The sequence below is a fragment of the Roseobacter sp. N2S genome, assembly GCF_031454055.1.
Lineage (GTDB): Bacteria > Pseudomonadota > Alphaproteobacteria > Rhodobacterales > Rhodobacteraceae > Amylibacter.
The window spans coordinates 1-52,788 of sequence record NZ_JAVDQB010000002.1; the positions used below are offsets into that span (position 1 = coordinate 1).

Genomic DNA, 52,788 nt, shown 5'->3' on the forward strand with positions numbered 1-52,788 from the left:
GCGGGCGCGGCCGCAGGCGCGGTTTTCTTCAATGCGCACAACACGGCTTTGATTTGCCTCGGCTTCAACGCCGAGACGATGCAGAAAGTTCGGCAAAGGCGGGCGGCGGTATTTGCTCAGATATTTGCGCAGTTCAGCCGCGTAACCGCCCCGCAAAGCTTCTTCGCCAGCCCGACTGCGCAGAAACGACAGCACCAGTTCAGGTTCGGTTGCAGGCTCCGGTTCGATGGAACGGACCCAAGCATAAACCGTCGCAGGATCCATCCAGCGGTTTTTGTTTTTCCCCAGCAGATTGCCCTCGATCGACAGGCGCAAACTCAGCAATCCCTCTTCGCTCATGTAGCCCAGATTATTGGCAAACCCGCTTTGGGCTTTTTCGAACAACGCCGCCGACATGCCCGCAGGTCGTGCCAAACCCAATTCCGCCAAAGGCTCCAGCACCACCCGCTTCACCCGCGCTGTACCCGTCTCTGTCTGCTCTGCCGTTTCCATTGCCACTGTCCCTTTTCTCAGCTCAAACCGATTTGTTTAGCCACTACCGCGTCGATCATTTTTTCCGCCATCAGGCACTCAGCGACCCGCCTTGGAATGCGCTGCCCGTTGACCGCCCCACCGCCTCGAATATATTCAGAAATCTGCTTTGCCTCGAACCGCTCATCTGCGGTAAAAAACGGCTTCCCGCGCGCCCCGCGCTGGTTAATTACAGGTTCTTTACAGGTTACCTCTCCAGTGGGCTGGAGACGGCTACCCCTCCAAATTGGAGACGGGTCACCCCCTAAATTGGAGACGGCTCCGTCTCCAGATTTTGGAGACGGCTTTTTGGGTTTTCCGTCTCCAGTTTTTGGAGACGGGTCGCCTGATTTGTCGAACTCAAAACCCAGAATATAGCGCGTCGGTTTTTGCCGTTTCGAGCGCTTGTCCCAAGCCCGGTGACGCCGGATCAGGCCCTTGCCTTCGAGCGCATTCAACGCATTGTTCAGCGTCCCGTTTGACACCCCCGTGGCCTCCAGAAGGTAGGCTTGCGTCGGGAAACATCCCTGCGATGGATTGTGGCAATCACACAAATGGAACAGCACCCTGAACTAACTGGCGCCGATCTGGCGCGCCTCAAGCCCCGCCAACCAATTTGTCGCTTTATGGCTCATGGGAGCGCCTCCTTGCTTCGGACTGCCAATGAAGACCGCGTCTTGCGGGCGCCCTACGGATAATCACCGCCATCACCCCTGCCCCTTCACCCGTCGGAAAAACTTTTCCGATCGCTCTTTAAACAATCCATGCAGCCGCAGACTGCGCTGCGACCGCTTGTGATAGAACCTTCCAGCTATCCGCCAGAACACCTTGCCCCCAAAGATCATGCTGCCTCCGCGTCGATCAAATTGAACACCGCTTCAGCCCCCGCCATCACCAAAATGGAGCGGATATAGCGAAAATGCGGTGTATTATCCCCGCGCACCCAGTTTTTCACTGTGCGCGGTGTGACGGTGTGATCGGCCGTGCTCAGCACCTGGGCAGCCAACTCGCACAATTCGTTTTCTGACTGCGCTTCAGGCAAGGCCCGCCACAATGCTTTGCCAACCCATGCAAGGTCTGCATCCACTGTGTGCCGATCCAAATTACTGTTTTTATGTGATTTTTTTCTGAAAGACTTTTCCAACTGTTTACTCCTATGCTGTCCTTGTGAGTTGGACGTTGCATTGGAATGGACAGTCGAAAGGGCAGAAGGGGCCGCAGTCATATGGCGGCTCCTTTTGTTTTGAATAATGGAGAATAATACAGTTCTGGAACTCGACCAGTCATACTCCATCCCCACTGTGGATATTTCGGATTTTTTTCTTGGAGACAATTATTTGAGTAGCCATGTCAGCTTCCTGTCTCGTCACTATTTGACTAGAAATCTCAACGAGCGGCTTGAAGTCAAAGATATCAGGAGCCGGAGGCATAATCTTCTTTTCACGTGCCAACTCACAAAGGGCTGTATACCATTTAGGGGGCAGTTTTTTGGCCTGCGAATATGCGTGCATTGTCTTTTCGCTAATACCCATTCGCTCGGCTACTTTTCGGTAACCGCCCAACTCATCCACTAATTCTCTAGGTGTGCTCAACATAACAGGAGTAATTGTCTGAAAATATCAGACTGTCAAGAAAGGAAATCTAGATTATTCAGACTTCCACAGTTTTGCGCTAATAGTAGGATATGAATATAAACGCCCGCGAAACACTATTTAGACTTAACGATGACTCCGATGAAGCTGTTTCAGTTCGGATAAAAGCGGCACGAATTGCTGCGGGATATCCTCATCAAAAAGATTTCGCAGCTGCAATTGGGATCAATTCAAAGACTTATCACGCTCAAGAAATTGCTGGCCGACCAGCAATTTCAACTGTCCGTTTTCTACATAGAAATCATAGAATTGACTTCAATTTTGTTTACAACGGCGACTTTTTACAGCTTCCTGGCGATGTTCAAAATGCCTTAGAAAAGGTTCTTTCCGTCCAAAACTCGTGATCGGAGAGAAAACCCAATTCTGATTAACTCCCAAAGCACGTAACAACCTTCGAATCATTTTGCAAAACACATACATTTCCCACTCACAGCTTCCACTTTTGGTTCAGATAACCCCTCACCATCAACCCTGAGTGTGCAATTGGCAAACTCATCATGTCTGAATATTTCAGAATAATTTTCTTTACAATCTGATTTTTTCAGATTTATGTTGCCTCAATATTTGGAGGCACCGAAATGATAGCAACCACATTAGAACAACCGCGCGCAGATGAAGACCGTGTGCGCACCTGCAACAGGCAGGTGAAATCATGACTTTCCTGATCTTTATCGCCTGCGCCCTGCCCTTTCTGGCTGCCATTGCCGAGATCATCGCCACCACCTGGGGCTTTGACGAACCCCTTATAGTCAGTGGATGCGACACCGATCCGGAAGGCGGTGAAGCATGAAGAACCTTATGCTTGATTTGGCAAAGGCCGAGGGACACAAGCCCCGCCACAAAATATCGGTAGTACGTTCAAAGAAATCCACCAAAAAAGGCAGCAGTGAGAAGAACGCCAAGCGGTTCATATCCAAATGGACTGGCGGCCCCTTCACCGCAAATGACATTCGCGCAATGGTGGGCAAATCGGCGACTTCAAGCAAAGACACCGGGCGCAGCGCTGCCAGTTACTTGGTTGTGAACGGCTTGGCGCGCCCGATCGGAAAAAAGCCATCAAGCAACGCAACCATCTATGAGTTGATTGGAGTTTCGTCATGACGGAGCTCCTCCTCTTCACCGCAATCCGCGACATTCTTAATCGGCTTAATCAGAAAGACACGGCAACTGAGCAATGGGACTTTCTGGCCAATACCGCCATTGAAACGGGCGGTCAGATCATTGACCCGATCCAGCAAGGTCGATGGACCGCCGATGCAGCGCTAGCAATCACCGTCTACAAGGTGTTCGCCCAAGGCAAAGACAAGGCCGCTGTCGTGCGCAACTGGCGTAAGACAGCGCACTGCATGCTGAACATGGCCGGACGCGACCTACCCACTATTAACGACACCACATCATCGCAGCCTGAATTTGGGGTGATGCAATGACTACGCAAACACACACGCCAGCCCGCTTTCCTATTGAACCTGTACATTCTCGCAGGCCCCAACAGGGAGGTCCTATGGCAGAACCCCAGATACCCGACCGAGCCTCGTCAATGGGCCGCCTGCCCTTGAATAGGTCGGGCCAACTCGGCGGCGGTGACACAAGCACCGCCGCCCCTTTTGGCCACTGGAAACAACAATGGATGATAACATTTGAAGAATGCGCAGGTGGCGTTCGCACGCTACCTGTGATCCTGTGCGGCACAACCCGACTGGATGATCTGCACATCGCCGCACAGGTCGCTTTGGACCGCCAGCACGGCATTGGCGACTGCACCCTGATCAGCCTCGCCCTGCACTGCGGCGGTGACCCTGAAGCCCCGGCCGCAACGGCGAGGGCTGCATGACGGCACCAACCGAAACACGCCACCGCTTTGACGATCTGCCCTGCGCGCAACAAGCAGGGATGTTGTGCAATGATGATCAATTCCAGCGCTTCGCAGCCATCCGCTGCGGCATGCCCGGTCAACAATTCTGCTCCAGCGCCGCAGCCCAATACCTGCGCGACTGCTGCGGCATCACCAGCCGCCGCCTGTTGAACAGCGAAAAGCCGGCAAAAAACAAATTCCACGCTCTGCGCACCGATTTCGACATGTGGCGCGGACGTATTGCGAGGCCACGGTGACCATGCCTGAAACGAATATGGCTGTGGCTGAGCTCGAACACCTAACACGCGAAACAAAGGCAAGAAAATGAGTATTGAAGCCGCAATCAAATTAGCTGTTGAAGCCGCAATCGCCCCTATGAACCAAGAACTAAAAGCACTGCGCAAGTTACTTGAAGGCCCCAAGAAGCCGCTGACGACCGCAGAAAAAGCGGAGCAGTTGGGCGTTTCCGAAGAGACTATTCGACGCCGGGTCCGAGATGGAAAATTGAAATGTGCGTCACGGAACGGAAACCGGATGCTTTTTGATGCCTAATCCAGCTTATCCGCAATTTCATCAGCCGTGGCATTGTAATAAATCTGCAGCTTTTTCAGATCTTTGTGCCCCGTCATTCGTGCCAAATCAAGCACATGCAGCTTTTGAGCAAGGCGTGTTGTGGCCTCATGGCGGCTGTCATGAAAATTCAATCCGACGACAGCAGCCTTCTCACACATAATCCGCCAGCCTCCGTCGATCTGATTCAACGACAGTTTGAAATCACCGCCAACAAGCTCAAACAACTCCAGCGCCCGCTTTGACAACGGCACGTTTCGCGCAGTTCCATTCTTAGTCTTTGGAAGATGTGCCACCCGCCCAGAAACGCTATTCGCTTTCAGGCTTAAAATCTCACTTTTACGCATAGCCGTTTCAATCGCGAACAAAAACGCGGCCATTATTCGCTGACGCTGTGACGTGACCTCGCTTCCATCAAACCCGGCAATAAACGATAGACGCTCGATCTCTTCCTCTGTGGGCCGCCTGTCGCGTGACGGGTTATCTTTCGGGCGGCGAACGCCTTTGCAAGGGTTCACCGTGCAATATTCCCATTCGATAGCCATCGTGAAGATGTTGCTAAGTAGGTTCATTTCTCGATTAACGGTTGATCCAGATACCATCGCCAGTCGGTTATCTTTCCATAAGGACACATCTGCTTTGGTTATGTCTGAAACGAGCTTGCCAGCCAGATCAATGTTCCGAAATTTTCTAAACTGCTTCAACTCCCACTTGTGACTTAGCTTGTTCACACTGACTCGCTTGTCATAGAGATCCAACAAATCTGGGAAAGGAATGCTGAGAATAGCACCCTCGCGCATCTCCTGTTCCTTAAAAACGGCCCAATCCTTTGCTTCCAACTTGCTTGGAAGCACTTTGGATGCTCGTTTGCCCGCGACGTAGACCTGCGCCCGCCAGCCATTTTTGTGTTTGTTAAAAGAAGCCATGCGTAATTGTGTGCGTAAAATTTGCGTAATTGCAAGGCGTAACGTGCTGTATAAGGGTACACACGTCACTACGCACAGCACCCCGAAAGGTGCTGTAGTGTGATGTAATGTAAGGATTTATACGCTTTTCCACTACAGTATAGTGGTACCCGAGGCCGGACTCGAACCGGCAAACCTTGCGGCGGGGGATTTTGAATCCCCTGCGTCTACCAATTCCGCCACTCGGGCAACGCTTGGGTGATTTAGCGGTCCCGCTGATCCGCGTCAACGGGAAAAGACAGGTTTTTCACCCTGTTACCCATTCTTTTTTCCGCGTCACAATCTGTTGGCCGAGAAGGTGTCGCAATCTTGCAATCTGGCGGTTTCAAAGCCCCGTTGGAACCAGCTTTCGCGCTGGGCCGAAGTGCCGTGGGTAAAGCTGTGCGGATTGGGGCGTTGGCCTGCATTGCGCTGTAAAGTGTCGTCGCCGATCTGGCGGGCGGCGTTTAGGGCCTCGGCCAGATCGCCCCGTTCAATTGTGCCCAGTTGTTCCTGTGCGTAGCGGGACCAAATGCCGGAAAAGCAATCGGCTTGCAGTTCGATCATGACCGATACGCGGTTGCTTTCGGACTGGCTCATACTTTGGCGGGCTTTATTGGCTTGGCTAAGGATTCCCAGTTCATTCTGGACGTGATGGGCGATTTCATGGGCGACCACATAGGCGGCGGCAAAATCGCCAGATGCGCCAAGGCGGCGGGATAAAGTGGTAAAGAAATCCGTGTCGAGATAGGCTTTTTTATCCACCGGACAGTAAAACGGGCCGGATGCGCCACTGGCACCGCCGCAAGGCGATTGGGTGGCGCCTTTGAACAGCACCAAGGTTGCAGGTCGATAGGATTGGCCAAGCTGCTCTTCAAACACCTCGGACCAGATGGTTTCAGTATCAGCCAGTGTTACCGAAACAAATTCAGCAGCCTGTTCATCGGCTTGGGTCAATTGGGTTGAGGTCTCGCCGCTGATTTGCCCACCACCGGAATTTAACAGGGGCGTGACGTCCACGCCCAGAAAATACCCGATTACCAGAACTGCAATCAGGCCGACACCGCCGATGCCCCCGGCTGCGCGCCCTGCCCCGCCAGATCTACGACGGTCCTCAATATTGCGGCTGCCCTGTCTGCCTTTCCATTTCATTTTGCAATTCCCTGATCCATTTACAGTTGAATTTACGCGGCGGTGCGAAAGGGCGCAAGGCTTCACACTTGAGGAACGTGCACACAGCCCAACACCTTGACGCAGCACGCGCAACGGGGCAAGACAGGCAAAAATGAGAGGCATCGCAGTGCTACGCAGATTGTATGACTGGACCCTATCACTGGCGCAATCGCGCTGGGCTTTGGCGGCCTTGGCTATCGTGGCTTTTGTGGAAAGCTCGATCTTTCCGATCCCCCCGGATATTCTGCTGATCCCGTTGATTTTGGCCGCCCCGACTCGGGCGTTTATGCTGGCGGCAGTCTGTACTGTGTCTTCGGTTCTGGGGGGTGCTTTTGGCTACTACATCGGGGCCGAGCTGTTTAACAGTTTGGGCCAGCCGATCCTTGACTTCTATCATAAAGCCGAGGCGTTTGAATCCTTTAAAACCCGCTTCAACGAGCAAGGCCACTGGGCAGTGCTATTCGCTGGAATCACTCCGTTTCCCTATAAAGTAATCACCATTACGTCAGGGGCGACAGGCCTGCCGTTCTGGACCTTTATGTTCTGGTCGGTGATTGCACGGGGATTGCGGTTTTTTGTGGTGGCCACCCTTTTGTGGCACTTCGGCGCACCCATCAGGGATTTCATTGAACGTCGCCTGTCGCTGGTGTTCACTGTCTTTGTAGTGGTCCTTGTGATCGGTTTCTGGGCGGTGAAATACTTCTGATGCAACAACGTTTGATCCTGATCGCGGCCCTTGGTTCTGCCTTGATGCTGGCGGCAGCCTTTGGCTTTCAGCATATCGGGGATATGGCCCCTTGCAAATTATGCCTGTATCAACGCTGGCCCCATGCGGTAGCGGTGCTGATTGGTCTTATTGGCGCATTATTCCCCCATCGGTTACTGGCATTTTGTGGCGCGGCAGCGGCGCTCAGCACCTCGGCAATCGGGGCTTATCACGCGGGTGTAGAGCAAAAGTGGTGGGAAGGTCCGACGACCTGCACATCCGGGCCGATCAGCGACATTGGGGTCAAAGACCTGTTGGATCAGATCATGACCGCCCCGATGGTGCGCTGTGATGAGATCCCTTGGGACATGTTCGGTCTGTCCATGGCGGGCTGGAATGCAGTGATTTCCCTAGGTCTAGCGCTGATCTGGCTGGCCGCCGCGCAACGCAAGTAAGGTTTGTATTCGCTTTTAACCGCGCCTAAGCCTCTAGTTCGGCATCCCAATACAGAAAATCCATCCAACTGTCGTGCAAGTGGTTTGGCGGAAACTTGCGCCCTGCATTCAACAGTTGATTGGCCGAGGGTTGGTTTGGCGTTTTACGCAGGCTCATTCTGGCCTGACGCAGGGATCGCGCGCCTTTTTGCAAATTACACGGGCCACAGGACGCCACCACATTTTGCCAGGTCGTTTTGCCCCCCCGCGAGCGCGGCACTACATGATCAAAGGTCATGTCCCCGCGCGATCCGCAATATTGGCAGGTGAATTCATCCCGCAAAAACAGGTTGAACCGGGTAAAGGCCGTTGTGCGGGCGGGTTTGACGTAATCCTTTAGCACAATCACGGACGGAATACGGATTATTGTGCTTGGGGAATGAATGACACGGTCGTATTCGGCCACAACCGTGACACGGTCCAGATAGGCCGCTTTCACCGCCTCTTGCCAGCGCCAGACGGACAAGGGAAAATAACTCAGCGGTCGGAAATCGGCGTTTAAGACCAGCGCGGGACTGTCTCGCATACCGGCCGGATTTCGGATAAAATCTTGCGTGAATTCGGAAGTCATTGGCGTAACGCATCCCTGCTCTGTTGCGACTGAATGGCATCAGAGCGGGGCAACCCGCCCAACACCTTACAGAAAACTATATATAGTTGGTTCTCTAGAACAACCCTCTATATTCAGCAGGTAACAAGCATATGACCTTGGAGAAACGTTAGGGTTTTTCTTCTTCGGTACTGTAACGGGAAAACAGCGGGCCTTGTGCGATGAAGAAAACGAACACCAGCGCGGTCAGACCAAAGGTTTTGAAATTGACCCAAGCATCTGTAGACATCAAGCGCCAGATCAGTTCGTTGGTGACCGCAAGCCCCAGGAAAAACGCGCAGACCCGCTTGGTCAGGATCATCCAGCCGTCCTGTGTCATCGGCACCATTTCATCCATAACCGAGCGTAAATAGGATTTGCCCTGCAACAATCCGACCCCCAAAGCGCCACCAAACAAAAGGTAAATGATCGTCGGTTTCATCTTGAAAAACCGGTCATCATTGAACCAGATGGACATGCCCCCGAAGACCACAACCAGAACCGCCGTCATCAACTGCATCTTTGACAGTTTACCCGTCAGCCACCATAAAAGTCCGGTAGAAATCAGCAAAAGCGGGATAAACGCGGCGGTGGCGACGATAAAGCCTTCATAGCTTTGGCCGAAAAACTCGAACTGACTGTCTTTGATCCGTGTATAGGCCACGAAAAACAGCACAACGGGGCCCAGCTCCAGCCCCAGTTTCAGCATCGGATTGATTGTCTTCTCGGTCATGTAACCTGCCTTGTTTTTGCTCAGCCGCTAAATTCTACTAAAACTGCGCCCGCTGCAATGGCAACCATCAGGCCCGCGCGCAAAAGCCCCACTTTTTCATGCAGGAATAGCCAGCCAATCAAGGCGGCAAACACCACGGATGTTTCACGCAGCACGGCGACCTCTCCGACTTTATCAAGGCGGGTTGCGAACATGATCGACCCGAAGCTGGCAAAAGCCACCAATCCGCCAATGATGCCACGGCTGGCCATGGATGAAAGTGACGGCTGCACCGCCATTTTACGATAGCGGCTAAGCGCGATCCACGGAAACACCAGCCCGTCCAGAAAAAACAGCCAGAAGATAAAGGTAAACGGATTCACCGTGGCACGCACACTATAGGCATCCCATGTGGTATAGGCGGCTACACCAAACCCTGTCAGCACCGCGAAGAACAGCCCCATGCCCATAGTTCGGCGATCAATGCCGCCTTGCATCAGGTTGACGCCACCCAAGGTGAAAATCGCGCAAGACAGCAGTAAAACGCCAAACCACTGTACCAGATTATAGCTCTCCTCAAAGCGGTCATGGAACAGGATGCCCACAAACAGCATGGTCACCAAAGGCCCCATGCCCCGCACCACAGGATAGACCACCGTGTAACTGCCCCGCGAATAAGCCATCGCCTGAAAGAATTTATAGACCAGATGGATGCCCATAGCGCCGAACAGCAGCGGCCACAGGTGGGGTTCAGGCCAAGGCACCACAAACAGGATGATCGGCAATGACATCACACTATAGCTGACATCAATCGCGCCGCGCGCCAGCCACGGGTCCAGCTTCCCCTTTTGCAACGCACCGAAAACTGCGTGTAATACCGCCGCCAAGATCGCCAAAGCCAGCGCGAGATTGCGTCCCTCAGCGGTTCCGTCTAGGGAAAGAAGCCAGTCGCTCATGTTTTTGCACAGTTTCTAGGAGCCGCCATGCTGTCTGCCCTCGCCAATGAATTGCATATTTCAGGATCAGCCGTGCCCCCTGGCATTGTGCTGTTCCGCCTGATGGCTGCCACGATCCTTGGCGGGTTGATCGGCTGGGAGCGGGAAAACAACGCCCGCGCCGCAGGGTTGCGCACCCATATGATGGTGTCGCTCGCCTCTTGTCTGTTCGCCATCATCGCGCTGGACTTGATCGCGCTGGAAACCGAAGACGCCAGCCGCATCAGTGCCGATCCGATCAAATTGATCGGGGCCATCACATCGGGCGTAGCCTTTCTAGCGGCGGGGTCCATTATTATTTCCGGGGGTAAAGTACACGGGCTGACCACAGGGGCCAGCATGTGGCTGGTGGGCGCTGTGGGGTTAAGCTGTGGCACCGGACGGATCATTCTTGGCTTGGAAGCAACGGTTATGGCGTTGATTATCCTTTGGGTTGTCAATCGGCTGGCCAAAGCACCAGAACCGGATGATGCCCTGCAAGAAGACGACAACACCGCGCCAGAATAGGCCCAAAGCAAAGCCCTACTCCAGCCCCGTCAAGGCGCGGGCGAATTCTTCGGGGTCAAACGGGGCCAGATCGTCGATCTGCTCGCCCAAACCGATGGCATGGATCGGCAGGCCGAATTTATCCGCCAGCGCCACCAGAACCCCGCCTCTGGCAGTGCCATCCAGTTTGGTCATGACCAGACCGGACACATCGGCGATCTTCTGAAAGATTTCGACTTGCGACAGTGCATTCTGACCCGTGGTGGCATCCAGAACCAGCAAAGTGTTATGGGGCGCGTCGGGGTCTTTCTTGCGGATCACCCGCACGATTTTAGCCAGTTCCTCCATCAAGTCCTGACGGTTTTGCAAACGCCCTGCCGTGTCGATCATCAACAGATCCGCGCCGTCAGCCTCTGCCTTGGTCATGGCTTCAAACGCCAATGACGCTGGATCGGACCCTTCGGGTGCTGTCAACACCGGAACCCCTGCCCGCTCGCCCCAAACCTGCAACTGTTCCACAGCTGCGGCCCGAAATGTGTCACCCGCAGCGATCACCACAGATTTGCCCGCCGCCTTGAACTGGCTGGCCAGCTTGCCGATGGTCGTCGTCTTACCTGAACCGTTCACCCCAACCACCAAAACCACCTGCGGACGTTTGGCGTAGATTGGCATCGGGCGCGCCACAGGTTCCATGATCCGTGTAACCTCGGCCGCTAACAAAGTCTTCAATTCAATCGTGGACAGGCGCTTCCCCATCCGCCCCTCGGCCAGATTTGCCGAGACCCGCATGGCGGTATCCACGCCCATATCCGACGTGATCAACAAATCCTCGATGCTTTCCAACATGGCATCGTCAAGAGCGCGGCGGACCACCGATTTATCAACAGATCTATCGGCATTTCCCTCTGTAGGCTTCTCTGCTGAACGCCCCCCAAACAAACGCCCCAACAAGCTGGGCTTTTCAGCCTCTGTCGTTACACGTTCTTGTTTGGTTTCCTTATGTTCACTCTTAGTTTCAGTATGTTCTTCTTTTGTGCGCAGATCTTGCGCCAAACGCGCAGCCTCCGCAGCCTGCTGTTTTAGCGCATTTTCTTCCGCTAGAGCCGCTTCTGCCTCTAATACCGCTTGTCTCTCACGCGCAGCTTTTGCTGCTGCCTCTGCCAGTTGCGCCGCTTCCTGGTCCGCAGCTTTTGCTGCTGCCTCGGCCAACTGGGCTGCTTCACGGGCCTGTGCTTGCTCTAACGCTGCACGCTGTTTGGCCGCTTCGAGTTCAGCAGCCTCCGCTTTTGCGGTAATCAATGCCTCGCGCGCAGCAGCTTGCTCGGCAGCTTGTTTGGCGGCCTGTTCGTCCGCCACACGGGCAGCTTCAACAGCCGCGCTGTTTTCTTGCGCTGCCTCTGCCTCGATCACACCGCCGTCTTCGACAATGGCATCAAGCCCCTCTTCGATCTTCGAAGAAGAATTGAACATGCGGTCTTTGAGTTTTTTGAAAAAGGACATTTGACGGGCTGCTCTTGATAGAATTGTATTCACAAACGGGATGCTTTATTGCACCTAACCCCCGTCAAAGGAATTTTAAAGCCCGATTTTACCGCGACCCGCCCCGTTAGAGCCGATAAAGCCTGCTTATGCGCCTGTTCTTTGCCCTACTTCTGATGGCCAGTCCCGTGCTGGCAGAACCTCCGGACCGACAGTGCAATACAGGCACTTGGGGGGCGACTTGGTGCATTCGCGATGCCTTTGTAGGGTTTGATATATGTCAGGCGATCCGTGACGCCGCTGCATTACACAAACTGAATGTGGATTTTTTGGCCCGCCTGATCTGGCAGGAAAGCCGGTTTGATCCCAACGCCCTGTCGCCTGCCGGCGCGCAGGGTGTTGCGCAGTTCATGCCAGAAACGGCCAGATTACGCGGCCTGTCCGCTACTTATAATCCCGCTTTGGCTATAGACCACTCCGCCCGATACCTGTCAGAACTTGCCACAACCTTCGGCTCCATAGGCCTTGCCGCTGTCGCCTATAACGGCGGCGAACGGCGGGCTGCGGAATTTGTCGCCAAGACCGCAGGACTGCCCCGTGAAACCCGCGACTACGTCAACATTATTACAGGGCAAAGCGCAGAGGACTGGCGCGATGCACCGCCCGAAAACCTGAATCTGCGCTTGGATAAAACCAAACCCTTCATGGCCGCCTGCCTAGATTTGGCAAAAATCAGCCGGATTAGCGCCCCGAAGTCCCTGCGCCCGCCTGTCAAACTGCCCGCTTGGGGTGTTCAAATGGCCTCAGGCTCCACACGCGCGAAAGCGGCGAGCAGCTTTGATCGCAATTCCCGAAGCTGCTCTGCTGAAATCGGTACACAAATCCCCGATTACATCCGTAAAAAGCCACAAGTCACAGGCCGTCAGGCCTACTTCGTAGCCAGATTGGGCGCCCCGTCCCGCGGAAGCGCCCAACAATTATGCAACCGCCTGCGCAAATTCAATTGCGCCTGCGCGGTTTACAAAAACTGACGACGGACATCCATTTTCTGAAAATATCCGCGCCGCAGGCCCCCGTGTCAAACGGAGGCCCCCTATCAGATCATCGCCATGCCGCCGTTCACATGCAGTGTTTGACCGGTGATATAGCTAGATTCTTCCGACGCCAGATAGGCCACTGCCGCCGCGATTTCATCTGCATGCCCCATGCGCCCCATGGGGATCGCGTCCAACATGCTGTCTTTCACAGTATCGGGCAGTTCCGCCGTCATCGCGGTTTCAATGAACCCCGGTGCCACACAGTTCGCCGTGATCCCGCGGGTAGCAATTTCCTGCGCATAAGATTTGGTCATCCCGATCATACCCGCTTTACTGGCCGCATAATTCACCTGACCCGCATTGCCCGTCACGCCCACAATAGAGGTGATGTTAATCACCCGCCCCCATTTCTGTTTCATCATCGGCCGCATCACGGATTTCATCAATCGCATGGTGGATGTCAGATTCACGTCGATCACGTCCTGCCATTCTGCGTCTTTCATCCGCATGAACAGATTGTCCCGCGTGATGCCCGCGTTATTCACCAGAATTTGCAACCCGCCCATAGCGTCTGCGGCCTGCCCTGCCAGTGCAGTAACAGCCTCGGCGTCACCCAGATTACACGGGGTCACAAAAGCACGGTCCCCCAGTTTCGCGGCCAGTTCTTCCAGCGGGCCAACCCGCGTTCCAGACAAGGCCACCGTGGCACCTTGGGCGTGCAATGCTGTTGCAATCGCCCCGCCAATGCCACCAGAAGCACCGGTTACCAGCGCACATTTACCTGTTAAGTCAAACATATTTCTTATCCAATCTTCGTGCTGATTTTTTCTGCGGCCACTTTTACGCCGTCGGGATCATTCACCGCAACGCATTCAATTTCTTTGGCAATCCGACGGATCATTCCTGACAACGCCTTGCCTGCACCGATTTCGTATGCCTCGGTCACGCCTTGGCTTGCGGCCCAGCTGATGCTTTCGCGCCAGCGCACGGAACCTGTGACCTGTTCCACCAGCAAACCACGGATTTGATCGGCGTCAGAGACAGCTTCCGCCCGCACATTGGCGATCAGGGGCACTGAAGGCGCGTTGATTGTGACTTCGGCCAAAGCCTGCGCCATGCGATCGGCTGCAGGTTGCATCAAGGCACAATGGAACGGTGCGGATACAGGCAGCAACATGGCCCGTTTCGCACCTTTTTCCTTGGCGATTACCAAAGCCCGTTCAACGGCGGTTTTGTGACCCGATACAACCACTTGGGCCGGATCATTGTCATTTGCAGCCTGACAGACCTCTCCCTGCGCGGCTTCATTGGCCACTTCGGTTGCTGTGGCAAAATCAAGCCCCAGCAAGGCAGCCATCGCGCCAACACCCACAGGCACCGCCGCTTGCATGGCTTCGCCGCGAATACGCAGCAGACGGGCTGTATCTGCCAAGGAAATCGAGCCAACAGCACACAGCGCGGAATATTCGCCCAGACTGTGCCCTGCCACATAATCCGCCGCCGACACATCTATGCCCTCGGCCTTCAACGCCGCCATCGCCGCCATGGACGTGGCCATCAGCGCAGGCTGTGCGTTTTGGGTCAGGGTCAGGGTTTCAATGTCGCCCTCCCAGATCAGGGCTGACAGACTTTCCCCTAAGGCCGCGTCAACTTCGTCAAAAACCGCTTTCGCGGCGGGATAAGCGTCTGCGAACGCCTTTCCCATCCCGATGGTCTGGGCCCCTTGGCCTGGAAATACAAATGCGCGTGTCATGGATGCCTCTTTGTTATCTTGGTGCCGCGACTTAGGCGGCTGTCGGTCAGGATGCAAGTTTCTTGGGGCCTTCGCAACGGTACCGGCCCGAAAAAAGTGGATTTCGAACCTTACCTATGGTAGAGTTTTATCACTTAATCCAATTTTTTATGCTTAATTCATTCCAAGAGGTGCCAAATGCGTCACGTGCTCATTGCCCTCTGCTGCCTGCCAAGATTTGTTTCAGCAGAAGGTGCGCAACCCCATATCTATCAACTTCCCAGCGGAGAACAGATCCGCGCGGCCCCACCCACTGGCGGATTCTTGAACCTGCCTGGCCGTGTAACAGGCCAGACGGATGCGAAAAATCCCTATGTGGTCTTGCGCGATCACACCGTCCAGCAAGGGTTTCGCAACACCCAATGGGCCGAAGTTGCACCAATTTCCGAGGACGGGTCCATCAACGAACAGCAGTCCGGATGGATTATCCTGCCCAAAGATCAGGCCGTGGATCAGCAATTGAAACCGTATGAGGGGCAAATCCCCGAAACCACCCTGCGCCAGATCCAGACCAACATTCAAAACTACAAAAAGTAGCGCCAAACACTACAGAAAGGATCACTTATGGACCCGGTTATTTTACTGTCACTTTGGAATTCCTTCGCCGCCTTCATCCTGCCCTTCATGGCTTTTGCCGCGGGCGTCTATATTTCTGACGTGATCGGGCTGAATTCGGAAGAAAGCCGCAAGAACATCTATTTAATGGCCATGCCTGTGGGAATGCTAACGGTGGGGATTTTGTTGTCCGGCACCACTGTTAAAGTCATGTCCGAAGGCGGCCTGCCACAAGTTCACTATGGCCATATGCAATCATTCGGCATCTATCTGGTGTTTTGCGGCACCATCATGTTTTACGGCACACTGGTGCCCCAATTGTTTAAATCTTATCGGGACAGGTTCAAGGAACGGGTTGCCAAGGATGACCTCGGCCTACCTAACCACGGCCCTGCGGGTGGCCCGATTGCGGATGGAGATGTGTTACCACATAACGGGCCTGCAAACGGCTAGTCCGCTGCGGTGTTTTAACCGGTGTTACTTGTGTTGTACGGGGGTGCTTGCAATTTATTCGGGCGCGCGTATAAGCACCAAATCTTGTGCAATCTTCTTTCACGCGGATGCCTCTCGTACCGGGGCGCACAAGACGAAAAGCCCGGTTTTGAAGCACGCTAACATATGGTGATAAAATGGCGCTCTACGAGCACACATTTATTGCGCGTCAGGATCTGTCCAACGCGCAAGCCGAAAGCCTCATCGAGCATTTCGGCGCCATTCTCACAGACAACGGTGGTACTGTTGTAGAGAATGAATACTGGGGCCTTAAAACTATGGCCTATAAGATCAACAAAAACCGCAAAGGCCACTATGCCTTCTTGAAAACAGACGCGCCTGCGCCAGCTGTTGCCGAGATGGAACGCCTGATGCGTCTGCACGAAGACGTAATGCGCGTTTTGACGATCAAAGTGGATGAGCATGAAGAAGGCCCATCTGTTGTAATTCAAGCCAAAAATTCCCGCGACGAACGTCGCCGCGAACGTTAAGAAAGGACGCTAAATCATGGCCAACAAACCATTTTTCCGCCGTCGTAAGTCTTGTCCGTTCTCTGGCGACAACGCGCCGAAGATCGACTATAAAGACACAAAATTGCTGCAGCGCTACATCTCTGAGCGTGGCAAGATTGTTCCATCCCGTATCACCGCAGTTTCTGCCAAAAAGCAACGTGAGCTGGCCAAAGCCATCAAACGCGCCCGCTTTCTGGCACTGCTGCCCTACGCTGTGAAGTAAGGAGAAATATCATGGATGTTATCCTTCTCGAACGTGTGGCCAAATTGGGCCAAATGGGTGATGTTGTTTCTGTAAAGCAAGGTTACGCCCGTAACTTCCTGCTGCCCCAAGGCAAAGCGCTGCGCGCAACCAAAGGCAACATGGAAAGCTTTGAAAACCGCAAAGCCCAGCTGGAAACACAGAACCTCGAAACCAAAAAAGAAGCCGAAGCTGTGGCTGTGAAACTGGATGGACAACAGTTCATCGTGATTCGCTCTGCCTCTGACTCTGGCGCGCTTTACGGCTCTGTCACCAACCGCGATGCAGCCACTGTTGCAACCGAAGCTGGTTTCACTGTCGACAAAAAGCAAATGGTTCTCGAAGCTCCGATCAAGGAACTTGGCGTACACACTATGCGTGTTCTGCTGCACCCTGAAGTTGAAGTTGCGATCCAGATCAACGTGGCCCGCTCTGTTGAAGAAGCGGAACTGCAAGCCTCTGGTAAATCCATTCAGGAACTGGAAGCCGAAGCCGAAGCCGAAGCTGAATTCGAGATCGCCGAACTGTTCGACGATATCGGTGGCGCGGCATTGGACGATCTGGAAGACAATGTTCCAGCCGCTGACGAAACAACAGGCGAAGAAGAAGAGCCAAAAGCTTAATCTTCGTATCTGTTACAATTTGAAAGGCCCGTCATTTTGGCGGGCCTTTTGTTTTAGGTATTTAACCAACAAAGAAACCGCTGCTTGGGCCTAGCCTGCCAGCCGTGCGATACTTTCTGTCAGGCGGCGGGCGTCGGCAATGGCTTTGCTGAGGCTTTCGACGCGATCCGGATTTGAACGGAGCGCTGCGGCCACTTGGTTTTCTTGGGACGGGGTTAAGCTGGCCCCTGCGGCCCTTGCCTTGGCGCGGGCTTGGATCAGGGCGTTTTTGGCGCTGCTGTGTTCGCTGCGCAGCCCGGCCAGTTGGGCGGTCAGGCGCGCGTTTTCAGCCTGAGCAGATTGCACCTTGGTTTCCCGTTCGGCCACGCGCGCATCATAGGTGCCGTTGCTGGCCCCCGCCACACCATTGAAAAAGCCGCCATCGCCTGGGTCTTCGGATGTTACGCATGCGGATAATACCATAAACATTGCAGCGGAACCAATTGTTTTAAAATGATAATACTTCATGACTTTGTGACGCCTTTCATTTGGTTGGCCACTTGTTTCATCGCTGCAATCCGTGCGGATAGTAAGGCGATATCTGAATCAATTCCTGTGGCCTGCCCTTTGACCAGACGCAGCGAGCGGGTGGATTTGAACTCTTTCTCCCATTTCTGCGCGCCTTTTATGGCTTTGCTCATATTGTCGAGATTGGCTTGCGCCTCTTTCAATTCCTTGCGGATTTCCCGTTTTTTGGCACCAGACGTGCGTAGAGTATTCAGTTCGGATTGCTGAAACGCGACCACCGCCTGCATGGTTGCGATTGACGCAGCCAGATCGGCGTTGGCCTTGGTGATATCACTGTGCATCTTGTCCAGGCGCTGTTCTTTCTGACGGTATTTCTGCTGAAGCCGCGCCACATAGCTGCCGGAAATTGCACCAGCGCCAATGCCGATTTGCACGCCTGAATTGTTGTTATTGCTGCTTAGCGTATCAGCCAGCAAGCCTATTGCTGCCCCGGTTGCAATACCTTCGGCCATGGTGCGTTGAAAGGCCTTGGCTTGACGGGCCAGTTCAGCCTCGCTGCTACTTGCCTTGCTGCTGCGGGAGTTCTGGGTACGTGGTGCATCCTCGCCCATAGCGCGGGAACGGGCCCCTTGGGCCTGAACATCCATTGCCCCCAGAACCATCAAAAAGGCTGTTACCCCAATCAAAAACTTATGTGTCATAGCCTAAACCCCATCATGTTTCAGTGAGGCTAACAGACAAAACGCCACAAAAGAATGACAATGATCACAGTTTTCAATCCCGAATGGGGTTATCTATGGCCTTGGAACCGCGGTTTTTCGCGCAGGCTGGCAGCAGACAGGCAAAAGAAATGGCACCCGATCACAAAGGTGTTAGGCTGCTATTACAAGGCGAAAATTCGGGTAGAGTGATCGTCAAGGCAGCCACAAGTCGCCGATATTTTTTCAATCTAAAAGGAAGCCGTTATGAAATTCATTCCAACTCTCTCTGCCGGTCTGATCGGCTTGTCTCTTGCAAGTGGTGCCTTTGCGGCAGGGGATGGCACGTCCACATCCACCCCGACGGAGGCTGCCTGCATCAAAAAAGGCATGGTTCTGGACACCAAGACCAAAAAATGTGTCGAGGCTGAGCGTGGCATGTTCAGCGATGAGGTTCTGTACCTGAACGCGCGCACCATGGCCTATGACGGGCAGTTTGCAGACGCGGTCAAACTTTTGGCGTTGATTGAAAATCAGGAAGACCCCAAGGTGTTGAACTATTTGGGTTTTTCAAACCGCAAACTGGGCCATACAGCGGCTGCGATGGGGTATTACCAGCGGGCTTTGGTGCTTGATCCCGATTACATTCTAGCCCGCAGCTATATGGGCCAAGGCATGGTGGCCGAGGGCAATATGGACGGCGCCAAGCTGCAACTGACAGAAATCCGCAATCGCGGTGGCGCGGGGTCTTGGGCCTATGTGATGCTGGAAAATGCAATACAGACAACTGTTACCTATTAATTGCGACTGTTTGATTTTACGTGACAATTCCTAACTGCGCAGCCTATCAATAGGCCTGCGCAGTTAGAATTGGGACCGGTATGAAACTTGAAATGGACGACAGCCTGAATGTGCTGAGCGAGACGTTAAAGCCCTGTTCGACCGCACCGGTCACAGGATTTTTCCGCGACGGGTGCTGCAACACTGGTCCCGCAGATGTCGGCAAACACACCGTTTGTTGCCTGATGACCCAAGAGTTTCTGGCGTTTTCCAAAGAACATGGCAATGATCTGTCCACGCCAAGACCGGAATACGGGTTTGCAGGTCTGAAACCAGGTGATCGCTGGTGTCTTTGCGCGGATCGTTGGGTGCAAGCAGATGCCTACGGGGCCGCGCCTCATGTGGTGCTGGAATGCACCCATATCAACACCCTGAAAATCATCCCGTTTGAGGTGCTGCGCGTTAAAGCGCTGGATATGAACTAGCCCCCACGGCACGAGATAACTGGCCCTATCCCACGAAAACTCTGGCCCTATGCAACGGTCTCATTTTTCGGCTTTCCTAACTTTAGATTTTCACGCAAGGTACGCCCTTCGTGACACCCTCTCAGACAACCAAACCAGAAAAGGTGCCCGCCATGGATGCGATTACCACAAACGACATCGAAGAGATCATTGAAAATGACCGTGCCCACGTCTGGCACCATTTGATCCAGCATAAGCCGTTTGAAACCATTGACCCGCGCATTATTGTGGAAGGCAAAGGCAACCGTGTGTGGGATGCCCGCGGCAAAGAGCATCTGGACGCAGTATCAGGCGGTGTGTGGACGGTTAACGTTGGCTATGGCCGTGAACGGATTGCAAATGCGGTGCGCGATCAACTGGTTAAGATGAACTATTTCGCCCAGACTGCCGGCTCTATTCCGGGGTCGATCTTTTCCAAAATGCTGATCGACAAGATGCCGGGCATGCAGCGGGTCTATTACGCCAACTCCGGCTCTGAAGCCAATGAGAAGGCGTTCAAAATGGTCCGCCAGATCGCCCATTCCAAACATGGCGGCAAGAAATACAAAATCCTGTACCGCGAACGGGACTATCACGGCACCACCATCGCCTGTCTGTCCGCAGGCGGCCAGCCAGAGCGTAACGCGCAATACGGCCCCTTCACTCCGGGTTTTGTCGAAGTGCCCCATTGCCTGGAATACCGCAACCAGTTCGGCGTAACGGATGATCAATACGGCGAGGCCTGTGTCAAAGCCACCGAGGAAGTCATCCTGCGCGAAGGCCCCGATACAATCGGCGCGATCTGTCTGGAACCGATCACTGCTGGCGGTGGCGTGATTGTCCCCCCCAAAGGGTATTGGGAAGGCATTCAGGCGCTGTGTAAGAAATACGATATCTTCCTGCACATCGACGAAGTTGTCTGCGGTGTCGGGCGCACTGGCACATGGTTTGGCTATCAGCATTACGGTATCCAGCCTGATTTTGTGTCGATGGCAAAAGGCGTGGCTTCCGGCTATGCGGCGATTTCCTGTCTGGTGACTACTGAAGCTGTGTTCAACAACTTCAAAGACAATGTTGACGACCCAATGAACTATTTCCGCGATGTGTCTACCTTTGGCGGCTGTGCCTCGGGTCCGGCGGCGGCGATTGAAAACATGAAGATCATCGAAGAAGAAAACCTGCTGCAAAACACAATCGACATGGGCGAATATTGCCTTGGCAAATTGGGTGAGCTAATGGACAAACACAGCGTCATCGGCGAAGTGCGCGGCAAAGGTCTGTTCCTCGGGGCGGAAATGGTTGCGGATCGCAGCACCAAAGAGCCGATGGACGAGAAGAAAGTCGCCGCTGTTGTGGCGAATTGTATGGCGCAGGGTGTGATCATTGGCATGACCAACCGGTCCCTGCCCGGCCTGAACAACACACTATGCCTGTCACCTGCGTTGATTTCGACCAAAGACGATATCGACGAAATCACTACAGCGATGGACAAGGCCATAAGCGAAGTTTTCGCATAAAGGCACCAACACATCAAAACGAAAAAGGGCTGCCCGAAAGAGCAGCCCTTTTTTATTGCAATAACGGGATGTTACCCCGCTACAGTGTTCAACAGCAGGAACACCAGTGCTGACAGGATTGACGCGGCAGGCACCGTTACCACCCAAGCAGCGATGATGGTCAGGAAATGCGACCGGCGCACCAGTTTGCGGTGCTTGCGCTTTTTCTTGTCGGATTTTTCGGCCTCTGTTTCCACAACCTGTTGGACACGCTCGTTGTTGGTGGTGACGCGCCAATGCACCTCGCGGAAAAAACCGACCCCGAACACAGCGCCCACCGCGATATGGGTAGAGGATACAGGCAAGCCAAGCCAACTGGCCACAATCACCGTCAAAGCTGCTGACAAAGCCACACAATAGGCCCGCAACGGGTTCAGTTTGGTGATTTGCTGCCCGACCATACGGATCAGCTTGGGGCCGAACAACAACAGCCCAAAAGACAGACCAAAGGCGCCCACAATCATCACCCAGATCGGAATGGAAACTTTGGACACCACCTCGGCGGCCTCGGCAGTGTGAACAATGGCCGCCAAAGGCCCGATGGCATTGGCCACATCATTGGCACCGTGGGCAAATGACAGCAAAGCCGCCGCGCAGATCAGCGGTATAGTGAACAGATTGCGCACGGTTTCTTTGGTGTTTTCCTTGCCCTCGGATTGTTTGCGGATCATCGGGTGGGACACAAAGTAAAACAGAACAGCCGTGACAATACCGATCAACAATGCGCTTTGCAGGTTGATGTCGACGATTTTTTTCAGCCCCTTAACCGCCAGATAGGTGGAAAACGCCCCCGCCATAACCGCAATCAGGATCGGCACCCAGCGCCGCGCTGCGGTAATTTTGTCTTTCTGATCCGAAACCTGCGATTTTATCAACCATAGGAACAGGGCCGCAATCAGACCGCCCAGCATCGGGGAAATCACCCAACTGGCAGCGATCTGGCTCATCATCGGCCAGTTCACCGCGGCAAATCCTGCCGCCGCAATCCCTGCCCCCATAACACCACCCACAACCGAATGTGTGGTGGACACAGGCGCGCCAACCCAAGTGGCCAGATTGACCCAGACCGCAGATGCAATCAGCGCCGACATCATCGCCCAGATAAACACCCGAGGATCTGAGACCGCAGTCGGATCAATGATGCCTTTGGAAATGGTTCCAACCACATCGCCCCCCGCCAGCAAGGCCCCTGCACTTTCGAATACAGCCGCGATGATCAGCGCGCCACCCATAGACAGCGCATTGGCCCCAACCGCAGGCCCCACGTTATTGGCCACATCATTGGCGCCGATATTCAGCGCCATATAGGCCCCTAGCCCCGCAGCCAAAGCAATGATCAGCCCATTCCCGGCCCACCCAAAGGCCAAAGAGGTCATCAAAATCGCGATAATAATAAACACACCGCCCAAGGCAGGTGCCACCAACGGCTTACGAATGGCGTAATTGGCGTTTTCCAACAACACCCGACTGCCAAGATCGCGGTCCAGTGTTTTATTCGGGCGGGCAGTTTTAACCATAGAGTCCTCCACAAATGCGGTGATTCCCGCATGGGTGACGGCTATATGAATCTTTTGTAACAGCCAAGTGACAGGATAAATAAAATCATCCTGTCACCAGAAATCAAAGCTCGTCGGGCTCTTCTTTTCCGACACCTTTAAAGACAAACTTGAATGGCAATGCCCAAGCCACGCCCAACACAATGTAGATCAACAGCTCTACCAGCATGGGAAACCGCGGCAACGCGTTCATGACCGTGATCGCAATGACGCAGTAAATCGGCAGCCACACCAACAACAAAATCAAGGACCAGCGCCGGCGCGCCTTATAGGACAATGCCATTCAGAACTTCCTTAATCTGCAAACGGGTCGGTCACCAGAATGGTGTCCTCCCGCTCGGGTGAGGTAGAGAGCATAGCAACAGGACAGCCGATCAGTTCTTCGACACGGCGCACATATTTGATCGCTTCAGCAGGCAAATCAGCCCAAGAGCGTGCGCCCTCGGTGCTTTGGGACCAGCCGGGCATTTCCTCATAGATCGGCGTGCAACGGGCCTGTTGATCGGCGGCTGTTGGCAGATAATCCATTCGCTGACCGTCCAGATCATAGGCAACGCAGATTTTCAGCGTGTCAAATCCGTCCAGAACATCCAATTTTGTCAGGGAAATCCCGTTTACACCAGATGTTGCACAGGTTTGGCGCACCAAAGCCGCATCAAACCAGCCACAGCGCCGCTGACGGCCTGTAACCGTCCCGAATTCATGGCCCCGTTCGCCCAGACGTTGCCCGTCGGCGTCTTGCAACTCGGTCGGGAACGGCCCTTCCCCCACGCGGGTTGTATAGGCTTTGACGATACCCAGAACGTAATCAATCGAACCTGGCCCGATGCCCACACCTGTGGCGGCTTGCCCTGCGATCACATTGGACGAGGTCACAAACGGATAGGTGCCAAAATCAATATCCAGCAACGCACCCTGTGCGCCTTCGAACAGAATCCGCTTGCCCGCTTTGCGCTGTTCGTTCAGCACTTTCCAGACAGGGGCTGCGTAGGGCAGGATATCTTTGGCGATTTCAAGCAGTTGTGCGATCAACGCATCGCGGTCGATTGGCGTGATGCCCAGACCTTTGCGCAGCGGATCGTGGTGCTGCAAGGCGCGATCCACACGAGCGATCAAAGTCGCCTCATCTGCCAGATCGGCAACGCGCACCGAACGACGGCCGACTTTATCTTCGTAGGCAGGCCCGATTCCGCGCCCAGTTGTGCCGATTTTCGTGCCTTTGGAAGACGCCTCTTCGCGAGCACGATCCAATTCGCCGTGAATCGGCAGGATCAGCGGAGTGTTTTCCGCGATCATCAGCGACTCGGGCGAAATTTCTACACCCTGTTCGCGAATCTTGGCGATTTCCTGCATCAGATGCCAAGGGTCCAGCACAACGCCGTTGCCGATAACCGACAGTTTACCGCCCCGCACCACACCTGATGGCAATGCGTTCAATTTGTACACTTTGCCGTCAATAACCAGCGTGTGCCCCGCGTTATGACCGCCCTGAAAACGCGCGATAATATCTGCGCGCTCGGACAACCAATCAACGATCTTCCCTTTGCCCTCGTCGCCCCATTGTGCTCCGACAACTACTACATTGGCCATTTTGGCTGCCTCATGATGATCAAAAACCCTGCCCCGTATAACGGGCCAAGGGGCGCTCTGAAACATCAAAATCGCCGCAGCTTGCTGTTGGGGCAAAAAACTGGTTCAAAACAGCCATGACAGATCAAATCCCCCTGAACCCCGACTTTCGCCAAGACGTGACCGCGTCTTTTTCCAAACAAGGCATGATGCAGACGCTTAAAGCTGCGTTAACCGACGTTGAAGCAGGCACGGTCACAATTGCCGCGCCGATCGGGGCTGAAACCTCGCAGCAGGACGGGTTTGCCCATGCAGGCATGCTTTGGTCTATCGGGGACAGTGCAGCGGGATATGCCACATTAACCTTGATGGGGGCTGAGGAAAGGGTTCTGACCGTTGAAATGAAAATTAACCTGCTGTCCCCTGCTGTGGGCGACAGAATAACCGCCGTTGGCCGCGTGATCCGCTTCGGGCGCAATCTGTGTACCTCGGCGGCGGAAATATATGCCCATGGGCCAAAAGGGACTAAACATGTGGCGACAATGATCGGCACAACCACGCGGCTGCGTCCCGAATAGTTGAAATTCTTTGGTTCGGGGCCATGTAGAGCACAGACAAGAATCAATTCTCAACCTGCAAGGCCACTTCCCAATAGACACCCCCAGCACAATCCGTTAGATACCCCCCGAAGCCATAGAAACTGGCCCACAAGCACAAAATCCGAGACCCGTATATGCAGAACATCGTCCTCGTTATCCTTCTTATTCTGGCGTTAAGCCTGATTGTGACCGTGCTGATGCAGCGCTCCGAAGGCGGGGGCTTGGGCATTGGCGGGGGTGGCGGCAATATGTCCGGCCGTCCTCCGGCATCACCAGCAGCCAAATTCACCTGGATTCTGGGGGCCGGATTTATGGCGGCCTGTTTGGCGCTGACAGTTATCTCTGCACGCAACGCGGCCAATGACTCCCTGCTGAGTGGCGACCTGACGCCCCCCGCAGCGGCTGAGTCCGACGCACCAGCAACCCCACTTGGTGGAAACCTGTTGCCCCCGTCGACGACTGATGGCCCAACCACACCGCCAAAAGCGGACGAGTAACCCCATAAATAGTTAACAGCAGCCCGCGATCCACAAGATCATGGGCAAAACATCACCAAATCACACGTAAATAACCGTGGCAGGCCTTGCTTTGCCACCCCGAATCCCGTTATCCTTAAATCCCGTGAGTAGTGGGACTGAATGGGTATCGGTCCTCTATTTTTTATTCAAAACACGGGAGCTTTCCAGCTTATGGCGCGTTATATCTTTATCACCGGTGGCGTGGTTTCTTCCCTTGGCAAAGGTCTCGCCTCTGCTGCACTCGGGGCTTTGCTGCAAGCCCGCGGTTACTCGGTACGTCTGCGCAAACTGGACCCATATTTGAACGTTGACCCCGGCACCATGTCTCCCTTTGAACACGGCGAAGTTTTTGTAACAGATGACGGCGCAGAGACCGATCTGGATCTGGGTCACTACGAACGCTTCACCGGTGTTGCGGCACGAAAAACAGATTCCGTATCTTCTGGCCGGATTTATTCCACCGTTTTGGAAAAAGAACGCCGCGGCGACTATCTGGGGAAAACCATCCAAGTCGTCCCGCATGTGACTAATGAAATCAAGGACTTCCTTGAAATTGGCGACGATGAAGTTGATTTCATGCTATGTGAAATCGGCGGCACTGTCGGCGACATCGAAGGCTTGCCGTTTTTTGAAGCCATCCGCCAGTTCGGACACCAACGCCCGCGTAACAATTGTATCTTTATGCACCTGACCCTGCTGCCTTATCTGGCCGCCAGCGGCGAGCTGAAGACCAAACCGACCCAGCACAGCGTGAAGGAATTGCAATCCATCGGCATCGCGCCTGACATTCTTGTGTGCCGTTCGGAACACCCGATTCCAATCAAAGAGCGGGAAAAACTGGCTCTGTTTTGCAATGTCCGCCCCGAGTCAGTGATCGCCGCCTACGACCTTAAAACCATCTATGACGCGCCGCTGGCTTATCACAAAGAAGGCATGGATCAGGCTGTTCTGGATGCCTTTGGCATCACCCCTGCCCCCAAGCCCAAACTCGACACATGGAAAGATGTGTCGGACCGGGTACACAATCCCGACGGGATGGTCCGCGTGGCCATTGTGGGCAAATACACCCAACTGGAAGACGCCTATAAATCCATCGCCGAGGCATTGATTCACGGTGGTATGCACAACCGCGTCAAAGTGAAAATCGAATGGGTCGATGCCGAGTTGTTCGAAACCGAAGACGCCGCCCCTCATCTCGAAGGGTTCAACGCCATTCTGGTCCCCGGTGGCTTTGGCGAACGGGGCACCGAGGGCAAAATCAAGGCCGCAGAATTCGCCCGCACCCGCAAAGTTCCCTACCTTGGCATCTGCCTTGGCATGCAAATGGCCGTGATCGAAGCCGCGCGCAATCTGGCCGGTTTGAAGGATGCAGGCTCCGAAGAATTCGACCACGAATCCGGCAAGAAACGCTTCACCCCAGTGGTCTATCACCTGAAAGAATGGGTCGAAGGCAACCGCACAATCCAGCGAGACACTGATGATGACAAAGGTGGCACCATGCGTTTGGGGGCGTATAACGCAACCCTGAACGACGGGTCTCAAGTGGCTGAAATCTATGGAACAACCACAATTTCGGAACGCCACCGTCACCGCTATGAAGTTGACACAAAATACCGCGAAGAACTGGAAAAACACGGGTTGGAATTCTCGGGCATGTCACCGGACGGCCGCCTGCCAGAAATCGTCGAATTCAAAGACCACCCGTGGTACATCGGCGTGCAATTCCACCCCGAACTGAAAAGCAAACCGTTCAAAGCACACCCCCTGTTTCGGGACTTTGTAAAAGCTGCGGTGGAACAATCCCGACTGGTATAAAGAACGGGCCGCACAAACCTATTGTCCGGCCCCAAAACAGCACTAGGTTTTCATCATGTTTCAAGCCCTGATAGATCTCTTCACTATCCCCGATGCCCGCACTGACCTGCAACCCGAAGACGCCCGCGCGGCGCTGGCGACGCTTATGGTCCGTATCGCACGGGCGGACGACAGTTACGATGAAGTTGAACACCAGATGATTCTGGACGTGCTGCAACACCGCTACCATCTTAGCCTTGAAGCCGCACAAGAGTTAAAGGCCGACGCTGAACGGCTTGAAGCTAAAGCGCCCGACACGGTGCGTTTCACCAAAATTGTGAAAGACGCCGTGCCTTATGATGATCGCATCGGTGTGGTTGAGGCTTTGTGGCGTGTTGCTATGGCCGACGGTCAGCGGGACCATCAAGAAGACGGTTTCTTGCGACTTGTGGTTAATCTGTTGGGGGTTAATGACCGTGACAGCGGTCTGGCGCGTCAACGGGTGATAGCCGATCTCGAAAACGGCTGATCGTACTTTGGGTGCATCAGGGGCGATGCCCCTGAAACCCCGTGGTCCTTTTGCTCAAAAGAAACCCAGATCGGCTTCTTTTGAGCGTAAATACCTAATAATTTTCCTTCAATCCTAGAAGAACGCCTGCAAGCCGGTTTGGGCCCGTCCCAGAATCAACGCATGTACGTCATGGGTGCCTTCATAGGTGTTCACGGTTTCAAGGTTCATCATGTGACGGATCACCTGAAATTCCTGTGAAATCCCGTTCCCGCCGTGCATATCCCGCGACATCCGTGCAATATCCAGCGCTTTGCCACAGTTGTTGCGTTTAATGATTGAGATCATTTCCGGCGCAGCATTTGCCGCATCCATCAAACGCCCCACTTGCAAGGCTGCGTGCAAGCCAAGGGTGATTTCGGTCTGCATATCTGCCAGTTTTTTCTGGAACAACTGGGTTTGCGCCAGAGGTTTATTGAACTGTTTGCGATCCAGACCGTATTGACGGGCTGCGTGCCAGCAGAACTCGGCAGCGCCCATTGCGCCCCAAGCGATGCCATAGCGGGCACGGTTCAGACAGCCGAACGGACCTTTCAGGCCTTCAACGTTTGGCAGTAATGCGTCCTCGGGGACTTCAACGCCTTCCATGACGATTTCACCAGTAATAGAGGCACGCAGGGACATTTTGCCTTCGATTTTCGGGGCTGACAGGCCCTTCATGCCTTTTTCCAGAACAAAGCCGCGGATTTTGCCACCATGGGCGTCGGATTTGGCCCAGACCACAAACACATCCGCAATCGGCGCGTTTGAAATCCACATTTTCGCGCCGTTCAGAACATAACCGCCCTGCACTTTTTCCGCGCGTGTTTTCATGCCGCCCGGATCAGAGCCTGCATCCGGTTCCGTCAGACCAAAGCAGCCGATGTATTCGCCGCTGGCCAGTTTGGGCAGGTATTTCATCCGCTGCTCTTCAGAACCATAGGCGTAGATCGGGTACATCACCAATGAGGATTGCACCGACATCATAGAGCGATAGCCGGAATCGACCCGCTCGACTTCTCGGGCGACCAGACCGTAGGACACATAGCCAGCACCGATTCCGCCGTATTCTTCGGGGATTGTGGTGCCCAGAAGCCCCATTTCGCCCATCTCACGGAAAATATCAGGGTCGGTGGTTTCTTTGGCGAAAGCCTCAATCGCGCGGGGGGCCAGTTTTTCATTTGCATAAGATTTGGCCGCGTCGCGGATCATCCGCTCTTCTTCGGTCAGTTGGGATTCCAGCAACAGCGCGTCGTCCCATTGAAACGAGCCCAAATCAGGTTTGTCTTTTGCCTTCAAAGTTGGCGCTTGCGCAGTCATGGATGTCACCTTTTGCGGTTGGTTAAGTCAAAGTTTCGCAACTGCCTAAGCCACCCTCTGTAAATTGGCAAGTCTGTCCGCTGCGGCACAGCTATCCCCTTGCCTGCCCCCCTGACTCTGTGCAAGCTGTGGGCGAACAACACTTACAGGTGACTTATGAAAATCGGTATTCTGCAAACTGGCAGATCTCCCGAACAACTTGTGTCCGAATTCGGTGAATACGGCGAAATGTTTCAAACCATGCTGGCAAACCGAGGGTTCGACTTTCTAACCTACGATGTGATCGAAAGCGAATTTCCTAAAAGTATAGACGAATGTGACGGCTGGATCATCACAGGGTCCAAATTCGGAGCATATGAAGACCATCCATGGATTCCCCCGCTCGAATCCCTGGTGCGTGAATTGCACGCGGCCAAACGCCCGCTGATTGGCGTCTGCTTTGGGCACCAGATCATTGCGCAGGCATTGGGCGGCACGGTTGAGAAATACAAGGGTGGTTGGTCTGTCGGACGGGTGGAATACGCCACAATTGACGGGCGCACCCTGCCCTTGTTCGCATGGCATCAGGATCAAGTCACAACTCCTCCCCCCGAGGCTGTGACTGTGTCCAGCACTGATTTTTGCAAACACGCCGCCATGACCATTGGTGATCACATTTACACTATTCAGCCCCATCCGGAATTTGATGCGGGCTTTGTCAAAGGTCTGGCTGAGACCCGCGCCAAAGGCGTGGTTCCTGATCCACAACGACTGGCCGCGATTAAAAGCGCGGATGCTCCGGTGGCCAAAACCGAAATGGCCGACCTCTTCGCGTCTTTCTTAAAAGGAGCCATGGCTCATGGATGAACGTTTAAAGTGGATTGAAAAAATCCCCCAAGCTGCACAGGATTACATCGCGGATCGGCGTCTGGAAGAGATCGAATGTATCATTGCCGACACGACAGGCATCAGCCGCGGTAAATGTATGCCCGCGCGAAAATTCGGCCGGCTTGAACCAATGTATCTGCCTGACAGTATTTTTTATCAAACCGTTACCGGATCTTACGTGGATATGGACGAGATTGATAACCAATATACCGAAGGCGACATGGTTCTGACGCCTGATTTCTCATCCGCGACAGCAGCCCCTTGGACAGGGGATGTGACCTTGCAGATCATCCACGATGTGGCGGATATTCACGGCAATCCAATGCCGTTGGTGCCCCGAAACGTGCTCAAACGTGTGCTATCCTATTACGAGGCCGAAGGCTGGGAACCCGTTGTTGCCCCTGAAATGGAATTTTTCCTTGTGGCACGCAACACGGACTATAACCAACCAATTCAACCCACTATGGGGCGCACAGGGCGTCCTGCCGCCAGCATGCAAGCCTATTCCATGTCGGCTGTGGATGAATACGGTCCGGTGATCGACGACATTTATGATTTCGCCGAGGAGCAAGGCTTTGAAATCGACACAATCATCCAGGAAGGCGGCGCAGGTCAGGTTGAAATCAACCTTAAACACGGCCATCCGCTGAAACTGGCGGATGAGGTGTTTTTCTTTAAACGTCTGGTGAAAGAGGCCGCCCTGCGGCACAATTGCTATGCCACTTTCATGGCCAAACCCATGGGTGACCAACCGGGATCGGCCATGCACATTCACCATTCCGTGCTGGATAAAGCCACGGGAAAGAACATCTTTAACACCACCCATGGCAAGCCCACGCCCGCGTTCCGTCACTTTATCGCGGGGCTACAACAACATCTGCCAGCCGCCACGCCGTTTATCGCGCCTTATGTGAACAGCTATCGTCGCTATGTGGCCAGCCACTCGGCGCCGATCAATCTGGAATGGGCGGAAAACAACCGCACCACAGGCATCCGTATTCCGCTGTCTGATCCAGAATCCCGCCGCGTGGAAAACCGCGTTGCGGGTATGGATTGCAACCCCTACATCGGGCTTGCAGCTTCGCTGGCTTGTGGTTTCCTGGGGCTGAAAAACAAACTCAAACCCCGCATTGCCGCAACAGGCGAGGCTTATGACGCCGAACGGGATATCCCCCCCACGCAGATTCAAGCCTTGGCCCTGCTTGACGAGGATGAGGCACTGACAGAAATGATGGGCGTGGAATTCACCGCCGTCTACAAAGCCGCGAAACACATGGAATACGATGAATTTCAAGAGGTTATCAGCCCTTGGGAACGCGAACACCTGTTGATGAACGTCTGACCTATGAACCTGCTTTACGCCAACGACCAAAAAGGCCGCTACCCAGTCAGTTGGTACGCCGCCACTGCAACCGAATTGCAGCCTTTTGACAGTCTCCAAGGTGCGCAGACGTTCGATGTTTGTGTTATCGGGGGCGGTTTTACAGGCCTGTCCAGCGCCCTACACCTTGCTGAAAAAGGCTACTCCGTTGCCTTGGTCGAAGCACAGCGCGTTGGCTGGGGCGCATCGGGGCGCAACGGCGGGCAAGTTGGATCAGGCCAGCGGCGCGATCAGCAGGATCTGGAAAAGATGGTGGGGCTCGATGATGCCCGCCACCTGTGGTCCCTGTCCCAAGAAGCAAAGGCATTGGTCAAATCCCTTGCGGAAACCCACGCCATTGACTGCGCCCATAAACCCGGCGTGGCCCATGTAGACTGGCAGGCCCGCGATGTGCAGCATGAACATGACTATGCCGAACATCTGGCAAAAACATACGGTTACGCCGACATCCAGCCTTTGGACCGTGCCGCAACCTGTGCGTTGGTAGGAACCGACGTCTATCACGGCGGCACGCTTGATATGGGGGCGGCCCATATCCATCCGCTGAACTTTGCTCTTGGTCTGGCCCGCGCCGCTGCCGCCGCTGGCGTGCAGATTTTTGAACAATCCGAAGTCACCAAAATCGACCAAGGCGACCCTGCAACCGTCATCACCCCTCATGGTAAAATCACCGCCAAATATCTGGTGATGGCCTGCAACGGCTACCTTGGCGGATTAAACGAAAAAACCGCATCCCGCGTCATGCCCATCAACAATTTCATCGTGGCTACAGAACCCCTTGGCCAGGACGGGGCTGAAGCCCTGATTTCCCAAGATGTGGCCATCGCTGACAGTAAATTTGTGGTCAATTACTACCGCCGCTCTGCCGATCACCGCCTGCTGTTCGGCGGCGGCGAAACCTACAGCTACCGCTTCCCCAAAGACATCCGCGCGCTGGTTAGCAAGCCCATGTTGCAAATCTATCCGCAACTCAAAGACGTGAAACTGGACTATGCTTGGGGCGGCACCTTGGCGATCACTGTCAATCGTATGCCCTATTTCGGCAAAATCGCCCCGAATATCTTTACCGCATCGGGTTATTCAGGCCACGGAGTTGCCCTGTCCACATTGGCTGGGAAAATCACCGCTGCCGCAATTGCAGGTCAGGCCGAGGATTTCGACGTTATGGCCCGCGTCCCGACCCTGCCCTTTCCAGGCGGACGGGCTTTGCGCACCCCAAGCCTGATCCTCGCCATGTCATGGTACGCCCTACGCGACCGACTAAGCCTGTAAAGCGCGCTGTTCCCCCAAATCAGCCTAGTTCGGACAGCCTCTTTTTGGCCCAAATATCCAAATCCAACCCTATCCGCGCAACCGAAGACCGGCAGGATCAAACGGCGGCTCTGCCAGAATAATCCCTTTATGGGGCCGCCCCAACACCGCCACATCCAAAACCGTCCCCGGCGTTGCATGGGCAGTTTTTACAAAAGCCAACGCGCAGGATTTACCGACCGAGAACCCGTAAGCCCCCGAACTGATCCGACCCACAGGGGTGCCATCGGGCAGAAAGATCGGCTCCCCGCCAGAACTATCGGCGTTGTCTGTTTCAATGCTTAAACACACCAGCTTTTCGCGCGGCGGATTGTCCATGATGGCAGCATAGGCCTCGCGTCCCAGAAACTCGGGCTTGTCCATCTTGATCAGACGTTCAAACCCAACCTCTTGGGGCCAATATTCCGGCGAATATTCGCGGCTCCACGACCCGTAGCCTTTTTCGATCCGCAAACAACCTAAGCTGCGCCCGCCAACAGGCATGATCCCAAGGTCTTTGCCAGTCTCAAACAATGCGTCCCACAGTTTGGCCTGATCCGCCTCGGCCACATAGATTTCCCACCCCAGATCGCCAGTGAAAGACACACGAATGCCAATCGCCTCAATTCCCGCAATGGTGAACTTGCGTGACCGCATAAACGGCCAGCCTGTGTTAGACAGGTCTTCTTGGGTCAGGCGTGACAGCAATTCGCGGGATTTAGGACCCGCCACATTGACCCCGCAATAAGCATCTGTGACTGTTTCGAATGTGGTGCCCTCGGGCAGCGGAACCATCTGGAAATAACGCTGGTGATAGCGTTCACCGATGCCGGTTCCGATCATAAAGAAATGATCCTCGGCCAATTTGGTCACGGTGAAATCCCCAGCGATCCCGCCCCGAATACCCAGCATGGGCGTCAGGCAAGACCGACCGACCTGTTTTGGTACATGATTGGCGATAATCCTGTCGATCCAGCCAGCAGCGCCTGCGCCTTTGATTTCGTATTTTCCGAAATTCGACACATCCACCACACCAACGTTTTCACGCAGATTGCGACACTCGCGCCCGACAGGTTCAAACCAGTCTTGACGGGTGTATCCATAGCTCTCACGTCCTTCAATTCCCGCGCCCGCGTACCACAAAGGATGTTCCCAGCCGTAGTTCAGCCCGTGCACCGCACCCATCTGTTTCTGGCGTTGGTAAATCGGGCGCACCCGTGTTTCACGCCCCGCTTGGCGTTCTTCAAACGGAAAGTGGATTGCAAACCGTTTGGAGTATTGATCCGCCACTTTTTCCATGGTGAATTTTTTATCCGCCCAATGGCCAAAGCGGGTTAAGTCCCAAGGGAACATATCAAATTCCGGCTCACCCTGAATGATCCACTGGGCCGACATCAACCCCAACCCACCCGACTGGCTGAACCCCGGAATGATGCCACAACAACAGAAATAATTCTTAAGTTCCGGCACCGGACCATAAAGCGCTGCACTGTCGGGCGACCAGATCATCGGCCCGTTGATCACCCGTTTGATCCCCGCAGTCGCCGCCACGGGAACCCGTTCCATGGCCCGTTCCAGATTGTCCATGATCCGGTCCAGATCGCCGTCAAACAATTCATGACCAAATCCCGCAGGCGTGCCCTCTTCAGCCCAAAATTTCAGGTTCTTTTCATAGGCGCCAATCAACAAGCCGTTGCCTTCCTGGCGCATGTAATATTCACCGTCCCGATCGGCGACTGATGGTAATCTGCGATCCATTGCGGCGATTTCGGGGATGGTTTCGGTGACCAGATATTGATGTTCGGTCGGCTGCAACGGCAGTTTCACCCCTGCCATTGCCGCAACTTCGCGGGCCCAAAGCCCGCCCACATTCACCACCCATTGGGTGTGAATATTGCCCTTTGGGGTTTCCACAATCCAACTGCCATCCGGTTGTTGCAGTGTTGCTGTGGCGGGACAAAAGCGGTGGATTTCCGCCCCCATCTGCCGCGCACCCGTGGCATAGGCCTGCGTCACGCCGCTGGGATCTACATTGCCGCCGTCTTCTTCAAACATGATGCATCGCACCCCGTCCAGATTCAGAAACGGGTTCTTTTCGAGCGCTTGTTCCGGCGTGAGTTCGTAGAATTTTTCACCAAAGTAGCGGGCTTTGGATTCTTGCAATCGCAACTGATGTTCGCGATTTTCGGTTTGGGCCAAATAGATGGACCCCGGCTGGAACACACCACAACCCTGACCGGTTTCCTGTTCCAACTCTTTATAAAGATTCATGGTATAGTATTGAATCTTTGAGATATTGTTATTGTCATGTAGCCCGTGCAAATTAGCGGCGGCGTGCCATGTGGACCCCGAGGTCAGTTCATCCCGCTCTAGCAAAACAACGTCGCGCCAGCCCAGTTTGGCCAGATGGTAGAGAATGGAACAGCCCACCAGACCGCCTCCGATGACAACGGCTTGTGCATGGGTTTTCATCTGTGTGCTCCTGCATGTGATCCCGACCAACCTTTGGATGATACGCAGAGGTCAGGATGGCACGGTGTAAAATTTGCGGCGTTTTTTGGGGGTGTAACGGGGGAATATGAGTATTTTGGGAACATTGAAACGGGATTAGCTTTCTCGGCCGAGGGATTTCAGGGTGGCGTGCAGCTCGCTTGCTTCTGGAAGGCCTGCTTCCAAAGCGAAAACATAAGCGTGGGTAAGATAAAAGCAGCCTTGGACTTCGTTTTTGCTCAAAGCGTCCTGCCCTGCTGCGCGGTACAGGCGCACCAAAGTTTCGCTGTCGTTTGCCAGATGTGCGGCAAGCAAGGCGTCGTTTAGGCTGCTCACTCGGCGGCCAATTGGCGGCCTGCCGACAGGGACTGCGCCACCCATTCATGAAAAACATGGGTTGGACCATCCATGGCGGGGGAGAATTTTCCGCCGTCAAAGAAGGGACCGTTGCGGCCTTTTTGCATGCCTTCGACCACGAAGATGTCTTCCTTGAAGACTTCTTTCCACTGGGTTGAATTCTTTGCCCTTATATCTGCGAACTTTTCCTCCAGAGAATGTTCCGAGGCGTAATAGATTTCCACATGCTCTTGGGTTTTGCCCTGCTCTTTGGGTTCCAGAACGATGGCAAAGGTATGGTCACGATGAACGCCCAGCAGGACATTGGGAAAGACGGTGATATATTCGGCACCCGTATCCCATGTATCTGTCAGGTTGGAAAAATCAGGAAAAACAATGCCGTCATCGCCTTTTAACTGGCGGTAAACCAATGTGCCTTGGCCGGAATACCGACCGTTTTCCTGAATGTTATAGTGATCTTCAAGACGGGAATAGCTGTTCAGGCCGGGGTGAACCCAAGGCAAATGGTAGCTTTCGCAATAATTTTCTACGGCCAGTTTCCAGTTGCAGTTCACATCCAACGTGAACGAACTGTCCGCACCGGAATGGTACAGCGGTTTGTCAAACTCTGCCCAGCGATCCACCAGTTCTGCGTGAACCACATTAAAATCAGCGGCTTGCCCTGAAATGTTCACGTAAACCACATCCAGCCAGACATGGCTGCGGATTTCGATAAGGCCCAATTCATTGCGCTTGATTTCAGGGTGAATGTTTTGCCCCGGCCCGCCCACATGAGGCGTGGAGCGCAGCCGTCCGTCGAGACTGTAGCACCAGCTGTGATAGGGGCAGCGGATGGTGCCGCGAATGTTGCCAGGCTTGTCGATCAGGATCATACCACGGTGGCGGCAAGTATTTTGATAGACCCGCACGGCCCCATCGTGATCGCGCAGGATCAGCAAGGGGACGCCGAGGAAATCTACCGGTTTTGCATCACCTTCATTTGGCACGTCTTTAGCGAATCCGACGCCTGACCAATTGGCGAAGAGAACGGACTTGCGTTCTTCGTCAAAGGCGTGGGGATCAACGTAATGCGCGTTAGGCAGGCCTTTGGCTGTGGCCACCGGTTGCATCACTGCGGATAAGTCAGAAGTTTGTATCGTCATCACACCACCCTTTTTCTGAAAACTCTCTGAACCCAGTATTCTGCCGAAAATATTGGTGTCACAATATCCAGAATCTTTCATTTTGGGTGAATTCAACTCATGTGATGTGCCACCATCCAATCATATAGAACACGGGCTGCATCGGACATATCCGCGTTGGGCGCGATAAGGTAGAACGCGCCAGGTGCGGGGCAAACGTGGTCTTCCAGCGGAACAAGACGACCCTGTTCTAACAACGGAGCGGTGAGTTTTCGCCAACCGAGTGCCAGTCCCGCGCCTTCTTGGGCCAGTTGGATTGCGATGGAATAATTGTTAACGCGGCGCGCCAGTCCGATAGGGCCATGGTATTTCATCTTATCGAACCAAGCCGCCCAAGTGGTCCAGTTTTCGTTGCGCGCATCCATGTTGATCAGGGATTCATTGGCCAAATCTTCAAGGCTCGCCCCTTGCAAACGCTCGGCAATGGCAGGGGTGCAGACGGGGACCAATTCATCCCCGAACAAACGGACAAACGCCGGTTCCTTGGGTTCGTCCAGACGGTACTCAATCGCCAGATCCGCGTGGATCGGCCTTTGTAGCAAGCGATCTGAAATTTGCTGGTTGACCTGAATGCTCTCGTGGTCTTGCCAGAACGAAATGATCCGTGGCGTCAGCCAAAGGGAGGATACAGCAGTTGTTGCGGCGATTTCCACGCGGGGTGTATCGGACTGACTGCGCAGGGATGCAGTGATCGCGGCAATGTCGCGGAAACTATCGCGCAGCACGCTGAACAACCGCTCTCCATCATCGGTTAATGTCACGGCGCGGTGGCCCCGAGTAAACAAGGCCATACCCAGCCATTTTTCCAACGCTTTGACCTGATGGCTGACGGCCCCCGGGGTGACGTTCAGTTCGGAAGCTGCCTCGTTGAATGCGCCGCGGCGCGAGGCGGCCTCAAACGCGCGTAGCATCGTAAGGGGCGGCATGTCGTAAGGTTTTGATCGCATCGGAGCACCGTTTTGCGTGAATCTGCTTCACCCTTGTGGCACGTCTTTCTAACCTGTTCAATCCACCACAGGATCGCGCAGATCGGGGCTGTCCACCCTGCCCGAGTTCACCTGTAATCCCACGCGGTGGCGGGCAAAAAAGCGCGGATCGGCGGCGTGCAATAGACTGGCCGCACCCTTGCCCTCCTCCCCCAGCCAAAGCCCGAAATCTTTGGGCTGAATGGTGACAGGCTCGCGGTGGTGAACTTCGGCGATGTCTGGTCCTGCCTGGGTCGTGACCATGGCACAAGTCACCGATCTTTGGCCCTCAGCTCCGGTCCATACCTGCCAGATTCCCGCGAAAGCCATCAAATCGCCCTGCGCGGGGTAGATATACCACGGTTCTTTGCCCTTACCTTTTTCACGGTGCCATTCGTAAAACCCGTCCGCGGGGATCAGACAGCGGCGACTGCGCACAGCAGCGCGAAATGCGGGTTTCTCGGCGATGGTTTCAGCGCGGGCGTTTATCAGCATCGGGCCGTCATTCGGGGCTTTATACCAGTTCGGAATGAACCCCCAGCGCATCGGCACCAGATGGCGGGCCCCGTCATGGGTGACGGCCACAGGAATATCCAGTGTCGGGCAGATGTTATAACGCGGCGTATCAAAGCTGGCGGTGACATGGGTGGCGTCAAACCATCCCGCAACGGCATCGGTTGGCAGGGTCAGGGCAAATCGTCCACACATGGGGGTCTCCTGCTTATAAAACGCGGTTATTCCACCCGAAAGCCCGCGCCCATCCATGGGAATTGTTCCAGACAGGGTGTCACCAGTTTTTCGCGGATCAGCGGGCGCATCAGACCAGCTACATCCCCTGCAATACTGTCCATCTCGCCTTTGCGCGCGATTAAAGAAATACTGCGCGACAAGGCTTTGAACGGCAAAGGCATTACATCCAGCGCGCCGTGAAACCGCTGCCCGCTCATGTAGCCAAGCGGGGTTGTCACCGTCCAACTGCGTCCGCTGGCGACCATGGACAAAATGGCGTGATAGCTGCCAAATTCAAACCGGTTGGGCAGGTTGATCCGTTGACGGGACAGATGCGCCTCTATTTGGCGGCCCATCATCTGGCGCGAGGAATAGCGCACGAAGGGCAGTTTTTCCAATTGATCGAAAACAGGTTTGGTCTGATCCACATAGCCTTTGGGCGCGACCGCGATGAAAGGTTCGGTCATCAGACTGTGCACCTCCATCCATTTGTCGGCAATATCCAGATCCGCCACCGCAATTAGATCCAGCGAGCGTGATTCAAGCGCATCCGTCAGGGTATAGCTGCTGGCACTTTCCAGCAGGAATTGGCAGCCCTTCAACGCGCTGGCCAGTTGTACCATCAAAGCGGGTGTGACCTCGGCGTCGAAATCCTCAATCAGGCCCAGCCGCAGCCGTGTCATACTGGAAAAGTTGTAAACCGCCAGTTCTGCTTTGGCTTGGTTGGCTTCTGACAGGATCGTTTGTGCCCGTTTTAAAAACAGCGCCCCGGCCGAGGTTAACTGCTGTGGGCGGGTGCTGCGATCCAGCAGGGTTGCGCCAAGGGCTGCCTCTAGGTTGGTCAGCTGTTGGGACACCGAAGATACACTGGCCGACAGCCGCTTGGCCGCGTTGGACACAGAGCCCTCTTCCACGGCGGCGATGAACACTTCAATCGCCCAAAGCGATAATTTACCCGGAGTTTCTACCATAGTATTATTAAGAACACCGCGCCGTGATGGGCAAGTGAATTTTGCCAATGACGGCGGAAATCAACAGGGGACGGCCTAAGACTTCATCCGCTGGAGACTGTCATGCACATGATCCAGAAAAGACAGGATCAGTTCTGCCTTATGGGATCGCGTGGCCCAAATGGCGAAGAAATCCACCTGTTTCAGGTTTACGTCGTTTAAAACGGGCACCAAACGCCCGCTGGCCACGTCTGAAAATGTGCGGGATTTAGGCAGAATTGCCAGACCTGCACCGGATGTACATAGTTTGTGGATAAGGCCCATATCATCGCATCTGATACGGAATTTCAAATTGGGCTTCACGCCTTTGGTCCCGTTCTGGAACATCGCAGCCCAATCCGAAGCGGTGTAATCCGTGCTTAGCAAAATCGGAATTTTGCGGATAACCTCACTGATTTCCATCTGGGCGATCCGCTCTGCCAGATCAGGGGCGGCATAAAACGCAGCGCCGCCGCCCACAAGCGTGCGATAGGAAATTTCGCTGCTTTCCACCAACGCCGTTGTCACAGACAAATCATATTCGTCGCTTAGCGGATTAGAAGGGGTTTTCACAAAATCCAGATGCATACTGACCTTGGGATTGGCGAGTAAGAAATCCTCCACAATTTCCTGCAAAATCCCGCCGGACAGGAACACCGGCATGCTGATCCGAATACTGCCAGAGGACACCCTGTCTGTATCGGCCATAGTTTCCAGTCCAATTTCAGCCATGCGCACCATTTCGCGGGCGGATAGAAACAGGATGTGACCTTCATCCGTCGGCTCTAGATTAGAGCCGCGTTTGACCAAAAGGACATGGCCGATCTGTTCTTGCAAAGCGTCAACATGCTTTGACACAGCCGCCGCAGAAAGGCCCATTTTCAAAGCGGCTGCAGCAAAGGAGCCTTCTTCCACAACGAATGAAAACACCGCCATGGAGCGTATTTTGTCAATCATTACAGCCCGCTTCTTCCTAAATGAGGACCAACGCCAACTCTACCTAACAGGGTATCGTTTTCAGGGTTAAAAATCAAGAAATAGAAAAGAAATTCAAATTTCTAAGGGGTGGTTTTAAACTGGGTATAGGCTTTACGGCGTAACTCCCGACTGTTGCAACGGGACGGCTGGAACAGACAGGGCTTTCAAAAATGCGACAAGTTTTGAGATGTCAGTTTCGCTTAATTGCATAGGCAGGACAGCCCCCGCATTGCTTTTACCAAAGGCGTTTAGAATTCGGGTATTTTCGATGTCATCCGCGATCAAGGCAAAGGGATATCGCGCGGAATTATGTAGTTCTGGCAATGTCACTTTGTCAGGCGTCCAAGACGTGAAACTGCCGACGGGATCACTGTGATGGCGCAGCATTTCACGCAGCGTAGCAAAAGCACCGTTATGGCCATAAGGCGCGGTATTGGCCACGTTTCGCAGAAATGGCGTTCGGAAAGTATAAGCATCCGCAAGATCATCCGTCACCGCCATCCGCCCCACATCCCGCGCAATTGGGTCAAACCGGCGGGTTAGTCCCGGGCCAAATTGCGGCACTGCCAGAGCGTGAAACCGTTGATCCGACAGCAACGACCCGCTGTGGCAACCACTGCATCCCGCTGGGCCATAAAACAGTTCCAACCCCGCCCGTGCCTGATCCGTTAGTGCGGTGGGATCGCCTGCCAGATACAGATCGAAGGCCGTATTTATTGCGCGAAACTCTACATCAACATAGGCCGCTATTGCATTGACTATGCTGGATATATTAACATCCACGTTCGGCATTAACTTTTTGTACCGAGCGGCATCTTCCACGCGCCCTGCGATCAATCCCCAAGCCTTTTGCGCATTATCCTGCGCGGCTTCTGCGATCTCATTATCCTCTGCCCCCCCGGCCATTTCACTGCGCGCAATCAAGGGAAACAAGGCTTGCGCAGCCAGCAGACTGTTCAGCCCAGCAGGCAATTGCCCCCCGGCAGGTGTTACATAGCGCCCGCCTTTCAGTTCGACCCGTCCATCGTGAAACAGGCGTCGCACTTGGCGGGCTCCAAGGTTCCACAAGGCAGGCGCATTGCGTGATTGCAGCAGCTTTGCCGTGCCAAACTGCCGATCCTGACCCGCGCCAATACCGCCTTCCCCAATCCCCAGCGCCAACCCATCGCCTGTGCCAAAGGTTGGATTGTGACAGGTCGCGCAGGAAATATTTCGATTGCCAGACAGTAGCGGATCAAAGAACAGCAGCTTTCCAAGCGCTACCTGTGCAGAATCATACTGGCGAAAGTCGCTTGGCATCAGAGGCTTGGGCAAATCCTGTGCCTGTGTTATTCCTGCGCAAAGCCCAGCCATAAAAAGAATAACGCCATGCAGAACCTTGCCATTACCCTTTGCTGGCTTTCTAGTGCGGCACTGACCAGCCCTGCATTGGCCGATATGCAGACGGCGCGGGATGCGTTTCAGTTGGGGCAGTTTGACAAATCTGTCACCGAACTGAAGCCCGTTGCAAATTCCGGAAATGCCGAGGCGGAATTTCTGTTGGGTAGCATTTACAGCCTTGGTCTTGGGCGGCCCGTCGATGAAACCCGCGGCTTTGAATTTTACTTTCGTTCCGCCAGCAAAGGCCACCCAGCGGCCCAGTTGCGGCTGTCTGCGGCCTATTCCCGTGGCGCAGGACTGGCGGCCCCAGACCCGATGCGCGCCGCGCTTTGGGCCGAACTGGCCGCGGTCGGGCGTGCGGATGGCGCCCGCGAACAAGCAGAAACCCTGCGCCAGTCGCTGAATGCGGCGGACCAAAAAACGCTCGACCTTATGCTGCAAGATTATCGCACCTATCTGTTCCCTTTTGAGCAGCAGTAACACAGATCACACGCTGCACGGCAACAGTCGCGTTTCGCTGGCCTGCAAATCCATCTTCCCCCTTGGAACAGGCACAATCCCCGCCTATAACGCCATCAAACAGCACAAAGGCCCTGCCCCATGCGTACAGCGACCCTGACTCGTAAAACCGCCGAAACCGCCATCACAGTCGAGATTAATCTTGATGGGACGGGTGTTTATGACAATGAAACTGGCGTCGGATTCTTTGATCACATGCTGGATCAACTGTCGCGCCACGCGCTTATTGATATGAAAGTCCGCGCCAAAGGTGATCTGCACATCGACGACCACCACACGGTCGAAGACGTGGGACTTGCCCTTGGCAAAGCCCTGGCCGAGGCTGTGGGCGACAAACGGGGCATCCGCCGTTACGGATCGTGCTTGTTGCCGATGGATGACGCGCTGGTGCGCACGGCTCTTGATTTGTCAGGCCGCCCCTATCTGGTGTGGAAAGTGGATATGCCAACCGCAAAGATCGGCAGCTTTGACACCGAACTGGTGCGTGAATTTTTCACCGCTTTCGCCATGCAGGGCGGCATCACCCTGCACGTCGAAGCCTTGGACGGTTTCAACAGCCACCACATCGCAGAAGCTGCGTTCAAATCTGTTGCCCAAGCCCTGCGCACCGCCCTAGAAACCGATCCGCGCAAAGCCGATGCGATCCCCTCTACCAAAGGCACATTGTCCGAATGATCACTGCGATTGTCGATTACAACTCTGGCAACCTGCGTTCTGCGCAGAAAAGTTTCCAGCGGATGGCGCTTGAAGTGGGTGGCGGCGATATTATCGTCACCGCTGATCCGGATCAGGTGCGCAAGGCGGATCGTGTCGTGCTGCCCGGCGTGGGTGCTTTTGCCGATTGCCGCCGCGAATTGGGCGCGATCGACGGGCTGTTCGGCGCAATTGAGGAAAAAGTCAAAGCTGGCAACCCGTTTATGGGTATCTGCGTTGGCATGCAGATGATGGCCACTTGGGGGCGCGAACATGGCGACCACAAAGGGTTTGACTGGATCAAGGGAGAGGTCGTCCCCCTGACGCCGAGCGATCCGACCCTGAAAATCCCGCATATGGGTTGGAATAACCTAGCCCAAACACCGGACCACCCGGTTTTTGACGGAATTTCAGCGGGTGATCATGTTTACTTTGTGCATTCCTATCACCTGATGCCCGCAACCCCGTCCGACATTGTGGCGACAGTTGATTACGGTGGCGATATCATCGCGGCTGTGGGCCGTGATAATATCATCGGCACCCAGTTCCATCCGGAAAAAAGCCAATCAACCGGCCTGCGACTGATTGGCAATTTTTTGCAGTGGAAACCCTAACCGGTTTATTTCACCCGCTGCCAGGACCCGCCGCTGCGGCAGATTGCCAACACGCAGCCTTTTACATCCAGACGGTTGCCGTTCAAAACCAGCTTGCCGGAATAGGTTTTATCCCGATCCGGCGAATAGACCTTGCCACCGCCATAGTTGCCGCCGCCCTTGTTTTCCATATCCCAAATCAGCTTTCGCCCTTGGTTCACCGACTTGAATGCCTTGCCGTCTTTATCAAAAGAATTCACCAGCACGCCGCAAATTTTGGCACCGCAGGCTGACACATCAATGTGGCCCGAATTCCCGTTGTCGTCGGCTATGGTCTTCCATGTTCCAAAAATATCATCCGCCGCAACAGGTGCGGCAAATCCTGCCAATGCAGCCATAAGTACCAGTGTTTTCATTCTGTCCTCCTGTGGTGCTTCGATCCTGCGCAGAGCTGCCCCAAGGGTCAAGCAAAACCCGAGGTAAACCACCCCTTTGCAATTTTACCCCTATAGCGCTAAGGCAAAACGAAATTCAAAAACCACGGACACCACCATGATTCTTTACCCCGCGATTGATCTGAAAGACGGCGCCTGTGTGCGGCTTTACAAAGGCGAGATGGATCAGGCGACGGTGTTTAATGACAATCCCGCAGCCCAAGCGCAGGCCTTTGTAGATCAAGGTTGTGACTGGTTGCATCTGGTTGATTTGAACGGCGCTTTTGCAGGCGAGCCTGTCAACGCCCGCCCCGTGGAAGAGATCCTTGCAACCGTGAAGGTACCCGCACAATTGGGCGGCGGCATCCGCGACATGGCCACGATTGAACGCTGGCTTTCCAAAGGCTTGCAACGGGTGATCCTTGGCACGGTGGCTGTCGAAAACCCCGATCTGGTGCGCGAAGCGGCCAAAGCCTTTCCAGGGCATGTGGCGGTTGGTATTGACGCGCGCAACGGCATGGTCGCAACACGCGGCTGGGCCGAAGAAACCACCATCAACGTCACCGATCTGGCCCGTCAGTTCGAAGACGCAGGCGTCGCGGCAATTATCTACACCGACATCAACCGCGATGGGGCCATGCAAGGCCCGAATGTGGCCGCCACGGCTGCACTCGCCCATGCGGTTTCCATTCCGGTCATCGCCTCTGGCGGCGTATCATCCATGGCGGATTTACAAGCACTGAAAGACTGCGGCGCCCCGCTGGACGGCGCAATTTCCGGTCGCGCGCTTTACGACGGGCAGATCAACGTGGCCGATGCCGCAGCGCTTTTGAAAGCATGACCCTGAAACGCTTTATCGTCATCTTATACACCCTGCCGCTGATGGTGTTCCTGTGTACCACCATCTTTGCGGTGATTGCGGATATGATCGGCTCTTGCGCCTATGACGATGGCACAATCCTGTCCTGTACCGCAATGGGTCGCGACTTTACCTGGCTCTATGACCCAAGCCTGCCCATCGGATTTATGTCCACTTGGGCCTTCCTTGTCGCATGGATTTTACTTGGCGGTTGTACTATGTACGCGCTGGACTGGCTGAAGAAACGCAATGCTTAAAACCCGTATCATCCCCTGCCTTGACGTCAAAGACGGCCGTGTGGTCAAAGGCGTGAACTTCGTCGACCTGATTGACGCAGGTGATCCCGTCGAATCCGCCAAGGCCTATGACGCGGCGGGCGCGGATGAATTATGCTTCCTTGATATTGCCGCCACGGTGGAAAATCGCGGCACCATGTTTGACGTGGCACGGCGTACGGCGGAACAATGTTTCATGCCATTAACCATCGGCGGCGGCGTGCGTACCCCTGATGATGTGCGCAACCTTTTGCTGGCGGGCGCAGATAAAGTTTCCTTCAACTCTGCCGCTGTAGCCAACCCCGACGTGGTCGCCCAATCCGCCAACCGTTTTGGCTCTCAGTGTATCGTTGTTGCCATTGACGCCAAAACCGTTTCCCCCGGAAAATGGGAGATTTTCACCCACGGCGGACGCCAAGGCACCGGCATCGACGCCGTAGACTTCGCCCGCGATATGGCCGCTAAGGGAGCTGGCGAAATCCTTCTGACCAGTATGGATCGCGACGGCACCCGCGCCGGGTTCAACCTGCCCCTGACCCGTGCCATTTCCGACGCGGTTTCCATTCCCGTCATTGCATCTGGAGGCGTTGGCACCCTTGACCATCTGGTCGAAGGCGTTACCAAAGGCGGCGCATCAGCGGTGCTTGCCGCATCGATTTTCCACTTCGGTGACTTCACTATTCAACAGGCCAAGCACCATATGCAGGCCGCAGGTATTCCGGTAAGGCTTTGATATTATGGCAAATGTACTCACACGACTCGCCCGTACAATCGAATCCCGCAAAGGCGCGGATGAAAAAAAATCCTACGCATCCAAACTCTTCGCCCGTGGCCCTGAAAAATGTGCCGAGAAGTTTGGCGAGGAAGCAGTAGAAGCCATCATCGCTGCAGCCAAAGGCGACAAAAAGAACCTTACAGAAGAAGCAGCAGATGTGTTGTTCCACTTGCTGGTCATGTTGTCGGCGCGCAATGTAAAACTGGAAGACGTCTACGCCGAACTGGAACGGCGCGAGGGCACATCCGGCATCGTGGAAAAACAATCCCGCACCAAATAATCGCGCCCCAATCGTCGCGACTTCTTTAGAGCATAAATACCTGAAGCCGAGCCGACCGGTTGCCCACTACCGATACCACATATTTGCCTTTTTGATCCGCTGCCGGATCGCCATTTCCTTGCGCGGCAGGTTATCGCGGTCAAACATCTCACGCAGTTTATGCCCTTTGCCCTGAAACACCAAACGGCGGAAAGGTTCATAGGCTTTGACCACTTTCTTAATCGGATTTGGCGCGAGAACTTTTTCAAGCACGTCAATCGCTTCGTCAGGCGCGGTTGCATAAAGCAGCGGTAAATAGCGGTAGTGCCAGCTCACCTCTCCGTCCAGCAGCCCCGAAGGCAATGTATCCCGTGCACCCCCCAGTTTGTGGATCACCAAAGGCAAGGCGATCTGGTCAAGCCAGGGGTAAAGCTCCTGCGTTTCGATCTGCCAAGGGGCTTCCCGTTCGATTTCAGTGGCATAATGGGTAAAATAGGTCGCGAATTCGGCAGGGTCTTTGTAAAAGAACCATCCCGCATTAAAGTAAAGATACCGTTTCCAGTATTCATCCGGCTGCGATTTATCCAACGAGCTATCGAAATCCAGATCGAACTTATCATACAAAGACTTCCACATCTCGCCGTAACCCGGGCCATAAAGCTCCACCTCGGGCCAGGTGTTTTCCCGCTTCATGGACGCGGTCGGGCGGTCGAAATCAAAAGGCACGGTATTCAGCCGACCGGTAAACAGCGTATCCGTATCAAAGAACACAAACGGTTCATTGTCGGGCAAGGCTGTTAACCCGATAATTTTATTTCCATTGGGGTAGCGGCTGCCAAAAACACCGTTTTGAAATGGTACAATTTCCGCCCCGAGATCTTGTAACAATCGGCGCACTTGCGGGTTTTGGATGCGGGGGTCGTCGTCCCAACGCTCGGAGGGTTGCGGCTCTCCTAGGATCAGGCGTCCGGTGAAATTCGGGTTTCTGTGAAAGAATGACGCCACAAAAAGAACAGCTTCATATTCCAGCCGCCCTCCTTGCACGATTGCAAATACGTTAAAATCCTGTGCCACAGCTACCGCCTGTCCTGTTTAAGCTGACCTATAGCCACTAGGCTGAAAAAATGGAATGGATTCAACAGGGGCTGCTGAAAAATCTTGCAAAGCGACTGAAATATTGCGCAAATTCGGGGGAAAAGGTCTTTCTTATGCTAAATTATACAAAACGCCTCTCCTTCATTGTAGCTCTAACCGCCACGCCTTTCGTCGCAAATGCCCAGATGAAATTCACCACGGCAGAGCAAATCAAACCCATTCTGACCGCCACCAAAGCCAGTTGGATCGCGGTACGGGAATATGGTGGCAGTGATATCCTGTATTTCACACAATTACTGTCTTGGCGCTGCGGCCTGTCGCGACTGTCTTACAGTGTGAACGATGAAAATATCCTTAAGGACTGGGACATCGGGCATTGCGATGAAGACCTTCCCAACCCGAATGTCTTTGCGGAGGATCAGGAAATCTATGCGACTTACCCGCTGGGATCGATCCAATCGGTGACCGTTCACATCACCTATGATGATGAAACCACAGACCAAATGCGCTTTGAACGTAAGGCGGTTTTCACGCCCTGAGTTATCACTCTGACAAAAAAGGGGCCGCAAAACGACCCCTTTCAATCTAAATGATATTCAGATTTATTCTGTCGCTGGTTTGGGCTCTTCGACGGAACCTTCTACGGCAGTTTCGCTGCTGACACTTGTGTCAGCGGAGGTGCCGTTTGTCGTTGAATTCGCCGCGTCATTGATTTTCTCAATGGCGGAGTTCACAGCCTCATTTGCGGAATCGGCGGCTTCATTGGCAGCATCCGTCATCGTTTCTACTGCCGTATCCGTGACTTGCGCAGCGTCGTTCACCGTATCGGCTGTCTCGTTCACAATTTCATTCACAGCGTCAGTGGCGGTTTCTTCAACAGCTTCTACCTGTTGCGCGGCTGAGTCCTGAATATCCTGAACGGCGGCTTCGGCGGCGTCTTGTACGGCTTCAACCTGCGCTTCTGGGGTTTCCGGCGCGCCTTCGACCTCTACCTCTGCAGGTGTGTTTTCTTCCGTGGGGTCAATAACAACAACTTCTGGCGTTGTTATTTCAACTGTCGGGGCTTCTGTCATTGACCCTTTTTCTTGGCTCAGGGACCAGACCAAATAGCCGCCAGCGGCGACGACGATAACACCGCCGATTATCATCAAATTCTTCATTATTTTTACCCATCTCGTGGTGATTGAATTCCAAGAGCTGCATCTGTGCGCTTACGACTTGAATTTCAAGCGCTAACATCTTGGAAATACTGGAGATCGGCTGAATTCTGCCCATACAAACGAAAAAAGGCGCCGAAGGGGTTCGGCGCCTTTTGAAGTGAAGGGAATACCAATTATTTCAGTGCGTTAACTTCGCTCAAAGCAGCATCCGCTGCGGCTTGCGCGGCACTGGCTTGTTCGGCGGCAGCGCCAATCCCGGACGCCGCTGCATCTGCTGCCTCTTGCGCTGTGATAACGGCCGCTTTAGCGTCCGTTTCCGCCTGTTTTGCGGCTTCAACAGCGGCATTGGCTTCGGCCAGACCGGCCTTGGCACTTTCCACTGTTTTGCGGGCTGTTTGCAAGGTTGCCTCTGCTTGTGCTTGGGCGTTTGACGCATCCCCTGCGGTGGCTTCTGCCTCGCTTACGGATGCGCGGGCTGCGTCATAGGCGGCTTGGGCCTGGGCCACATCTTGACGCCGCGCCTCTGCTGCGGTTTCGGCCTGTGCCAAGGCATCTTCGGCAGCAGTAACAGGGGCTTGCGCGGCATCGGCGGCTGACATGGCCGCGTTCAAAGCGTCCTGCGCCTTGCCCAAAACCTCTAGGTCGCTTGCGGCTTTGGCATCTGCTGCGCTAACAGCATTGCCCGCAGCATCTGCCGCTTGTTGGGCGGTTTGGGCAGCAGCGGTGGTTTGCTCCAGTGCAGTTTCGTCAACGGCTGGCAGGCTACTGTCTGCGGCGGCGGCATCCACCTTGGCTTGCATAGCATCGAGCGCATCTTGGGCGGTTTGGGCCACGCCAGAGGCTTTATCTGCCAGAACCTTGGCATTATTGGCCATAGCTTTTGTGTTATCCACATCGGTTGCCGCCGCATTCAGATCTTTTTTGGCAACCTCAACCTGCGCCAGTTCATCCTGCGCTGCAGCCTTTGCGCTTTCTACCGCAGTTTTGGCATCTGCGACCGCATCAAGCGCCGCAGCCTGTGCCGCTTTTGCCCCGTCGAGCGTAGCCAACGGGGTGTCAGCTGCGCCCAATTGCAGGGCTGCGCGGGCTTTGATGGCGGTTTGTGTGGCGCTGGCCACCGCTGCTTTTGCATCCTCAGCCGAGGCCATGGCCGCATCAACCGCCTCCTCTGCTTTGGTCACATTGGCCACGGCTGTTTTGATTGCCTCGGCTTTTTCCGCCACATTGGATTGCGCTGTTTCCACCGCCGCCGCCGCTGTTTCAGCGTTGGCTTTCGCATCATCAAAGGCTTTGGTTGCGGTTTGTGCAGCCACTTGCGCCGCATCAGAGGCGCTTTGAGCAGCCTCAATCACAGCCATACGGTCACGTGATTTCTTATCCGCAAATCCCCAAATGGCGATTATAATCACCAATCCCAGCGCGATAAATCCAGCAATCTTTTTCATCTTTTTCCCTTGGCAGTTCTTTTTGGCCGCCCCTACAGACAGGACGGCAACAATCCGCCAATTAGCTTGGACATTCCAGCAGGTCTTGCAAGTGCTAATTGAAATTGCCCCTTATTTTACCCGCCTAAAACTTTCGTAGAGCCAGTAAAAATGGATGGTTGATCCTTTCGTCAAGCACAGGTAGATATTGCCCATAACTTTAAAGCCACAAAGGACTCGAAACCAATAGCCCGTAGACCTCATCATGCGCCACCCCAGCGCGACACTGGCCCTCGCGTCAATGAACGCATCACATCCAACGAAATCCGATTGATCGGCGCCGAAGGCGAAAACGTGGGTGTTGTGACGCCTGCGCGCGGCATGGAACTTGCCATTCAGGCCGGTCTGGATCTTGTGGAGATTTCGCCAAACGCGAACCCGCCAGTTGTGAAAATCATGGATTTTGGCAAGTTCAAATACGAACAGCAAAAAAGAGAGTCCGAGGCGCGCAAAAAGCAAAAGATCATCGAGGTCAAGGAAGTCAAATTCCGTCCGAACACGGATACCAACGACTTTGATGTGAAAATGCGCAACGTGTATAAGTTTCTGGCCAGCGGCGATAAGGTGAAGATCACCCTGCGCTTTCGCGGTCGCGAAATGGCACACCAGCGTCTTGGGTCCGAACTGTTGCACCGTGTGGCCGATGCGGTCACCGAGGCGGAAGCCGGGAAAGTGGAAAACATGCCTAAAATGGAAGGTCGTCAGATGATTATGATGATCGGCCCTCTAAGCAAGTAATCCCCCCAATTCCATTACGATTTCAAGGCGCCTTCGGGCGCCTTTTATTTTGCCTTTACCTCTTTGGCCTGCGCCTTGACCCGATCGAATTCGGCGCGGCGGCTGGCAATTTCTGCGGCACTTAGCAGATCCGCGTTGGAATAATCTTTTTGCCAGTCCGCAGCGCCGGACCAGACAATCGGTGATTGTACAGTTGTGCGCGCCGCAGTGGCACTGGCCAATAGCTCTACGGCCTGGCGGGCAGTTTCCAGCTGCGCGGAGGGATCATCTGGTATCCCTGCCCCGTTTCCCAAAGGAAAATTACTGAACAGCAGACGGGGCACGCCGACAGTTTCCACTATATCGCGCGCGCAGCCCATCACCACTGTGGGCACCCCTGCGGTTTCCAGAACATGTGCCGCGATGGACGCGGATTGGTGGCACACAGGGCAATTGGGCACCAAAACGATCCCGTCCAGTTGATCCTGCTTGGCAAACTCCACCAACGCCTCACCGTCCAGTCGTGTTTTGGCCTGTGAACGGTTGGTAGGCAGTCCATAAAAACGGTCCGCAACTTGGCCAATCACCCCACCCTGCGTCAGTTTTTGCAGAGCTTGCAGCGGGAAGTAGCTGCGCTGATCCGCAGCCGTGGTATGGGTGCGGTCATAGGCGATATGGGAAATCCCCAACACCGGCTCGGGGGATGTGGCCATAGCGAAGGGTTCAAAAAACTTGGCAGCCCCGTTATAGGCCGCCCCAGCCCCCTGATCCCCTGCGCCCTGTTTGAACGGGGCCGCTGTGGTAACAATGCCGATCCGCGCCGACGACAAGGGGACGATCATAGACGCAAAAGGCACCGTGTCATGCACCGCCCAATCATAGGGTTTGCCATAGCCCAACGCCTGATAATAGGCTCTGATCCTTGGAATATACTGCAACACCTGATCGCTCATTTCTGCCTCCGCTCAATCACTCTAACCCTACGTTACGTGGCTTGCAGCGGCTTTCCAACTCCCCTAACGTCAGTTTATGGAAACAGATAAAATTCACCGCTGGCACGACATGGGTGGCCACCCCGCTGGTAAAGTTGACCGCGACGAACATGATTTTGCCCTATGGGAAAAACGTGTGGATGCCTTGCAGGTGCTGACCTCTACCAAAGGGTATTTTACCGTAGACGGCTTGCGCCGCGTTCTTGAAGACATGGGCGAAGAGTCATTTGAAACAATGACTTATTACGAACGATGGATTCAATCCGTGAACCAGAACTTGCTGGAAGCCGGCGTTTATACCGTGGCGGAACTGGCCGAGAAAATGGCGCAAGTGCAGGCCCGCGGCGAAACCTATGGCGACTGTGCGGGATCAGGCGAATGATGCCCAGCGTCAAAGTCCGCGTCAAAGACTGGTATCCGCCGGGCCATGTGCGCGTGCCTGCCTATCTGCGTGGCAAAACCGGAGAGATCGAGCGCGAGCTTGGCCTGTTCCACAACCCTGAAACCAACGCCTATCGCCAAACCGGCGAGATGCGAAACCTTTTGCGGGTGCGGTTTGAAATGGGTGAACTTTGGGGCGATGAAGCCGAAAGCCCCTCTGACATTCTGGAAGCTGAAATTTACGAACACTGGTTGGAACCTGCTGATGCCCCATGACCACGACGATCATTTTCACGACGGGCATTCCCACGACGGTCTCAGCCCGTCAGGGCATCCCTACCGCCCCGATCAGGATCACAAGCTGACCCGTTGGCAAGCGATGGAAATCGCCATGCGCGAGTTGTTGATTGAAAAGAAAATCGTCACCGCCGCCGAAATCACCGCCACCGTCGAACAGATGGATCGCCGCTCGCCAGCGGATGGGGCCAAAGTGGTCGCCCGCGCTTGGGTTGATCCCGCTTTCAAAACCCGTCTGCTGCAAGATGGCACCGAGGCAATCAAGGAGCTGGGCATTGAACCCGGCG

Annotated in this window: 69 protein-coding genes and 1 tRNA gene (1 of these 70 only partly in view); 38 read left to right on the top strand and 32 right to left on the bottom strand. The window is 54.5% G+C overall.

Annotated elements, in window-relative coordinates; all coding sequences use genetic code 11:
• The 4 genes from GGE09_RS05900 to GGE09_RS05915 form a co-directional block, all read right to left on the bottom strand.
• A partial coding sequence (locus tag GGE09_RS05900) for a hypothetical protein (protein ID WP_309744867.1) occupies window positions 1-492 on the bottom strand: 492 nt, incomplete at its 3' end.
• 17 nt (window positions 493-509) lie between these two features.
• Window positions 510-1,076: a helix-turn-helix domain-containing protein gene (locus GGE09_RS05905; RefSeq protein ID WP_309744869.1), complete on the bottom strand. Its 567-nt coding sequence runs from the start codon at window positions 1,074-1,076 to the stop codon at window positions 510-512.
• A 275-nt stretch (window positions 1,077-1,351) separates the two neighbouring features.
• Window positions 1,352-1,735 carry a hypothetical protein gene (locus GGE09_RS05910; protein WP_309744871.1) on the bottom strand — a complete coding sequence of 128 codons (384 nt, stop codon included), beginning with the start codon at window positions 1,733-1,735 and terminating at the stop codon, window positions 1,352-1,354.
• 58 nt (window positions 1,736-1,793) lie between these two features.
• The gene (locus tag GGE09_RS05915) at window positions 1,794-2,042 is read right to left on the bottom strand and encodes a hypothetical protein (protein WP_309744873.1); all 249 of its coding nucleotides are present in this window, start codon (window positions 2,040-2,042) and stop codon (window positions 1,794-1,796) included.
• A gap of 152 nt (window positions 2,043-2,194) precedes the next feature.
• Here GGE09_RS05915 and GGE09_RS05920 point away from each other — a divergent pair, with 152 nt between their 5' ends.
• The 7 genes from GGE09_RS05920 to GGE09_RS05950 all read left to right on the top strand — a co-directional run bounded on the left by GGE09_RS05920 (window position 2,195) and on the right by GGE09_RS05950 (window position 4,566).
• Window positions 2,195-2,506 carry an XRE family transcriptional regulator gene (locus tag GGE09_RS05920; RefSeq protein ID WP_309744875.1) on the top strand — a complete coding sequence of 104 codons (312 nt, stop codon included), beginning with the start codon at window positions 2,195-2,197 and terminating at the stop codon, window positions 2,504-2,506.
• Between the two features lie 308 nt (window positions 2,507-2,814).
• Entirely contained in the window at window positions 2,815-2,952 is a 138-nt protein-coding gene (locus GGE09_RS05925) for a hypothetical protein (RefSeq protein ID WP_309744877.1), read from the top strand.
• Complete coding sequence (locus GGE09_RS05930) at window positions 2,949-3,263, top strand: hypothetical protein (protein WP_309744879.1); 315 nt, start codon at window positions 2,949-2,951, stop codon at window positions 3,261-3,263. The genes GGE09_RS05925 and GGE09_RS05930 overlap by 4 nt, the downstream gene beginning before the upstream one ends.
• On the top strand, window positions 3,260-3,589 hold the full coding sequence (locus tag GGE09_RS05935; RefSeq protein WP_309744881.1) for a hypothetical protein: 330 nt from the start codon (window positions 3,260-3,262) through the stop codon (window positions 3,587-3,589). Before GGE09_RS05930 ends, GGE09_RS05935 begins: the two co-directional genes overlap by 4 nt.
• A gap of 74 nt (window positions 3,590-3,663) precedes the next feature.
• On the top strand, window positions 3,664-3,993 hold the full coding sequence (locus GGE09_RS05940; protein ID WP_309744883.1) for a hypothetical protein: 330 nt from the start codon (window positions 3,664-3,666) through the stop codon (window positions 3,991-3,993).
• Entirely contained in the window at window positions 3,990-4,271 is a 282-nt protein-coding gene (locus GGE09_RS05945; RefSeq protein ID WP_309744885.1) for a hypothetical protein, read from the top strand. Before GGE09_RS05940 ends, GGE09_RS05945 begins: the two co-directional genes overlap by 4 nt.
• Before the next feature lie 67 nt (window positions 4,272-4,338).
• Window positions 4,339-4,566: a helix-turn-helix domain-containing protein gene (locus tag GGE09_RS05950; RefSeq protein WP_309744887.1), complete on the top strand. Its 228-nt coding sequence runs from the start codon at window positions 4,339-4,341 to the stop codon at window positions 4,564-4,566.
• On the opposite strand, the gene GGE09_RS05955 is transcribed toward GGE09_RS05950, so the two are convergent.
• The 3 genes from GGE09_RS05955 to GGE09_RS05965 form a co-directional block, all read right to left on the bottom strand.
• Window positions 4,563-5,510, bottom strand: coding sequence for a site-specific integrase (locus GGE09_RS05955; protein ID WP_309744889.1), 948 nt, complete (start codon window positions 5,508-5,510; stop codon window positions 4,563-4,565). The genes GGE09_RS05950 and GGE09_RS05955 overlap by 4 nt on opposite strands.
• A 143-nt stretch (window positions 5,511-5,653) precedes the next feature.
• A tRNA-Leu gene (locus GGE09_RS05960) sits at window positions 5,654-5,738 on the bottom strand.
• A gap of 87 nt (window positions 5,739-5,825) precedes the next feature.
• Window positions 5,826-6,680, bottom strand: coding sequence for a neutral zinc metallopeptidase (locus tag GGE09_RS05965; RefSeq protein WP_309744891.1), 855 nt, complete (start codon window positions 6,678-6,680; stop codon window positions 5,826-5,828).
• A 148-nt stretch (window positions 6,681-6,828) separates the two neighbouring features.
• On the opposite strand from GGE09_RS05965, the gene GGE09_RS05970 reads away from it, so the two are divergent.
• Both GGE09_RS05970 and GGE09_RS05975 read left to right on the top strand, forming a co-directional pair.
• A complete protein-coding gene (locus GGE09_RS05970; protein WP_309745792.1) occupies window positions 6,829-7,407 on the top strand; it encodes a YqaA family protein in 579 nt (192 codons plus the stop codon).
• Window positions 7,407-7,862 carry a disulfide bond formation protein B gene (locus tag GGE09_RS05975; protein WP_309744893.1) on the top strand — a complete coding sequence of 152 codons (456 nt, stop codon included), beginning with the start codon at window positions 7,407-7,409 and terminating at the stop codon, window positions 7,860-7,862. The genes GGE09_RS05970 and GGE09_RS05975 overlap by 1 nt, the downstream gene beginning before the upstream one ends.
• 25 nt (window positions 7,863-7,887) lie before the next feature.
• Here the strand turns inward: GGE09_RS05975 and GGE09_RS05980 are convergent, their stop codons facing one another.
• From GGE09_RS05980 to GGE09_RS05990, 3 genes are all read right to left on the bottom strand, one after another.
• On the bottom strand, window positions 7,888-8,472 hold the full coding sequence (locus GGE09_RS05980) for an HNH endonuclease (protein WP_309744895.1): 585 nt from the start codon (window positions 8,470-8,472) through the stop codon (window positions 7,888-7,890).
• A gap of 148 nt (window positions 8,473-8,620) precedes the next feature.
• Window positions 8,621-9,223 carry a septation protein IspZ gene (ispZ, locus tag GGE09_RS05985; RefSeq protein WP_309744897.1) on the bottom strand — a complete coding sequence of 201 codons (603 nt, stop codon included), beginning with the start codon at window positions 9,221-9,223 and terminating at the stop codon, window positions 8,621-8,623.
• A gap of 20 nt (window positions 9,224-9,243) precedes the next feature.
• Window positions 9,244-10,158, bottom strand: a complete 915-nt coding sequence (locus GGE09_RS05990; RefSeq protein ID WP_309744899.1) for an EamA family transporter — start codon at window positions 10,156-10,158, stop codon at window positions 9,244-9,246.
• Between the two features lie 27 nt (window positions 10,159-10,185).
• On the opposite strand from GGE09_RS05990, the gene GGE09_RS05995 reads away from it, so the two are divergent.
• Window positions 10,186-10,704: an MgtC/SapB family protein gene (locus GGE09_RS05995; RefSeq protein ID WP_309744902.1), complete on the top strand. Its 519-nt coding sequence runs from the start codon at window positions 10,186-10,188 to the stop codon at window positions 10,702-10,704.
• Window positions 10,705-10,719: 15 nt separating this feature from the next.
• Here the strand turns inward: GGE09_RS05995 and ftsY are convergent, their stop codons facing one another.
• Window positions 10,720-12,183 carry a signal recognition particle-docking protein FtsY gene (ftsY, locus tag GGE09_RS06000; RefSeq protein WP_309744904.1) on the bottom strand — a complete coding sequence of 488 codons (1,464 nt, stop codon included), beginning with the start codon at window positions 12,181-12,183 and terminating at the stop codon, window positions 10,720-10,722.
• Window positions 12,184-12,311: 128 nt separating this feature from the next.
• Between ftsY and GGE09_RS06005 the strand changes: the two genes are divergently transcribed.
• Window positions 12,312-13,193, top strand: coding sequence for a lytic transglycosylase domain-containing protein (locus GGE09_RS06005; protein WP_309744906.1), 882 nt, complete (start codon window positions 12,312-12,314; stop codon window positions 13,191-13,193).
• A 65-nt stretch (window positions 13,194-13,258) separates the two neighbouring features.
• On the opposite strand, the gene fabG is transcribed toward GGE09_RS06005, so the two are convergent.
• On the bottom strand, window positions 13,259-13,996 hold the full coding sequence (fabG, locus tag GGE09_RS06010) for a 3-oxoacyl-[acyl-carrier-protein] reductase (RefSeq protein WP_309744908.1): 738 nt from the start codon (window positions 13,994-13,996) through the stop codon (window positions 13,259-13,261).
• Between the two features lie 5 nt (window positions 13,997-14,001).
• Complete coding sequence (fabD, locus tag GGE09_RS06015; protein WP_309744910.1) at window positions 14,002-14,952, bottom strand: ACP S-malonyltransferase; 951 nt, start codon at window positions 14,950-14,952, stop codon at window positions 14,002-14,004.
• 177 nt (window positions 14,953-15,129) lie between these two features.
• On the opposite strand from fabD, the gene GGE09_RS06020 reads away from it, so the two are divergent.
• The 5 genes from GGE09_RS06020 to rplI all read left to right on the top strand — a co-directional run bounded on the left by GGE09_RS06020 (window position 15,130) and on the right by rplI (window position 17,414).
• The gene (locus tag GGE09_RS06020) at window positions 15,130-15,528 is read left to right on the top strand and encodes a hypothetical protein (protein WP_309744912.1); all 399 of its coding nucleotides are present in this window, start codon (window positions 15,130-15,132) and stop codon (window positions 15,526-15,528) included.
• A gap of 27 nt (window positions 15,529-15,555) precedes the next feature.
• Complete coding sequence (locus GGE09_RS06025) at window positions 15,556-15,999, top strand: hypothetical protein (protein ID WP_309744914.1); 444 nt, start codon at window positions 15,556-15,558, stop codon at window positions 15,997-15,999.
• Between the two features lie 176 nt (window positions 16,000-16,175).
• Window positions 16,176-16,529 carry a 30S ribosomal protein S6 gene (gene rpsF / locus GGE09_RS06030; protein WP_309744916.1) on the top strand — a complete coding sequence of 118 codons (354 nt, stop codon included), beginning with the start codon at window positions 16,176-16,178 and terminating at the stop codon, window positions 16,527-16,529.
• 16 nt (window positions 16,530-16,545) lie between these two features.
• Window positions 16,546-16,773 (top strand): 30S ribosomal protein S18, encoded by a 228-nt coding sequence (rpsR, locus tag GGE09_RS06035; protein WP_069299854.1) that lies wholly within the window; start codon window positions 16,546-16,548, stop codon window positions 16,771-16,773.
• A gap of 11 nt (window positions 16,774-16,784) precedes the next feature.
• Window positions 16,785-17,414: a 50S ribosomal protein L9 gene (gene rplI, locus GGE09_RS06040; protein ID WP_309744920.1), complete on the top strand. Its 630-nt coding sequence runs from the start codon at window positions 16,785-16,787 to the stop codon at window positions 17,412-17,414.
• Window positions 17,415-17,504: 90 nt separating this feature from the next.
• On the opposite strand, the gene GGE09_RS06045 is transcribed toward rplI, so the two are convergent.
• Window positions 17,505-17,921, bottom strand: a complete 417-nt coding sequence (locus GGE09_RS06045; protein ID WP_309744922.1) for a hypothetical protein — start codon at window positions 17,919-17,921, stop codon at window positions 17,505-17,507.
• Window positions 17,918-18,622, bottom strand: a complete 705-nt coding sequence (locus GGE09_RS06050) for a hypothetical protein (protein ID WP_309744924.1) — start codon at window positions 18,620-18,622, stop codon at window positions 17,918-17,920. The genes GGE09_RS06045 and GGE09_RS06050 overlap by 4 nt, the downstream gene beginning before the upstream one ends.
• Window positions 18,623-18,886: 264 nt before the next feature.
• Between GGE09_RS06050 and GGE09_RS06055 the strand changes: the two genes are divergently transcribed.
• The 3 genes from GGE09_RS06055 to GGE09_RS06065 all read left to right on the top strand — a co-directional run bounded on the left by GGE09_RS06055 (window position 18,887) and on the right by GGE09_RS06065 (window position 21,419).
• Window positions 18,887-19,420 (top strand): tetratricopeptide repeat protein, encoded by a 534-nt coding sequence (locus GGE09_RS06055; RefSeq protein WP_309744926.1) that lies wholly within the window; start codon window positions 18,887-18,889, stop codon window positions 19,418-19,420.
• Window positions 19,421-19,500: 80 nt separating this feature from the next.
• Window positions 19,501-19,884: a DUF2237 domain-containing protein gene (locus tag GGE09_RS06060; protein ID WP_309744928.1), complete on the top strand. Its 384-nt coding sequence runs from the start codon at window positions 19,501-19,503 to the stop codon at window positions 19,882-19,884.
• Between the two features lie 152 nt (window positions 19,885-20,036).
• Window positions 20,037-21,419 carry an aminotransferase class III-fold pyridoxal phosphate-dependent enzyme gene (locus tag GGE09_RS06065; RefSeq protein ID WP_309744930.1) on the top strand — a complete coding sequence of 461 codons (1,383 nt, stop codon included), beginning with the start codon at window positions 20,037-20,039 and terminating at the stop codon, window positions 21,417-21,419.
• A gap of 71 nt (window positions 21,420-21,490) precedes the next feature.
• On the opposite strand, the gene GGE09_RS06070 is transcribed toward GGE09_RS06065, so the two are convergent.
• The 3 genes from GGE09_RS06070 to GGE09_RS06080 all read right to left on the bottom strand — a co-directional run bounded on the left by GGE09_RS06070 (window position 21,491) and on the right by GGE09_RS06080 (window position 24,604).
• Entirely contained in the window at window positions 21,491-22,975 is a 1,485-nt protein-coding gene (locus GGE09_RS06070) for an anion permease (protein ID WP_309744932.1), read from the bottom strand.
• 103 nt (window positions 22,976-23,078) lie between these two features.
• Entirely contained in the window at window positions 23,079-23,297 is a 219-nt protein-coding gene (locus GGE09_RS06075) for a DUF2842 domain-containing protein (protein ID WP_309744934.1), read from the bottom strand.
• An 11-nt stretch (window positions 23,298-23,308) separates the two neighbouring features.
• Window positions 23,309-24,604 (bottom strand): adenylosuccinate synthase, encoded by a 1,296-nt coding sequence (locus tag GGE09_RS06080; RefSeq protein ID WP_309744936.1) that lies wholly within the window; start codon window positions 24,602-24,604, stop codon window positions 23,309-23,311.
• A 116-nt stretch (window positions 24,605-24,720) separates the two neighbouring features.
• Here GGE09_RS06080 and GGE09_RS06085 point away from each other — a divergent pair, with 116 nt between their 5' ends.
• The 4 genes from GGE09_RS06085 to GGE09_RS06100 all read left to right on the top strand — a co-directional run bounded on the left by GGE09_RS06085 (window position 24,721) and on the right by GGE09_RS06100 (window position 28,023).
• Window positions 24,721-25,161 (top strand): PaaI family thioesterase, encoded by a 441-nt coding sequence (locus tag GGE09_RS06085; protein WP_309744938.1) that lies wholly within the window; start codon window positions 24,721-24,723, stop codon window positions 25,159-25,161.
• 155 nt (window positions 25,162-25,316) lie between these two features.
• Window positions 25,317-25,679 (top strand): preprotein translocase subunit SecG, encoded by a 363-nt coding sequence (gene secG / locus GGE09_RS06090; RefSeq protein WP_309744940.1) that lies wholly within the window; start codon window positions 25,317-25,319, stop codon window positions 25,677-25,679.
• 192 nt (window positions 25,680-25,871) lie between these two features.
• On the top strand, window positions 25,872-27,515 hold the full coding sequence (locus tag GGE09_RS06095; RefSeq protein ID WP_309744942.1) for a CTP synthase: 1,644 nt from the start codon (window positions 25,872-25,874) through the stop codon (window positions 27,513-27,515).
• A 55-nt stretch (window positions 27,516-27,570) separates the two neighbouring features.
• Entirely contained in the window at window positions 27,571-28,023 is a 453-nt protein-coding gene (locus GGE09_RS06100; RefSeq protein ID WP_309744944.1) for a TerB family tellurite resistance protein, read from the top strand.
• A gap of 114 nt (window positions 28,024-28,137) precedes the next feature.
• Here the strand turns inward: GGE09_RS06100 and GGE09_RS06105 are convergent, their stop codons facing one another.
• The gene (locus tag GGE09_RS06105) at window positions 28,138-29,361 is read right to left on the bottom strand and encodes an acyl-CoA dehydrogenase (RefSeq protein WP_309744946.1); all 1,224 of its coding nucleotides are present in this window, start codon (window positions 29,359-29,361) and stop codon (window positions 28,138-28,140) included.
• Window positions 29,362-29,517: 156 nt separating this feature from the next.
• Here GGE09_RS06105 and GGE09_RS06110 point away from each other — a divergent pair, with 156 nt between their 5' ends.
• The 3 genes from GGE09_RS06110 to GGE09_RS06120 are packed head-to-tail and all read left to right on the top strand — an operon-like array spanning window position 29,518 to window position 32,881.
• Entirely contained in the window at window positions 29,518-30,207 is a 690-nt protein-coding gene (locus GGE09_RS06110) for a type 1 glutamine amidotransferase (RefSeq protein ID WP_309744947.1), read from the top strand.
• Window positions 30,200-31,570, top strand: coding sequence for a glutamine synthetase family protein (locus GGE09_RS06115; RefSeq protein ID WP_309744949.1), 1,371 nt, complete (start codon window positions 30,200-30,202; stop codon window positions 31,568-31,570). The genes GGE09_RS06110 and GGE09_RS06115 overlap by 8 nt, the downstream gene beginning before the upstream one ends.
• Before the next feature lie 3 nt (window positions 31,571-31,573).
• Entirely contained in the window at window positions 31,574-32,881 is a 1,308-nt protein-coding gene (locus GGE09_RS06120) for an FAD-binding oxidoreductase (protein ID WP_309744951.1), read from the top strand.
• 69 nt (window positions 32,882-32,950) lie between these two features.
• On the opposite strand, the gene GGE09_RS06125 is transcribed toward GGE09_RS06120, so the two are convergent.
• The 8 genes from GGE09_RS06125 to GGE09_RS06160 all read right to left on the bottom strand — a co-directional run bounded on the left by GGE09_RS06125 (window position 32,951) and on the right by GGE09_RS06160 (window position 41,941).
• Entirely contained in the window at window positions 32,951-35,371 is a 2,421-nt protein-coding gene (locus GGE09_RS06125) for an FAD-dependent oxidoreductase (protein WP_309744953.1), read from the bottom strand.
• A 135-nt stretch (window positions 35,372-35,506) separates the two neighbouring features.
• Window positions 35,507-35,725, bottom strand: a complete 219-nt coding sequence (locus GGE09_RS06130) for a hypothetical protein (RefSeq protein WP_309744955.1) — start codon at window positions 35,723-35,725, stop codon at window positions 35,507-35,509.
• A complete protein-coding gene (locus GGE09_RS06135; RefSeq protein WP_309744957.1) occupies window positions 35,722-36,888 on the bottom strand; it encodes an aromatic ring-hydroxylating dioxygenase subunit alpha in 1,167 nt (388 codons plus the stop codon). The genes GGE09_RS06130 and GGE09_RS06135 overlap by 4 nt, the downstream gene beginning before the upstream one ends.
• Window positions 36,889-36,980: 92 nt before the next feature.
• Complete coding sequence (locus tag GGE09_RS06140) at window positions 36,981-37,874, bottom strand: LysR substrate-binding domain-containing protein (RefSeq protein WP_309744959.1); 894 nt, start codon at window positions 37,872-37,874, stop codon at window positions 36,981-36,983.
• A gap of 57 nt (window positions 37,875-37,931) precedes the next feature.
• Window positions 37,932-38,600 (bottom strand): SOS response-associated peptidase, encoded by a 669-nt coding sequence (locus GGE09_RS06145; RefSeq protein ID WP_309744961.1) that lies wholly within the window; start codon window positions 38,598-38,600, stop codon window positions 37,932-37,934.
• A 26-nt stretch (window positions 38,601-38,626) separates the two neighbouring features.
• Complete coding sequence (locus GGE09_RS06150) at window positions 38,627-39,592, bottom strand: LysR family transcriptional regulator (RefSeq protein ID WP_309744963.1); 966 nt, start codon at window positions 39,590-39,592, stop codon at window positions 38,627-38,629.
• A 75-nt stretch (window positions 39,593-39,667) separates the two neighbouring features.
• Window positions 39,668-40,567: a LysR family transcriptional regulator gene (locus GGE09_RS06155; protein WP_309744965.1), complete on the bottom strand. Its 900-nt coding sequence runs from the start codon at window positions 40,565-40,567 to the stop codon at window positions 39,668-39,670.
• Between the two features lie 132 nt (window positions 40,568-40,699).
• Window positions 40,700-41,941 (bottom strand): cytochrome c peroxidase, encoded by a 1,242-nt coding sequence (locus tag GGE09_RS06160; RefSeq protein WP_309744967.1) that lies wholly within the window; start codon window positions 41,939-41,941, stop codon window positions 40,700-40,702.
• Window positions 41,942-41,956: 15 nt separating this feature from the next.
• Between GGE09_RS06160 and GGE09_RS06165 the strand changes: the two genes are divergently transcribed.
• From GGE09_RS06165 to hisH, 3 genes are all read left to right on the top strand, one after another.
• Complete coding sequence (locus GGE09_RS06165) at window positions 41,957-42,448, top strand: sel1 repeat family protein (RefSeq protein ID WP_309744969.1); 492 nt, start codon at window positions 41,957-41,959, stop codon at window positions 42,446-42,448.
• A gap of 120 nt (window positions 42,449-42,568) precedes the next feature.
• Window positions 42,569-43,162, top strand: coding sequence for an imidazoleglycerol-phosphate dehydratase HisB (gene hisB, locus GGE09_RS06170; RefSeq protein ID WP_309744972.1), 594 nt, complete (start codon window positions 42,569-42,571; stop codon window positions 43,160-43,162).
• Window positions 43,159-43,794, top strand: a complete 636-nt coding sequence (gene hisH / locus GGE09_RS06175; protein ID WP_309744974.1) for an imidazole glycerol phosphate synthase subunit HisH — start codon at window positions 43,159-43,161, stop codon at window positions 43,792-43,794. Before hisB ends, hisH begins: the two co-directional genes overlap by 4 nt.
• A gap of 5 nt (window positions 43,795-43,799) precedes the next feature.
• Here hisH and GGE09_RS06180 read toward each other — a convergent pair whose 3' ends face one another.
• Complete coding sequence (locus tag GGE09_RS06180; RefSeq protein ID WP_309744976.1) at window positions 43,800-44,189, bottom strand: DUF2147 domain-containing protein; 390 nt, start codon at window positions 44,187-44,189, stop codon at window positions 43,800-43,802.
• 136 nt (window positions 44,190-44,325) lie between these two features.
• Here GGE09_RS06180 and hisA point away from each other — a divergent pair, with 136 nt between their 5' ends.
• The 4 genes from hisA to GGE09_RS06200 are packed head-to-tail and all read left to right on the top strand — an operon-like array spanning window position 44,326 to window position 46,396.
• Window positions 44,326-45,048: a 1-(5-phosphoribosyl)-5-[(5-phosphoribosylamino)methylideneamino]imidazole-4-carboxamide isomerase gene (hisA, locus tag GGE09_RS06185; RefSeq protein ID WP_309744978.1), complete on the top strand. Its 723-nt coding sequence runs from the start codon at window positions 44,326-44,328 to the stop codon at window positions 45,046-45,048.
• On the top strand, window positions 45,045-45,323 hold the full coding sequence (locus tag GGE09_RS06190) for a hypothetical protein (RefSeq protein WP_309744980.1): 279 nt from the start codon (window positions 45,045-45,047) through the stop codon (window positions 45,321-45,323). The genes hisA and GGE09_RS06190 overlap by 4 nt, the downstream gene beginning before the upstream one ends.
• Window positions 45,316-46,074: an imidazole glycerol phosphate synthase subunit HisF gene (gene hisF / locus GGE09_RS06195; protein ID WP_309744982.1), complete on the top strand. Its 759-nt coding sequence runs from the start codon at window positions 45,316-45,318 to the stop codon at window positions 46,072-46,074. The genes GGE09_RS06190 and hisF overlap by 8 nt, the downstream gene beginning before the upstream one ends.
• A 4-nt stretch (window positions 46,075-46,078) precedes the next feature.
• A complete protein-coding gene (locus GGE09_RS06200; protein WP_309744984.1) occupies window positions 46,079-46,396 on the top strand; it encodes a phosphoribosyl-ATP diphosphatase in 318 nt (105 codons plus the stop codon).
• Between the two features lie 66 nt (window positions 46,397-46,462).
• On the opposite strand, the gene GGE09_RS06205 is transcribed toward GGE09_RS06200, so the two are convergent.
• Window positions 46,463-47,449, bottom strand: coding sequence for a hypothetical protein (locus tag GGE09_RS06205; protein ID WP_309744986.1), 987 nt, complete (start codon window positions 47,447-47,449; stop codon window positions 46,463-46,465).
• A 134-nt stretch (window positions 47,450-47,583) separates the two neighbouring features.
• Between GGE09_RS06205 and GGE09_RS06210 the strand changes: the two genes are divergently transcribed.
• Window positions 47,584-48,009 carry a hypothetical protein gene (locus GGE09_RS06210; RefSeq protein WP_309744988.1) on the top strand — a complete coding sequence of 142 codons (426 nt, stop codon included), beginning with the start codon at window positions 47,584-47,586 and terminating at the stop codon, window positions 48,007-48,009.
• Between the two features lie 63 nt (window positions 48,010-48,072).
• Here the strand turns inward: GGE09_RS06210 and GGE09_RS06215 are convergent, their stop codons facing one another.
• Both GGE09_RS06215 and GGE09_RS06220 read right to left on the bottom strand, forming a co-directional pair.
• Window positions 48,073-48,630 carry a hypothetical protein gene (locus GGE09_RS06215; RefSeq protein ID WP_309744990.1) on the bottom strand — a complete coding sequence of 186 codons (558 nt, stop codon included), beginning with the start codon at window positions 48,628-48,630 and terminating at the stop codon, window positions 48,073-48,075.
• Between the two features lie 173 nt (window positions 48,631-48,803).
• Window positions 48,804-50,075 carry a hypothetical protein gene (locus GGE09_RS06220; protein WP_309744992.1) on the bottom strand — a complete coding sequence of 424 codons (1,272 nt, stop codon included), beginning with the start codon at window positions 50,073-50,075 and terminating at the stop codon, window positions 48,804-48,806.
• Window positions 50,076-50,300: 225 nt separating this feature from the next.
• Between GGE09_RS06220 and infC the strand changes: the two genes are divergently transcribed.
• Window positions 50,301-50,852 carry a translation initiation factor IF-3 gene (gene infC / locus GGE09_RS06225; RefSeq protein ID WP_405048539.1) on the top strand — a complete coding sequence of 184 codons (552 nt, stop codon included), beginning with the start codon at window positions 50,301-50,303 and terminating at the stop codon, window positions 50,850-50,852.
• 44 nt (window positions 50,853-50,896) lie between these two features.
• On the opposite strand, the gene GGE09_RS06230 is transcribed toward infC, so the two are convergent.
• A complete protein-coding gene (locus GGE09_RS06230; protein WP_309744996.1) occupies window positions 50,897-51,784 on the bottom strand; it encodes a glycine/sarcosine/betaine reductase selenoprotein B family protein in 888 nt (295 codons plus the stop codon).
• A gap of 76 nt (window positions 51,785-51,860) precedes the next feature.
• Between GGE09_RS06230 and GGE09_RS06235 the strand changes: the two genes are divergently transcribed.
• The 3 genes in view from GGE09_RS06235 to GGE09_RS06245 are tightly spaced (each overlapping or abutting the next) and all read left to right on the top strand, a layout consistent with a single transcriptional unit that may run on beyond the window.
• Window positions 51,861-52,205 carry an SH3-like domain-containing protein gene (locus GGE09_RS06235; RefSeq protein ID WP_309744998.1) on the top strand — a complete coding sequence of 115 codons (345 nt, stop codon included), beginning with the start codon at window positions 51,861-51,863 and terminating at the stop codon, window positions 52,203-52,205.
• Entirely contained in the window at window positions 52,202-52,480 is a 279-nt protein-coding gene (locus GGE09_RS06240; protein ID WP_309745000.1) for an SH3-like domain-containing protein, read from the top strand. The genes GGE09_RS06235 and GGE09_RS06240 overlap by 4 nt, the downstream gene beginning before the upstream one ends.
• Window positions 52,470-52,788 carry the start of a nitrile hydratase subunit alpha gene (locus GGE09_RS06245; protein WP_309745002.1) on the top strand. 344 nt of this gene lie beyond the right edge of the window, so the window shows 319 of its 663 coding nt (coding positions 1-319); it begins with the start codon at window positions 52,470-52,472; its stop codon lies beyond the right edge, outside the window. The genes GGE09_RS06240 and GGE09_RS06245 overlap by 11 nt, the downstream gene beginning before the upstream one ends.

Bases quoted from the DNA above. Each gene is read 5' to 3' on its own strand.
- GGE09_RS05910 (WP_309744871.1), bottom strand. From the start codon at position 1,735: ATGACTGCGGCCCCTTCTGCCCTTTCGACTGTCCATTCCAATGCAACG.
- GGE09_RS05915 (WP_309744873.1), bottom strand. From the start codon at position 2,042: ATGGGTATTAGCGAAAAGACAATGCACGCATATTCGCAGGCCAAAAAA.
- GGE09_RS05920 (WP_309744875.1), top strand. From the start codon at position 2,195: ATGAATATAAACGCCCGCGAAACACTATTTAGACTTAACGATGACTCC.
- GGE09_RS05925 (WP_309744877.1), top strand. From the start codon at position 2,815: ATGACTTTCCTGATCTTTATCGCCTGCGCCCTGCCCTTTCTGGCTGCC.
- GGE09_RS05930 (WP_309744879.1), top strand. From the start codon at position 2,949: ATGAAGAACCTTATGCTTGATTTGGCAAAGGCCGAGGGACACAAGCCC.
- GGE09_RS05935 (WP_309744881.1), top strand. From the start codon at position 3,260: ATGACGGAGCTCCTCCTCTTCACCGCAATCCGCGACATTCTTAATCGG.
- GGE09_RS05940 (WP_309744883.1), top strand. From the start codon at position 3,664: ATGGCAGAACCCCAGATACCCGACCGAGCCTCGTCAATGGGCCGCCTG.
- GGE09_RS05945 (WP_309744885.1), top strand. From the start codon at position 3,990: ATGACGGCACCAACCGAAACACGCCACCGCTTTGACGATCTGCCCTGC.
- GGE09_RS05950 (WP_309744887.1), top strand. From the start codon at position 4,339: ATGAGTATTGAAGCCGCAATCAAATTAGCTGTTGAAGCCGCAATCGCC.
- GGE09_RS05955 (WP_309744889.1), bottom strand. From the start codon at position 5,510: ATGGCTTCTTTTAACAAACACAAAAATGGCTGGCGGGCGCAGGTCTAC.
- GGE09_RS05965 (WP_309744891.1), bottom strand. From the start codon at position 6,680: ATGAAATGGAAAGGCAGACAGGGCAGCCGCAATATTGAGGACCGTCGT.
- GGE09_RS05975 (WP_309744893.1), top strand. From the start codon at position 7,407: ATGCAACAACGTTTGATCCTGATCGCGGCCCTTGGTTCTGCCTTGATG.
- GGE09_RS05980 (WP_309744895.1), bottom strand. From the start codon at position 8,472: ATGACTTCCGAATTCACGCAAGATTTTATCCGAAATCCGGCCGGTATG.
- ispZ (WP_309744897.1), bottom strand. From the start codon at position 9,223: ATGACCGAGAAGACAATCAATCCGATGCTGAAACTGGGGCTGGAGCTG.
- GGE09_RS05990 (WP_309744899.1), bottom strand. From the start codon at position 10,158: ATGAGCGACTGGCTTCTTTCCCTAGACGGAACCGCTGAGGGACGCAAT.
- GGE09_RS05995 (WP_309744902.1), top strand. From the start codon at position 10,186: ATGCTGTCTGCCCTCGCCAATGAATTGCATATTTCAGGATCAGCCGTG.
- ftsY (WP_309744904.1), bottom strand. From the start codon at position 12,183: ATGTCCTTTTTCAAAAAACTCAAAGACCGCATGTTCAATTCTTCTTCG.
- GGE09_RS06005 (WP_309744906.1), top strand. From the start codon at position 12,312: ATGCGCCTGTTCTTTGCCCTACTTCTGATGGCCAGTCCCGTGCTGGCA.
- fabG (WP_309744908.1), bottom strand. From the start codon at position 13,996: ATGTTTGACTTAACAGGTAAATGTGCGCTGGTAACCGGTGCTTCTGGT.
- fabD (WP_309744910.1), bottom strand. From the start codon at position 14,952: ATGACACGCGCATTTGTATTTCCAGGCCAAGGGGCCCAGACCATCGGG.
- GGE09_RS06020 (WP_309744912.1), top strand. From the start codon at position 15,130: ATGCGTCACGTGCTCATTGCCCTCTGCTGCCTGCCAAGATTTGTTTCA.
- GGE09_RS06025 (WP_309744914.1), top strand. From the start codon at position 15,556: ATGGACCCGGTTATTTTACTGTCACTTTGGAATTCCTTCGCCGCCTTC.
- rpsF (WP_309744916.1), top strand. From the start codon at position 16,176: ATGGCGCTCTACGAGCACACATTTATTGCGCGTCAGGATCTGTCCAAC.
- rpsR (WP_069299854.1), top strand. From the start codon at position 16,546: ATGGCCAACAAACCATTTTTCCGCCGTCGTAAGTCTTGTCCGTTCTCT.
- rplI (WP_309744920.1), top strand. From the start codon at position 16,785: ATGGATGTTATCCTTCTCGAACGTGTGGCCAAATTGGGCCAAATGGGT.
- GGE09_RS06045 (WP_309744922.1), bottom strand. From the start codon at position 17,921: ATGAAGTATTATCATTTTAAAACAATTGGTTCCGCTGCAATGTTTATG.
- GGE09_RS06050 (WP_309744924.1), bottom strand. From the start codon at position 18,622: ATGACACATAAGTTTTTGATTGGGGTAACAGCCTTTTTGATGGTTCTG.
- GGE09_RS06055 (WP_309744926.1), top strand. From the start codon at position 18,887: ATGAAATTCATTCCAACTCTCTCTGCCGGTCTGATCGGCTTGTCTCTT.
- GGE09_RS06060 (WP_309744928.1), top strand. From the start codon at position 19,501: ATGAAACTTGAAATGGACGACAGCCTGAATGTGCTGAGCGAGACGTTA.
- GGE09_RS06065 (WP_309744930.1), top strand. From the start codon at position 20,037: ATGGATGCGATTACCACAAACGACATCGAAGAGATCATTGAAAATGAC.
- GGE09_RS06070 (WP_309744932.1), bottom strand. From the start codon at position 22,975: ATGGTTAAAACTGCCCGCCCGAATAAAACACTGGACCGCGATCTTGGC.
- GGE09_RS06075 (WP_309744934.1), bottom strand. From the start codon at position 23,297: ATGGCATTGTCCTATAAGGCGCGCCGGCGCTGGTCCTTGATTTTGTTG.
- GGE09_RS06080 (WP_309744936.1), bottom strand. From the start codon at position 24,604: ATGGCCAATGTAGTAGTTGTCGGAGCACAATGGGGCGACGAGGGCAAA.
- GGE09_RS06085 (WP_309744938.1), top strand. From the start codon at position 24,721: ATGACAGATCAAATCCCCCTGAACCCCGACTTTCGCCAAGACGTGACC.
- secG (WP_309744940.1), top strand. From the start codon at position 25,317: ATGCAGAACATCGTCCTCGTTATCCTTCTTATTCTGGCGTTAAGCCTG.
- GGE09_RS06095 (WP_309744942.1), top strand. From the start codon at position 25,872: ATGGCGCGTTATATCTTTATCACCGGTGGCGTGGTTTCTTCCCTTGGC.
- GGE09_RS06100 (WP_309744944.1), top strand. From the start codon at position 27,571: ATGTTTCAAGCCCTGATAGATCTCTTCACTATCCCCGATGCCCGCACT.
- GGE09_RS06105 (WP_309744946.1), bottom strand. From the start codon at position 29,361: ATGACTGCGCAAGCGCCAACTTTGAAGGCAAAAGACAAACCTGATTTG.
- GGE09_RS06110 (WP_309744947.1), top strand. From the start codon at position 29,518: ATGAAAATCGGTATTCTGCAAACTGGCAGATCTCCCGAACAACTTGTG.
- GGE09_RS06115 (WP_309744949.1), top strand. From the start codon at position 30,200: ATGGATGAACGTTTAAAGTGGATTGAAAAAATCCCCCAAGCTGCACAG.
- GGE09_RS06120 (WP_309744951.1), top strand. From the start codon at position 31,574: ATGAACCTGCTTTACGCCAACGACCAAAAAGGCCGCTACCCAGTCAGT.
- GGE09_RS06125 (WP_309744953.1), bottom strand. From the start codon at position 35,371: ATGAAAACCCATGCACAAGCCGTTGTCATCGGAGGCGGTCTGGTGGGC.
- GGE09_RS06135 (WP_309744957.1), bottom strand. From the start codon at position 36,888: ATGACGATACAAACTTCTGACTTATCCGCAGTGATGCAACCGGTGGCC.
- GGE09_RS06140 (WP_309744959.1), bottom strand. From the start codon at position 37,874: ATGCGATCAAAACCTTACGACATGCCGCCCCTTACGATGCTACGCGCG.
- GGE09_RS06145 (WP_309744961.1), bottom strand. From the start codon at position 38,600: ATGTGTGGACGATTTGCCCTGACCCTGCCAACCGATGCCGTTGCGGGA.
- GGE09_RS06150 (WP_309744963.1), bottom strand. From the start codon at position 39,592: ATGGTAGAAACTCCGGGTAAATTATCGCTTTGGGCGATTGAAGTGTTC.
- GGE09_RS06155 (WP_309744965.1), bottom strand. From the start codon at position 40,567: ATGATTGACAAAATACGCTCCATGGCGGTGTTTTCATTCGTTGTGGAA.
- GGE09_RS06160 (WP_309744967.1), bottom strand. From the start codon at position 41,941: ATGGCTGGGCTTTGCGCAGGAATAACACAGGCACAGGATTTGCCCAAG.
- GGE09_RS06165 (WP_309744969.1), top strand. From the start codon at position 41,957: ATGCAGAACCTTGCCATTACCCTTTGCTGGCTTTCTAGTGCGGCACTG.
- hisB (WP_309744972.1), top strand. From the start codon at position 42,569: ATGCGTACAGCGACCCTGACTCGTAAAACCGCCGAAACCGCCATCACA.
- hisH (WP_309744974.1), top strand. From the start codon at position 43,159: ATGATCACTGCGATTGTCGATTACAACTCTGGCAACCTGCGTTCTGCG.
- GGE09_RS06180 (WP_309744976.1), bottom strand. From the start codon at position 44,189: ATGAAAACACTGGTACTTATGGCTGCATTGGCAGGATTTGCCGCACCT.
- hisA (WP_309744978.1), top strand. From the start codon at position 44,326: ATGATTCTTTACCCCGCGATTGATCTGAAAGACGGCGCCTGTGTGCGG.
- GGE09_RS06190 (WP_309744980.1), top strand. From the start codon at position 45,045: ATGACCCTGAAACGCTTTATCGTCATCTTATACACCCTGCCGCTGATG.
- hisF (WP_309744982.1), top strand. From the start codon at position 45,316: ATGCTTAAAACCCGTATCATCCCCTGCCTTGACGTCAAAGACGGCCGT.
- GGE09_RS06200 (WP_309744984.1), top strand. From the start codon at position 46,079: ATGGCAAATGTACTCACACGACTCGCCCGTACAATCGAATCCCGCAAA.
- GGE09_RS06210 (WP_309744988.1), top strand. From the start codon at position 47,584: ATGCTAAATTATACAAAACGCCTCTCCTTCATTGTAGCTCTAACCGCC.
- GGE09_RS06215 (WP_309744990.1), bottom strand. From the start codon at position 48,630: ATGAAGAATTTGATGATAATCGGCGGTGTTATCGTCGTCGCCGCTGGC.
- GGE09_RS06220 (WP_309744992.1), bottom strand. From the start codon at position 50,075: ATGAAAAAGATTGCTGGATTTATCGCGCTGGGATTGGTGATTATAATC.
- GGE09_RS06230 (WP_309744996.1), bottom strand. From the start codon at position 51,784: ATGAGCGATCAGGTGTTGCAGTATATTCCAAGGATCAGAGCCTATTAT.
- GGE09_RS06235 (WP_309744998.1), top strand. From the start codon at position 51,861: ATGGAAACAGATAAAATTCACCGCTGGCACGACATGGGTGGCCACCCC.
- GGE09_RS06240 (WP_309745000.1), top strand. From the start codon at position 52,202: ATGATGCCCAGCGTCAAAGTCCGCGTCAAAGACTGGTATCCGCCGGGC.